This window comes from Flavobacterium sp. CS20 (assembly GCF_018080005.1).
Classification (GTDB): Bacteria; Bacteroidota; Bacteroidia; order Flavobacteriales; family Flavobacteriaceae; genus Psychroflexus.
Map to the genome: position 1 here is coordinate 2,127,843 of NZ_CP073015.1, position 57,671 is coordinate 2,185,513.

Annotated in this window: 54 protein-coding genes and 3 pseudogenes (2 of these 57 cut by a window edge); 29 read left to right on the forward strand and 28 right to left on the reverse strand. The window is 34.1% G+C overall.

The genetic code is table 11. The features are described 5' to 3' along the window. From IGB25_RS10035 to IGB25_RS10075, 9 genes are all read right to left on the reverse strand, one after another. A protein-coding gene (locus tag IGB25_RS10035) for an OmpA family protein (protein WP_211064889.1) crosses the window boundary here: on the reverse strand, positions 1–124 show its 5' end (the start). 1,763 nt of this gene lie to the left of the window's left edge; 124 of the gene's 1,887 nt are visible here — the first part of the coding sequence; its start codon is at positions 122–124; its stop codon lies beyond the left edge, outside the window. 22 nt (positions 125–146) lie between these two features. Continuing rightward, entirely contained in the window at positions 147–1,052 is a 906-nt protein-coding gene (locus IGB25_RS10040) for a type IX secretion system membrane protein PorP/SprF (RefSeq protein ID WP_211064890.1), read from the reverse strand. Positions 1,053–1,084: 32 nt separating this feature from the next. Then, the gene (locus IGB25_RS10045; protein ID WP_211064891.1) at positions 1,085–2,692 is read right to left on the reverse strand and encodes a gliding motility-associated C-terminal domain-containing protein; all 1,608 of its coding nucleotides are present in this window, start codon (positions 2,690–2,692) and stop codon (positions 1,085–1,087) included. Next, positions 2,655–4,175 (reverse strand): choice-of-anchor L domain-containing protein, encoded by a 1,521-nt coding sequence (locus IGB25_RS10050; RefSeq protein ID WP_211064892.1) that lies wholly within the window; start codon positions 4,173–4,175, stop codon positions 2,655–2,657. The genes IGB25_RS10045 and IGB25_RS10050 overlap by 38 nt, the downstream gene beginning before the upstream one ends. Before the next feature lie 11 nt (positions 4,176–4,186). Beyond that, positions 4,187–6,211: a gliding motility-associated C-terminal domain-containing protein gene (locus IGB25_RS10055; protein WP_211064893.1), complete on the reverse strand. Its 2,025-nt coding sequence runs from the start codon at positions 6,209–6,211 to the stop codon at positions 4,187–4,189. Between the two features lie 289 nt (positions 6,212–6,500). After that, positions 6,501–9,245, reverse strand: a complete 2,745-nt coding sequence (locus IGB25_RS10060; RefSeq protein WP_211064894.1) for a hypothetical protein — start codon at positions 9,243–9,245, stop codon at positions 6,501–6,503. A 142-nt stretch (positions 9,246–9,387) separates the two neighbouring features. Further along, on the reverse strand, positions 9,388–10,947 hold the full coding sequence (locus tag IGB25_RS10065; RefSeq protein WP_211064895.1) for a T9SS-dependent choice-of-anchor J family protein: 1,560 nt from the start codon (positions 10,945–10,947) through the stop codon (positions 9,388–9,390). A 119-nt stretch (positions 10,948–11,066) separates the two neighbouring features. After that, positions 11,067–11,636, reverse strand: coding sequence for a T9SS type A sorting domain-containing protein (locus IGB25_RS10070; RefSeq protein ID WP_211064896.1), 570 nt, complete (start codon positions 11,634–11,636; stop codon positions 11,067–11,069). Between the two features lie 12 nt (positions 11,637–11,648). Then, positions 11,649–12,353 carry a hypothetical protein gene (locus tag IGB25_RS10075; protein WP_211064897.1) on the reverse strand — a complete coding sequence of 235 codons (705 nt, stop codon included), beginning with the start codon at positions 12,351–12,353 and terminating at the stop codon, positions 11,649–11,651. Positions 12,354–12,450: 97 nt separating this feature from the next. Between IGB25_RS10075 and IGB25_RS10080 the strand changes: the two are divergent. Continuing rightward, positions 12,451–13,427, forward strand: a pseudogene (locus tag IGB25_RS10080) (polyprenyl synthetase family protein). A 201-nt stretch (positions 13,428–13,628) separates the two neighbouring features. On the opposite strand, the gene IGB25_RS10085 reads toward IGB25_RS10080, so the two are convergent. From IGB25_RS10085 to IGB25_RS10125, 10 genes are read right to left on the reverse strand one after another with little or no spacing between them, the layout of a single operon-like run. Further along, entirely contained in the window at positions 13,629–14,195 is a 567-nt protein-coding gene (locus tag IGB25_RS10085) for a 5-formyltetrahydrofolate cyclo-ligase (protein WP_371815891.1), read from the reverse strand. Further along, entirely contained in the window at positions 14,185–14,775 is a 591-nt protein-coding gene (locus IGB25_RS15635; RefSeq protein ID WP_371815892.1) for a succinylglutamate desuccinylase/aspartoacylase family protein, read from the reverse strand. The genes IGB25_RS10085 and IGB25_RS15635 overlap by 11 nt, the downstream gene beginning before the upstream one ends. Then, positions 14,772–15,173: a succinylglutamate desuccinylase/aspartoacylase family protein gene (locus IGB25_RS15640; protein WP_371815893.1), complete on the reverse strand. Its 402-nt coding sequence runs from the start codon at positions 15,171–15,173 to the stop codon at positions 14,772–14,774. The genes IGB25_RS15635 and IGB25_RS15640 overlap by 4 nt, the downstream gene beginning before the upstream one ends. Next, positions 15,166–16,038, reverse strand: a complete 873-nt coding sequence (gene rimK / locus IGB25_RS10095; protein ID WP_211064898.1) for a 30S ribosomal protein S6--L-glutamate ligase — start codon at positions 16,036–16,038, stop codon at positions 15,166–15,168. Before rimK ends, IGB25_RS15640 begins: the two co-directional genes overlap by 8 nt. Beyond that, positions 16,010–16,465: a RimK/LysX family protein gene (locus IGB25_RS10100; RefSeq protein ID WP_211064899.1), complete on the reverse strand. Its 456-nt coding sequence runs from the start codon at positions 16,463–16,465 to the stop codon at positions 16,010–16,012. The genes rimK and IGB25_RS10100 overlap by 29 nt, the downstream gene beginning before the upstream one ends. 6 nt (positions 16,466–16,471) lie before the next feature. Continuing rightward, the gene (gene pyk, locus IGB25_RS10105; RefSeq protein ID WP_211064900.1) at positions 16,472–17,902 is read right to left on the reverse strand and encodes a pyruvate kinase; all 1,431 of its coding nucleotides are present in this window, start codon (positions 17,900–17,902) and stop codon (positions 16,472–16,474) included. Positions 17,903–17,921: 19 nt separating this feature from the next. Beyond that, positions 17,922–18,401 carry an IPExxxVDY family protein gene (locus IGB25_RS10110; RefSeq protein WP_211064901.1) on the reverse strand — a complete coding sequence of 160 codons (480 nt, stop codon included), beginning with the start codon at positions 18,399–18,401 and terminating at the stop codon, positions 17,922–17,924. A gap of 52 nt (positions 18,402–18,453) precedes the next feature. Continuing rightward, positions 18,454–19,194 carry a ribonuclease III family protein gene (locus IGB25_RS10115; protein WP_211064902.1) on the reverse strand — a complete coding sequence of 247 codons (741 nt, stop codon included), beginning with the start codon at positions 19,192–19,194 and terminating at the stop codon, positions 18,454–18,456. An 18-nt stretch (positions 19,195–19,212) separates the two neighbouring features. Then, positions 19,213–20,466 carry a beta-ketoacyl-ACP synthase II gene (gene fabF / locus IGB25_RS10120; protein ID WP_211064903.1) on the reverse strand — a complete coding sequence of 418 codons (1,254 nt, stop codon included), beginning with the start codon at positions 20,464–20,466 and terminating at the stop codon, positions 19,213–19,215. A gap of 10 nt (positions 20,467–20,476) precedes the next feature. Beyond that, a complete protein-coding gene (locus IGB25_RS10125) occupies positions 20,477–20,710 on the reverse strand; it encodes an acyl carrier protein (protein ID WP_211064904.1) in 234 nt (77 codons plus the stop codon). A gap of 146 nt (positions 20,711–20,856) precedes the next feature. On the opposite strand from IGB25_RS10125, the gene IGB25_RS10130 reads away from it, so the two are divergent. Together IGB25_RS10130 and IGB25_RS10135 are read left to right on the forward strand one after the other, a co-directional pair. Beyond that, positions 20,857–21,450: a phosphoribosylglycinamide formyltransferase gene (locus tag IGB25_RS10130; protein ID WP_211064905.1), complete on the forward strand. Its 594-nt coding sequence runs from the start codon at positions 20,857–20,859 to the stop codon at positions 21,448–21,450. Beyond that, positions 21,443–22,063, forward strand: a complete 621-nt coding sequence (locus IGB25_RS10135) for a viroplasmin family protein (protein ID WP_211064906.1) — start codon at positions 21,443–21,445, stop codon at positions 22,061–22,063. Before IGB25_RS10130 ends, IGB25_RS10135 begins: the two co-directional genes overlap by 8 nt. 281 nt (positions 22,064–22,344) lie before the next feature. On the opposite strand, the gene IGB25_RS10140 is transcribed toward IGB25_RS10135, so the two are convergent. Further along, entirely contained in the window at positions 22,345–22,779 is a 435-nt protein-coding gene (locus tag IGB25_RS10140) for a gliding motility lipoprotein GldD (protein ID WP_371815894.1), read from the reverse strand. A 932-nt stretch (positions 22,780–23,711) separates the two neighbouring features. Here IGB25_RS10140 and IGB25_RS10145 point away from each other — a divergent pair. The 14 genes and pseudogenes from IGB25_RS10145 to IGB25_RS10195 all read left to right on the forward strand — a co-directional run bounded on the left by IGB25_RS10145 (position 23,712) and on the right by IGB25_RS10195 (position 41,260). Further along, the gene (locus IGB25_RS10145; RefSeq protein WP_247653746.1) at positions 23,712–26,597 is read left to right on the forward strand and encodes a TonB-dependent receptor; all 2,886 of its coding nucleotides are present in this window, start codon (positions 23,712–23,714) and stop codon (positions 26,595–26,597) included. An 11-nt stretch (positions 26,598–26,608) separates the two neighbouring features. After that, positions 26,609–28,150 carry a RagB/SusD family nutrient uptake outer membrane protein gene (locus IGB25_RS10150; RefSeq protein WP_211064907.1) on the forward strand — a complete coding sequence of 514 codons (1,542 nt, stop codon included), beginning with the start codon at positions 26,609–26,611 and terminating at the stop codon, positions 28,148–28,150. A gap of 16 nt (positions 28,151–28,166) precedes the next feature. Continuing rightward, entirely contained in the window at positions 28,167–28,739 is a 573-nt protein-coding gene (locus IGB25_RS14945; RefSeq protein ID WP_247653480.1) for an Ig-like domain-containing protein, read from the forward strand. 20 nt (positions 28,740–28,759) lie between these two features. Then, complete coding sequence (locus IGB25_RS14950; protein ID WP_247653481.1) at positions 28,760–29,611, forward strand: LamG domain-containing protein; 852 nt, start codon at positions 28,760–28,762, stop codon at positions 29,609–29,611. 66 nt (positions 29,612–29,677) lie between these two features. Further along, positions 29,678–29,905: a LamG domain-containing protein gene (locus IGB25_RS14955; RefSeq protein WP_247653482.1), complete on the forward strand. Its 228-nt coding sequence runs from the start codon at positions 29,678–29,680 to the stop codon at positions 29,903–29,905. A 119-nt stretch (positions 29,906–30,024) separates the two neighbouring features. Further along, positions 30,025–31,395: a glucoamylase family protein gene (locus tag IGB25_RS10160; RefSeq protein WP_211064908.1), complete on the forward strand. Its 1,371-nt coding sequence runs from the start codon at positions 30,025–30,027 to the stop codon at positions 31,393–31,395. A 10-nt stretch (positions 31,396–31,405) separates the two neighbouring features. After that, positions 31,406–32,751: pseudogene (locus tag IGB25_RS10165) on the forward strand (glucoamylase family protein). A 9-nt stretch (positions 32,752–32,760) separates the two neighbouring features. Further along, complete coding sequence (locus IGB25_RS10170; RefSeq protein WP_211064909.1) at positions 32,761–33,546, forward strand: alpha/beta hydrolase-fold protein; 786 nt, start codon at positions 32,761–32,763, stop codon at positions 33,544–33,546. 3 nt (positions 33,547–33,549) lie between these two features. Beyond that, on the forward strand, positions 33,550–35,883 hold the full coding sequence (gene bglX / locus IGB25_RS10175) for a beta-glucosidase BglX (RefSeq protein WP_211064910.1): 2,334 nt from the start codon (positions 33,550–33,552) through the stop codon (positions 35,881–35,883). Between the two features lie 67 nt (positions 35,884–35,950). After that, a complete protein-coding gene (locus IGB25_RS10180) occupies positions 35,951–36,838 on the forward strand; it encodes an alpha/beta hydrolase (RefSeq protein WP_211064911.1) in 888 nt (295 codons plus the stop codon). Next, positions 36,838–38,561: pseudogene (locus tag IGB25_RS10185) on the forward strand (sulfatase). Before IGB25_RS10180 ends, IGB25_RS10185 begins: the two are co-directional and overlap by 1 nt. Positions 38,562–38,571: 10 nt before the next feature. Next, a complete protein-coding gene (locus IGB25_RS14960) occupies positions 38,572–39,534 on the forward strand; it encodes a family 43 glycosylhydrolase (RefSeq protein ID WP_247653483.1) in 963 nt (320 codons plus the stop codon). A 27-nt stretch (positions 39,535–39,561) separates the two neighbouring features. After that, positions 39,562–40,407 (forward strand): discoidin domain-containing protein, encoded by an 846-nt coding sequence (locus IGB25_RS14965; RefSeq protein ID WP_247653484.1) that lies wholly within the window; start codon positions 39,562–39,564, stop codon positions 40,405–40,407. Between the two features lie 10 nt (positions 40,408–40,417). Continuing rightward, complete coding sequence (locus IGB25_RS10195; RefSeq protein ID WP_211064912.1) at positions 40,418–41,260, forward strand: endonuclease/exonuclease/phosphatase family protein; 843 nt, start codon at positions 40,418–40,420, stop codon at positions 41,258–41,260. A 90-nt stretch (positions 41,261–41,350) separates the two neighbouring features. On the opposite strand, the gene IGB25_RS15645 is transcribed toward IGB25_RS10195, so the two are convergent. From IGB25_RS15645 to IGB25_RS15655, 5 genes are all read right to left on the reverse strand, one after another. Then, positions 41,351–41,761: a transporter associated domain-containing protein gene (locus tag IGB25_RS15645; RefSeq protein WP_371815895.1), complete on the reverse strand. Its 411-nt coding sequence runs from the start codon at positions 41,759–41,761 to the stop codon at positions 41,351–41,353. Positions 41,762–41,766: 5 nt separating this feature from the next. Beyond that, positions 41,767–42,669, reverse strand: a complete 903-nt coding sequence (locus tag IGB25_RS10200) for a CNNM domain-containing protein (protein WP_371815896.1) — start codon at positions 42,667–42,669, stop codon at positions 41,767–41,769. A gap of 18 nt (positions 42,670–42,687) precedes the next feature. Then, the gene (locus IGB25_RS10205; protein WP_211064913.1) at positions 42,688–43,140 is read right to left on the reverse strand and encodes a single-stranded DNA-binding protein; all 453 of its coding nucleotides are present in this window, start codon (positions 43,138–43,140) and stop codon (positions 42,688–42,690) included. A 35-nt stretch (positions 43,141–43,175) separates the two neighbouring features. Then, positions 43,176–43,823, reverse strand: coding sequence for an NUDIX domain-containing protein (locus IGB25_RS15650; protein ID WP_371815897.1), 648 nt, complete (start codon positions 43,821–43,823; stop codon positions 43,176–43,178). A 97-nt stretch (positions 43,824–43,920) separates the two neighbouring features. Next, positions 43,921–44,154, reverse strand: coding sequence for a hypothetical protein (locus tag IGB25_RS15655; RefSeq protein ID WP_371815898.1), 234 nt, complete (start codon positions 44,152–44,154; stop codon positions 43,921–43,923). 213 nt (positions 44,155–44,367) lie between these two features. Here IGB25_RS15655 and IGB25_RS10215 point away from each other — a divergent pair, with 213 nt between their 5' ends. The 4 genes from IGB25_RS10215 to IGB25_RS10230 all read left to right on the forward strand — a co-directional run bounded on the left by IGB25_RS10215 (position 44,368) and on the right by IGB25_RS10230 (position 48,586). Beyond that, the gene (locus IGB25_RS10215) at positions 44,368–44,658 is read left to right on the forward strand and encodes an HU family DNA-binding protein (RefSeq protein WP_211064914.1); all 291 of its coding nucleotides are present in this window, start codon (positions 44,368–44,370) and stop codon (positions 44,656–44,658) included. 257 nt (positions 44,659–44,915) lie between these two features. Continuing rightward, a complete protein-coding gene (locus IGB25_RS10220) occupies positions 44,916–46,460 on the forward strand; it encodes an Rne/Rng family ribonuclease (RefSeq protein WP_211064915.1) in 1,545 nt (514 codons plus the stop codon). Positions 46,461–46,959: 499 nt separating this feature from the next. Beyond that, positions 46,960–48,000, forward strand: a complete 1,041-nt coding sequence (locus tag IGB25_RS10225) for a ferredoxin--NADP reductase (protein WP_211064916.1) — start codon at positions 46,960–46,962, stop codon at positions 47,998–48,000. A gap of 34 nt (positions 48,001–48,034) precedes the next feature. Continuing rightward, the gene (locus tag IGB25_RS10230) at positions 48,035–48,586 is read left to right on the forward strand and encodes an NUMOD4 domain-containing protein (RefSeq protein ID WP_211064917.1); all 552 of its coding nucleotides are present in this window, start codon (positions 48,035–48,037) and stop codon (positions 48,584–48,586) included. Here the strand turns inward: IGB25_RS10230 and IGB25_RS10235 are convergent. Next, complete coding sequence (locus IGB25_RS10235; RefSeq protein ID WP_211064918.1) at positions 48,583–50,100, reverse strand: M56 family metallopeptidase; 1,518 nt, start codon at positions 50,098–50,100, stop codon at positions 48,583–48,585. The two genes, IGB25_RS10230 and IGB25_RS10235, sit on opposite strands and share 4 nt — an antisense overlap. Before the next feature lie 55 nt (positions 50,101–50,155). Further along, positions 50,156–50,521, reverse strand: a complete 366-nt coding sequence (locus IGB25_RS10240) for a BlaI/MecI/CopY family transcriptional regulator (RefSeq protein WP_211064919.1) — start codon at positions 50,519–50,521, stop codon at positions 50,156–50,158. Between the two features lie 181 nt (positions 50,522–50,702). On the opposite strand from IGB25_RS10240, the gene queG reads away from it, so the two are divergent. Beyond that, a complete protein-coding gene (gene queG, locus IGB25_RS10245; RefSeq protein ID WP_211064920.1) occupies positions 50,703–51,641 on the forward strand; it encodes a tRNA epoxyqueuosine(34) reductase QueG in 939 nt (312 codons plus the stop codon). Between the two features lie 115 nt (positions 51,642–51,756). Here queG and IGB25_RS10250 read toward each other — a convergent pair whose 3' ends face one another. Beyond that, complete coding sequence (locus tag IGB25_RS10250) at positions 51,757–52,113, reverse strand: helix-turn-helix transcriptional regulator (protein WP_211064921.1); 357 nt, start codon at positions 52,111–52,113, stop codon at positions 51,757–51,759. A gap of 115 nt (positions 52,114–52,228) precedes the next feature. Here IGB25_RS10250 and IGB25_RS10255 point away from each other — a divergent pair, with 115 nt between their 5' ends. The 7 genes from IGB25_RS10255 to IGB25_RS10285 form a co-directional block, all read left to right on the forward strand. Next, the gene (locus IGB25_RS10255; RefSeq protein ID WP_211064922.1) at positions 52,229–52,432 is read left to right on the forward strand and encodes a hypothetical protein; all 204 of its coding nucleotides are present in this window, start codon (positions 52,229–52,231) and stop codon (positions 52,430–52,432) included. A 78-nt stretch (positions 52,433–52,510) separates the two neighbouring features. Beyond that, entirely contained in the window at positions 52,511–53,692 is a 1,182-nt protein-coding gene (locus IGB25_RS10260) for a hypothetical protein (protein ID WP_211064923.1), read from the forward strand. 406 nt (positions 53,693–54,098) lie between these two features. Continuing rightward, entirely contained in the window at positions 54,099–54,275 is a 177-nt protein-coding gene (locus tag IGB25_RS10265) for a hypothetical protein (RefSeq protein ID WP_211064924.1), read from the forward strand. 48 nt (positions 54,276–54,323) lie between these two features. After that, positions 54,324–55,112: an alpha/beta fold hydrolase gene (locus tag IGB25_RS10270; RefSeq protein WP_211064925.1), complete on the forward strand. Its 789-nt coding sequence runs from the start codon at positions 54,324–54,326 to the stop codon at positions 55,110–55,112. Between the two features lie 3 nt (positions 55,113–55,115). Further along, the gene (locus IGB25_RS10275) at positions 55,116–56,135 is read left to right on the forward strand and encodes a ThiF family adenylyltransferase (RefSeq protein ID WP_211064926.1); all 1,020 of its coding nucleotides are present in this window, start codon (positions 55,116–55,118) and stop codon (positions 56,133–56,135) included. 43 nt (positions 56,136–56,178) lie between these two features. Then, positions 56,179–57,291 (forward strand): hypothetical protein, encoded by a 1,113-nt coding sequence (locus IGB25_RS10280; RefSeq protein WP_211064927.1) that lies wholly within the window; start codon positions 56,179–56,181, stop codon positions 57,289–57,291. 12 nt (positions 57,292–57,303) lie between these two features. Next, positions 57,304–57,671, forward strand: partial view of an amidohydrolase family protein gene (locus IGB25_RS10285; protein ID WP_211064928.1) — the beginning only. 940 nt of this gene lie beyond the right edge of the window; only the first 368 of its 1,308 coding nucleotides appear in the window; the start codon lies at positions 57,304–57,306; the stop codon falls past the right edge of the window.

Consider the following 57,671-nt stretch of genomic DNA (forward strand, 5'->3'; position numbering starts at 1 on the left):
TAATAGCATCTACAAATTCTAGTCTGTTAAAATGCTTATCTGCTTTTTTTGTATCATCATTTTGTGCATTCATCGTTTGGAGTGATAGCATCAAAATGAATAGGATTTGTAATATATTTTTCATGGTTTTAAATATAATTTTATGATTAGAAATAACGAGGTGATAAGAATGTTTTTTTCTTAAAGTAAATATCAAATCTCAAGAAGACTTCAAATGATTCAGTATCTAAAGCACTTGATACATTATCATAAGCAAAGCCCAGTTGTATCCAATCCGTAGGTCTAAAACCTACTAAACCACTAAAAGAGTCTTCGGTTCTGTATGACGCACCAATTTCAAACTTTTCAAAAAATAAGACGTTGGCATTAATGTCGAAAGTGGGATCTGCTCCAAAGTCAGTTTTTACTAAAGTAGAAGGTTTAAATTTGATATTGTCTGACAAGTCAAATACATAACCAGCCGTTGCAAACAAATGTTGTGTTTCTGAACCAAAAGTGCGACTGTTAGCATCAAGATGCTCTGAATCTAAAAAGTTGGGCATAGATACTCCTAGATAATATTTATCTGAATAGAAAAAGAAACCTGCTCCAATGTTGGCAAAGGTTTCGTTGACATTGGAGCTAAAAGCATCGTCATTATTATCTTGTAAAGTCAAATCTATTAGACCTACATCAAAAAAAGACGCTCCTGCTTTAATACCAAAAGCCAATTTGTGTTTGGCTCCTAATTCTATGGTATATGATATATCAGCAAATAAGTTGGTTTCTTCTACGGGACCAATTTCATCGGATATAGCACTTAAACCTACACCCAAACCGTTATCAAGTGGAGTATGTGCGGCAAAGGTAAAGGTTTGTGGTCCGCCATCAATGTCGGTATATTGGTCTCTGTAAAGCAAACCTACTGACAAACTCTCTCTTGAGCCCGCATAAGCAGGGTTGACCACATTCATATTATACATATATTGGGTGTATTGCGGATCTTGTTGAGCAAAACTATCTGGAATACTCAAAAATCCGATGAGACAAGCTATTATTAATATTTTCTTCATAGTATATATTGTTATTTGTTATTTAATGTTGATTATTGTTCTAAGTTGATGTAAACCCAGCCTTTAACAACGCGTCCAAAACGTTGATCTGAATTAGCTAAGTTTATGACGTAAAAATAGGTTCCTGTAGAAAGCTCATCGCCATCATCATCTTGACCACAGAATTGCTTGGTATAATTGGACTCATCAAATACTTTTTTGCCATATCGGTTAAAGACTTGAAATCTATCTATACCGAGTTGATCATCCAACCAAGTTAAATCCATACAATCATTAAAGCCATCTTGTCCTGGAGAAATTCCTTGGGTAATCACACAATTGTCAACGTCGTAGTTAGTAACTTCTGCAGTGGCTGTACTTTCACAACCTTGATTGTTTACTGTAATGACGTAAGTTCCTTCTTCTGAAGCTGTAATACTTGGGTTGTTGTCGCCTATAGGGTTTCCGTTTAAAGTCCAAGAATAAGAAACGTTAGGGTCATTATTGGTTAAGCCTGTATTTAAAACAACTTCATCTTCAGCACACTTCATAACATCTTGAAGGCTTACATCAATTGTTTCTACAACGTTTACAGTAACTTGAGCAGTTTGAACACAACCGTTGACATCTGTTTCTAAAGTATATGTTCCGCTTTCTGAAACCGTTAAAGTTTCTTCAGTAGAACCGTCACTCCAAGTGTAAAAAATTTGATTTTCTTGAGCTGAGGTTAAGCCAGTTACAGTTGGTGTCAAGGTAATATTTTGTGGACCACCATCACCAGTACATAAATTTTGATCACCTCCAAGGTCTAAAGTATAACTCACTAATTCTACTTGAATTTGATCAGTTGAAGTACATCCATTATTATCAATAGTAACTTCGTACACACCACCATCAGTTATATCAAGGGTTGGATTGGTTTCTCCTGGTAAAGCAGCCCCATCTTTTGTCCAAGCATAAGTTGGCGAGTCTAAGTCGTTTAAATTCATAGGTGTAGCATCTAAGGTATTGGTGTCACCATCACAAATTACCGCTGAACCCGCAATATCAACTTGTGGATTATTGAATAAAGTGAATGTTTCTGTAACAATTTCGTCGCATCCATTAAATGATGTGGTTAAAGTTACCGTTTCACCTTGAGTTAGTTCAATAGTTGGCGTATTTTCACCAGCACTCCATTGGTAGGTTACTTGCTCAATTTCGTTTTGGGTTAATCCAGTAAATTCTGGAGATACCAAAACCGTTTCACCAGCATCAACACAAGTTTGAGGTGGAATAGGAAGACTGACTTGGTAGTCAACAAGATCAACCTGTATTTGATCAGTTGTTAAACATCCATTATTATCAACCGAGACTTCATATAAACCACCATCAGTTATATCTAATGTCGCGTTGGTTTCTCCTGCAATTTCAGTACCGTCTTTAGACCATGTAAAGTTTGTTGATGCTAGGTCAGCATTATTACTCGGCGTTGCGTCTAAAGTATTGGTATCGCCCTGACAAATTACAGCTGAACCTGCAATGTCAACTTGTGGATTATTGAATAAAGTGAATGTTTCAGTGGCTACTTCATCACATCCTTTAAAGCTAGTAGTTAATGTAACAGTACCACTTTGAGATAACTCAATTGAAGGTGTAGTTTCTCCAGTATCTCCAGGCATAAGTCACTTGATTAATTTCAGCTGGCGTCAAACCAATAAAACTTGGAGAAATTTGAACCGTTTCCCCAGGACTAATACAATTATCAACTGGCATAAGTAAGTTTACTTGATAATCCACGAGATTTACATCATAAGTGTTTGGAGTATCTTCACAGGCGTTAGCATCTATTATAACTTCATATTGACCACCATCTGTGATATCTAAGGTAGAATTCGTCTCACTTGTTAACTCAACACCATCTTTAAACCATTGGTAATCTATACTGGTGTAGGCGGAAGAATTTGTTGGTTCTCCATCTAATGTGATAGTCTCACCAGCACACAAATCAATAGGTGTATTTGGTGCAAACTCAGGCTCAGGATAGAATTCAACAGTAACCAAATTTGATACCCCAAAACAGGCTGTGCCTCCAGCACCAATTTGGATTCCAACTTCGTAATCACCTGACTCTGTAACTTCCAAAGTTTGTCCATTTTCACCTGGAATAATATTACCATCTTGTGCCCAGAAGTATTGAATGTTGGCTGTACTAAATCCTGCGTCTAATGTTACTATTTCGCCTTCGCATGGTGCGGTTCCGTTAGCAATTGTGATATCAGGTCCTAAATCTATTCCACCTAAGTCGAATGATTCAGACTCTAAAAAGATTGCTGAATTAAATGCGGTATCTCCTCTATCAGCAATCGCTAATTTAATATTATAGGTTTGACCAGGAATCACACTTGCTGAAGCTGTTAGCGGAACCGTTTGACCGTTATACATAGTAGAACCATTGCCTGAATTTACTCCGTCAAATAGTTGTGGAACAGCAAATTCACCTAATGTTCCAGCTCCACAATTAGTATTTATATGAATGTTAGTTGGGTTTATAGGAATATTGGTTCCTGGAATAACTGCTATATTTTGCCCACCAAGATCCAGAGTAACATCAGGTGTGTTAGGGTTGGCATCGTGATTATAGTCGTTCACATTAGAAATACCAGGACCACTTAAGATAAAAGCAAAAGTATCTGCATAATTACATACAAAAGTGTGATATTCATCTGATGCGAGTAAATAATTAAAACTGATTTGATCGACAAAAGGGATAAATTCAAATTCAATAACAGTTGCATTATAAGTATTACCAGGTTGTTGAATAAGAGCTTCTAAGTCAGGATCTCCAACCCAACCATATCCACCGCCTTGTGCTGGAGTACCTGTAGGCACCATGTCAACTCCATTTGTAGCCAGTACAATACCGCCATCAAAAGGAAAATTTTGCGGAGATGTTGTACCGTCAAAGGCACCATAACTATCAAAAAGTTCTCCACCAATAGAGCTGTTGTTTGGTGATGTTACATTATTAACCTCAGCACATTGTCCTAAAACTAAGACATCATCGATTAATTGTTGCACAGTTAACGTGTTATCAACTGTAATCTGGCTTTGGGCGGAAAACACACCCAAACCAAAAAGTAATAAGAGGAATATTCTTTTCATGTTTTGTAATTTTAATTTATGTTCATAATTTTATTCTTTGTTTTATTGTTCATTGTTAATATATATCCAACCTTTTTGAAGTCTGCCAAAACTTGGGTCTTCATTTTGTAATGTGATAACATAAAAATAGTACCTGTTTTAAGGCGGTTTCCATTATCAGATTGTCCCATAAATTCATCTTTATAGTTTGATTTTTCATAAACCCTTTTGCCATAGCGGTTAAAGATTTCTAATTTAGAGATTCCTGAGCGATCTGCCAAAAAGTTAAGGTCTAATTTATCATTAAAACCATCATTGCCTGGAGAAATACCTTGAGGGATCACACAATTATCGATATCATAGAGATTAAAAGTTAATTCATTTTCAAAACTATCACAATCAGATCCAATACTTACAACGACTTTCACTTCTTGTATAGCTCCAGCGTTTTCTACTGTATATTCAAGTGTAGGTGAATTATCGCCCTTAGGTTCATTATTAACAAACCACTGGAAGTCAGCCTCTATTAATTCAGCATTTTGAAGACTCGCACTAAACGTTACTGTTTCATCAATGCAAAATAAATTGTCATCATCATTAGAATTTATATCAACACTAATATCTCTTTCACTTAAATTGATATTATCTATAAAGCTACAATCAGGATCATCAAAATACACCTCAACTTCATAGAGTCCAAATTCAGTCGGGTTAATTATAGCTGTATTTTGATTTAATGGGTTTCCGTCAAGTGACCAAAGGTAATTCACAGGTTGTCCGTTTGCATTAGAAGGTGTAGCATTGAGAACAATTTCACCCAAATCACAGGTTGCCGTATCTGGACCAAGTGCTATGATAGGAGATTCGTTAAATGTATATTCAACGCTTTCAGTTACAGGACAACCGTCTATAGTTACAGTAACTTCATAAGTTCCTGTTGTGTCAACATCTATAGAAGAAGTCGTTTCACCTGTAATCCATAAGTAAGTTGCATTAGTAGAATCAACTCCATTCACAATAGCTGTTATAGTTTGAGTGCCAGCATCACAAAAGGTTTGGTCACCACCAAGGTCAACACTAAATACTGCACCATTAACAACAATTGAATCAGTTGTTGCATAATCAAAGGTTGCACCGCCTAAAGTTGTTGTAGTCGTTGTGACTTCAACATTAAATGTGCCTTGTGTAGAGATAACAAGTGTGCTTTGAGTTTCTCCTGCTATAATACCATTATTATCAAACCATTGATAGGAAACACTTGTAAAGTCTGATGAGTTAGCAATACTAGCGTCAAGACTTAAAGTTTCACCTTCACATAAATTTAAATCAGATCCAAGGTCGAACTGTGGATCTTCTGCAAATGTATATTCAACGCTTTCAGTTACAGGACAACCGTCTATAGTTACAGTAACTTCATAAGTTCCTGTTGTGTCAACATCTATAGAAGAAGTCGTTTCACCTGTATTCCACAAGTAAGTTGCATTAGTAGAATCAACTCCATTCACAATAGCTGTTATAGTTTGAGTGCCAGCATCACAAAAGGTTTGGTCACCACCGAGGTCAACCGTGAAATCGGCTGAGTTCACTTGAATATCAAAAACATTTACACAGTTGATATCGTTTCCATCTGTATCAACATTGAGATTTGTTGTCGTAATTTCAACGCTATAGTTTCCAGTTTGGTTTAAGTCTAAAGTTGCTTGAGTTTCTCCACTGATTGGATTATTATTTAGTAACCATTGATATTCAAAACTATCGTAATCATTAATGTTTTGTACTGAAGCATCTAAAGTAACAGTTTCATTACTACAAGCTGTAATTTGGGCTGGCAAATTATTTACTGGTTCAGGTATTAAAGTTACTTCAAATTCTTCTGTACTAACTTCAGTACCATTCAGTGTTAAAACTTGATATAATCCTGATTGCGTAGCTGTATATGTAGGTTGATTTTCGCCAGTTAGTGGGTCAAATTGTTGTGTTGACTCGTTAAATAGTAGCCATTGAAATTGATCAGCAAGACTATCAGTAGCTGTTAATGCAGACCATCGACTTGACAAGCCGTTACTTGATTTTGCAATACAATGTCGCAATTGGTAGAACCACTTCCTGGTGCACCAGTATTGGTTTGTCCTAAACTTATAAACCCTGGAGCACCATCGAAGTTCGTAATAAATACGCATATATTTCACCAGCTTGTGCGTTTTGAATTGTAAAAGTTTCTATTGGTGCAGCTGAATAACTACAATCTATCACATTACCGTAAGGATAATTATTATCAAATGTATTGCTACCACATTGGGTGCAACTATCCAAATCGTTGCAAAATTGTGTATCGGGAAACGGATCTCAAGCTATAAAATCTACGTCAAGAGGAGTTCCTGTTGGATTTCCATTTGCGTCAAATTGTGTGTTTTGAACAATTTCAAAAACAAGATCTCCTGAATCTTCAATCTGCATAAAAAACCAAACAGGATTGGGTTGAGTGCCTAAACATCCATAATTACTTAAATTAGGATCAGCTTCTGTTCCGCTAGAATCATCTACGTTTTCAAAGATTAAAGACTCTCCAAGATCAGGTGCACAAAATGGATCAGACCCAAAACAGCCACAAGATTCTAAGGTTTGGCTTGGACTTGTTAATATGCAATTGATATCATCTACATTTTCAACAGTAAAAACAACATCTGTTCCTAAGGCATAAGGACCATAGGTTAATGTTGTTGGTGTCGTTACATTTTGAAGAGCATCACCTTGATTATTTGTAATATCCAAAGAAGACGCTGAACCAAGATCTGTAATATTTACTTCCACAGAAAACTCCTCATTACCATTTCCACAATTACCAACAACCGCATAATCTACTTGCGGATTGGTACAAGTGGCACAACTCACGGTTAAGTCGATAGGATTAATATTAGTTGAACCTTGGCAATCTATAGAACCGTCAGGGGTCACTTGAACCGTGATTTCATCACCCGTTGATTGAAAAGTTAAGCCTGATAGATCTCCTGCATTACCATAGCCATTAAAGAGTTCTGTGCCATCTGAATCGAGAACGATAAACTCATCAAAATTATTTTCCACATTTCCAGAATTCACCGTTAAGTTTAAAGGTGAACCATCACTGCTGACAAATGTAAACTCTTCATTAACGCCAGAATCATAACAAAAGTTAGTGTTGACAGGTCCAACGGTGCAATCTACTAAATTTAAGGTACAATTATCTTGGGTAAGCACACCAGAGGCAACTTGACAATTCACATCTTGATTATTTGAAGCCATCAATTCAACTTGCGTTCCATTAGGATAAGGTCCAAAAGTCAAAACACCAGTAGCAGAAGCGGTTTGAGCAGGATTACCTTGATTATCTGTAATATCTAAATCAGTAGCAGAACCGAGATCAATAACATCGGCTTCAACAAAAAACTGTGGTGCGTTTAAACAATCGTCAACAAGGTTGAAATTAACTTGCGGATTGGCATAAGTGGCACAACTCACCGTTAAGTCAATAGGATTAATATTAGTTGAACCTTGGCAATCTATAGAACTATCAGGGGTCACTTGAACCGTGATTTCATCACCCGTTGATTGAAAAGTTAAGCCTGATAGATCTCCTGCATTACCATAGCCATTAAAGAGTTCTGTGCCATCTGAATCGAGAACGATAAACTCATCCCATCCGTTTTCCACATTTCCAGAATTCACTGTTAAGTTTAAAGGTGAACCATCACTGCTGACATATGTAAACTCTTCATTAACGCCAGAATCATAACAAAAGTTAGTGTTGACAGGTCCAACGGTGCAATCTACTAAATTTAAGGTACAATTATCTTGGGTAAGCACACCAGAGGCAACTTGACAATTCACATCTTGATTATTTGAAGCCATTAATTCAACTTGCGTTCCATTAGGATAAGGTCCAAAAGTCAAAACACCAGTAGCAGAAGCGGTTTGAGCAGGATTACCTTGATTATCTGTAATATCTAAATCAGTAGCTGAACCGAGATCAATAACATCGGCTTCAACAAAAAACTGTATGCTGTTTAAACAATCGTCAACAAGGTTGAAATTAACTTGCGGATTGGTACAAGTGGCACAACTCACGGTTAAGTCGATAGGATTAATATTAGTTGAACCTTGGCAATCTATAGAACTATCAGGGGTCACTTGAACCGTGATTTCATCACCCGTTGATTGAAAAGTTAAGCCTGATAGATCTCCTGCATTACCATAGCCATTAAAGAGTTCTGTGCCATCTGAATCGAGAACGATAAACTCATCCCATCCGTTTTCCACATTTCCAGAATTCACTGTTAAGTTTAAAGGTGAACCATCACTGCTGACATATGTAAACTCTTCATTAACGCCAGAATCATAACAAAAGTTAGTGTTGACAGGTCCAACGGTGCAATCTACTAAATTTAAGGTACAATTATCTTGGGTAAGCACACCAGAGGCAACTTGACAATTCGCATCTTGATTATTTGAAGCCATCAATTCAACTTGCGTTCCATTAGGATAAGGTCCAAAAGTCAAAACACCAGTAGCAGAAGCGGTTTGAGCAGGATTACCTTGATTATCTGTAATATCTAAATCAGTAGCTGAACCGAGATCAATAACATCGGCTTCAACAAAAAACTGTGGTGCGTTTAAACAATCGTCAACAAGGTTGAAATTAACTTGCGGATTGGTACAAGTGGCACAACTCACCGTTAAGTCAATAGGATTAATATTAGTTGAACCTTGGCAATCTATAGAACCGTCAGGGGTCACTTGAACCGTGATTTCATCACCCGTTGATTGAAAAGTTAAACCTGATAGATCTCCTGCATTACCATAGCCATTAAAGAGTTCTGTGCCATCTGAATCGAGAACGATAAACTCATCAAAATTATTTTCCACATTTCCAGAATTCACCGTTAAGTTTAAAGGTGAACCATCACTGCTGACAAATGTAAACTCTTCATTAACACCAGAATCATAACAAAAGTTAGTGTTGACAGGTCCAACGGTGCAATCTACAGTTGTTTGTGCAAAGGCATTTGAAAAAAACATAACGACCAAAACACTTGAAATGTAAAAATTTTTCATTTAATTCTCTTTTGGTTGTGAATATAAATAAAATGTTATTGATACGTTAAATTTATTTAGACAAAAATGATGTTAAAAAAAAAATTAACAAAAAACCACCTCAACTTTGAGGTGGTTTTAAATTTTAGAAAATTAAAAAAGCTTATTTTTTTATAATTTTAAAAGTTTTTGTAGCATCATTAATCTGAACTTGAGCTAAGTAAACACCGCTAGTCAAAGCATTTAAATCAATACGCTCATCTTGAGCAGAAAGCTTTTGGTTTAAAACTTGCTGACCGAGTAAGTTGTGTAATTTAATTTGGTCAAAAGCTTGATTAGAAGATAGGTTTAAGTTGTTTTGAGCATCAACGAAATAGTTAAAGTTAAAAGCTTCAAACTCTTGAGTAGATAAAGTTTCATCAACTGAATAATTAAATATGAGTAAAAATCCAGTGGTTTGAGCTAAAGGTGCTGGCGAACCCGTACTTTTAAATACTAAATAATAATCACCTGATGTAGAAGGTGTAAATTGTCCTGTACCTGTTAAAGCTTGGTTTTCTACATTATCAAAAGTCCCATTTTGCACAATTCCTGTATCTGTAAATATTGAAGTTCCTGCATTAGCATCTGCAACAGTATTACCCTGTGCCACAAGAACTTCTAGATTTTCATTGGCAGAACCGTTTTGTGCATCTGCACCATTATAGCTTAAAGAAATATCATAAGTATTACCCGCAGTTAGACTAATAGCAGGAGAGAATAAATAATCTTCCTTAGTAGCATCGTTGGTTCCATTTGTAGCAAAAAATGAAGTCGTTAAAGGCTGAAGTTCAAGTTCTTGTTGAATCCAGGCTATGCCATTACTATCTTCGTCAATGATGGTGTAACAACTTGCAAAAACAGCGACATTGTCAAAGTTTTCTGTCAAAGGAAAACCTGAGAATTCTGTAGCACAATCTGCAGGTACCAAAAAGTTAATTGGACCAGCAAAAATACTGGTATCTGCACCACAATTTGAATTTACATATACATCGTAAAATGTACCGATTTGTAAGCCCGTAAGTGTTGTAGAAGTCGCGGTAACTCCTGATATGACAGTTCCAGATCCAGGTGTAAAGCCTTCAGCACCATATTCTACGTCAAATGTTGTACCAGAACCATTAGTGTCTGTCCAACTAACATCAGCAGACGTGCTAGTGATATTGTTAACGGCAACATTTTGAGGAGTCGCACAATTGGCTTTAGTTAAAGTAAACGTTGTTTCAAGCTGTGCCACACCACAACCACCATCGGTGACATATTCAGCAACAATTAAAGTAAAACTGCTATCGTCATTCACATCAAAAGTTCCCGTAATTGTAGCTGATCCCATGGTTATTCCATCAGGTAAATTTAGGTCGCAGGTCAAGTTTGTATTAAGACCAGGGTCAACGATGACGTCACTTCCATTAGCACAATCTAAGGTAAAACTAACATCCATAGCAGGTTGACCAATAGTTAAAAATTCCAAATAAACGGCAGAAAACACACGGTTATTTGGTCCAGAGCCAACACTTAAACTCACCACTTGGTCATTAAAACTCGGTCCACCGTTTTCAGGATGGTCTGGTGTAGTTTGAACTAAGTTGTAATCCCCAACAAATGCTGTTGAAGGAAGCGGACATTGGGCAAAAAGAAAAGATCCCATTAAGCCCATAAAAAGACACAAAGTAATTTTTTTCATAATGTTTTATTTAAATTTTCGTAAATATATGCAAATATTTTTACCATAAAATGAATTTTATAAAAAAACCACCTGATTTCAGGTGGTTTTAAAAATATCAGATTTACAGTAACAAAACTTTACTTTTTAATGATCTTAAAGGTTTTTGTAGCATCATTAATCTGAACTTGAGCCAAGTAAACACCGCTAGTCAAAGCATTTAAATCAATACGCTCATCTTGAGCAGAAAGCTTTTGGTTTAAAACTTGCTGACCGAGTAAGTTGTGTAATTTAATTTGGTCAAAAGCTTGATTAGCAGATAGGTTTAAGTTGTTTTGAGCATCAACGAAATAGTTAAAGTTTAATGCTTCAAAATCTTGAGTAGATAAAGTTTGCTCTATAATTTCTATTTCCTTAACAAAGAACACATCTCCACCTGCTGGTGAGTTAACGTGAATACCTAAATAGTAAACTCCATTTGATGATGGTGTGAAAGTTTCAGTGTTCACATAGGCGAGATCAAATAAGTTTGGAGGACCAGCAAATGTGCCTTGCATTGTGATATTGCTATATGAGCCAATTACTGTTTGGTTAGTAGCTGAACTTGTTTGGTCGTCAAGAATAACTAAATCAAAGCTTTCATTTGCAGAATAATTAACATCAACTCCATTGTAAGTCACGGTTATTTCATATTGACTATTGGTGTTCATGTTTATGCCAGGTTAAATTGCCCAAGCATCTTTCGCTGGAGATTGAGTTGGTGGGGTAGTCTGTGGGAATACATTAATTATGTTATCGTTTGTTCCATCATTATCAAAATCATTAGCTCCATTTAAAGTCCAACCTACACCAGTTCCAAAATTTTCGTTTGCCCAACAAGCTTGCCATTTGAATCCTGGACCACCAGAAGGATCTGTTACTTGATTCCAATCTTGAGTATATGGGAAAGTGACATCGCAGTTAAGGCTTGGTTCAAGGCTTAATTCAAAGTCAAAACCTGCATTGCTCCATCGGTTATCCCAAGCAATATAGTAAGTTGTACCAGAAACTGCATCAATGATAGCTTCGCTTAAATAATTTGAACTATCAATATCATCATTTCCTCCTACGCAGGTTAAACTTCCGCAACTACCAGTATAAATGTGAACTCGAGTATCATCACTATTAATCAGACCATCATTTTGAGGTAAATTACTTGAAACTAAATAAAAACCATCTTGAGTTGGTGTAAAAGAATACCATTCTCCAGCTGGGTTGGTCGGAACAGGACCATTCAAAGTACAAATAGGACTTGGTACTTCTGAACCATTAATCGTTCCAACTGTAGTAATACCTGGTGTCACAGCAACTGCACTGTTACAGGTGTCTTGAGCATTCAAGCCATAAGAGGCTAAAATCATAAAACATAAAAGTGTAATTTTTTTCATAATTTTTTAATTTAAGATTAATAGAATGTAAATATAAAGAAAATATATCTGAAGTGACAAATATTATTTTATTTTTAGCATTCTTAAATTCAATCTTTTGAAAGTCGTATCTCAAATAAAATCACCAATTAGCCATGAAATGGAGTTGTTTGAAAAGAAATTTTCACTCTTCATGTCGTCTAAAGTCGCTTTACTCAATAAAATCACGCACTTTATCGTCAACCGAAAAGGCAAACAAATGCGACCTATGTTTGTGTTTTTGGTCGCTAAAATGGTATCTGATGGCGAAGTCAACGACCGCGTTTATCGCGGGGCATCAGTTATCGAGCTTATTCACACCGCCACTCTTGTTCATGACGATGTGGTCGATGACTCCAATCGGCGACGGGGTTTTTCTCCCTCAATGCACTTTGGAAAAATAAAATTGCCGTTTTAGTCGGTGATTATTTGTTGTCTAAAGGTTTGTTGTTGTCTATAGATAATGATGACTTTGATTTGCTCAAAATCATATCTGTTGCCGTAAGAGAAATGAGCGAAGGCGAACTGCTCCAAATAGAAAAAGCCAGAAAACTCGACATTACCGAAGATATTTACTATGACATTATCCGCCAAAAAACAGCGACCTTGATTGTCGCATGTTGCAGTCTTGGTGTCGCCGCTGTAAAACCTAATTCTGAAGATGTCGAAAAAATGCGAAAATTTGGCGAACTCATCGGCATGGCTTTTCAAATCAAAGATGATTTGTTTGATTATGGCGAACGAAAAATCGGTAAACCTACAGGCATTGATATCAAGGAGCAAAAAATGACCTTACCTTTAATTTACGTCCTAAACAATGCCAATCCTAAAGATAAAAAGTGGTTGATTAATTCAGTGAAAAATCACAATAAAGACAAAAAACGGGTCAATGAAGTGATTGATTTTGTGAAATCTCAAGGCGGTTTAGAATACGCCCAAAAACAAATGAAAATTTACCAAAAACAAGCCTTAGAAATATTGGGCAATTATCCAGAATCTGATTTTAAATCTTCCTTAGTTGATATGGTTGATTATGTGATTGAAAGAGAGAAGTAATACCGAAAGTTATTTTAAATGACTCCCATTATATACGAAATCCTTAAAATGCTTGGCTACCACAGGCTGGTACATCGGTATTAGTCTTTCATCTTTGTATAAACCATATTATCTATGTTGATATAAGATGACTGGACTTGATATTGTGTTCATCGAGTAAATACATTCTAAGCTTTTTTAAACTAGTGAAATAATTACAACCTAAAACTTAAAAACTCGATTAGGAGTTACAACTACATCTATTGCAACATCATGAGGTTTGGTCTCTAATTTATCATTTATAGGTTCAAAAAAAGACAAACCAATTTTAAGCGTATCCTTGCGACAGTGTTGCAAAAACCGATCATAAAACCCTTTTCCGTAACCAACTCGATTTCCTAAATAATCGTAGGCTAAAAGTGGCACAAAAACCACATCAATTTTGTTGATAGGAACTTCAAGACCGTCTTGAGGCTCAGGAATACCAAAAGAGTTTTCTTTGATAGCGGTGGCATCAGTCAGTAAATAATGGCTAAGGGTTTGGGTTTTAAAATGGCTTTTGCTGACCACAATTTGCTTGTCTTTGCCTTGCAATATATGTAAAAGCATTGAAGTATCAACTTCTTTATGTCTGCTGATACTCAAAAAAAGATGATAGTAAGTGTGTTGCCAAATATCAAGTTTTAGTGCTTGGTTGGCAATAGCAATACTTTGTTCTTCAATTTGAGTTGAAGATAGATTCTGGCGTTTTTGTTTGTATAATCTTCTAATCTCAGCTTTATTCATCATCGATTTGGGTTGAAATATGAAACAACGCATCGCCTTGATATACCATTGGTGATTGATTGACATTAATGACATATCCTGCGTCACGGGCTTTTAATATGTGTTTAAAACTCCCATAAGGATCTGTGATATGTGCCATTTCTTCACCTTTATTGACCCATTGTCCAATATCAATTTTAAGCTGAAGCAAACCGCTGTATTTAGCTCGAATCCATTTGGTTTTACTTATAAAAACACTAGGTTTTGCGGGTTGTGATGGAGCAAACTCTGCCTTAAGCATACCGAGGTGTCTTAAAACCCTTCGCAAACCATCTAAACCGTGTTTAGTTATAGATGCATCATTATCAACTGATTTACCACCTTCATATAATAAAATGGGAATATTATGCAATTTACAAGTTGAGCGATAAGATTTTTTGATGTTTGATGAATATATCGTAAAAGGTGCATTAAAAGCTTTTGCCAATTCTAATAACTCGGGTTGATTTTTGGCAATACGGATTTGTGCAACATTAAAACGTTTGGCTCCGCCCGTATGAAAATCGAAGGCATAATCTACAATTGGAAGAATTTCATCAGTCAATTGAAAGGCAAACCGACTGGCCAGAGGCCTTTTTTAGATCCAGGAAATATGCGGTTTAAATCTCTACCATCAGGAAATTCGCGTTGCATATTTAAAAACCCAAATACATTTAAAACAGGAATACAAATAATAGTGCCGATAAGTGGCTTGTTCATTTTTCGTTCCAGAAACTGTCTAACAATTTCAATACCATTGAGTTCATCACCGTGAACCCCAGCAGTAATCAATACTACAGGACCTTTCTTTTTTGACCGTTCTATAATAACGGGGACATCTACGCTAGATGTGGTATAAAGTTTTGCAGTATGAAGGTTAAGCCGTTTATGTTGACCTGGCAAAATTTTTTCATCTAAAATATGAAGGACATTATGATCGTCGATATAGGGTTTATCAGACATTTTTTTCGATGTATTGTATAATTTTTCGAGCTATATCTTTGCCTGTTGCTTTTTCAATACCTTCTAAGCCAGGAGAAGAATTGACTTCAAGAATTAAAGGACCACGAGAGCTTTGTAGTAAATCTACACCAGCCACACCAAGTCGCATAGCCTTAGTCGCTTTGATAGCGACAATTTCTTCTTCGTCGCTCAATTCAATAACTTCTGCAGAGCCACCTTGGTGAAGATTAGAACGGAATTCGCCTTCTTTGCCTTGACGTTTCATAGCACCAACGACATGACCATCAACCACAAAAACACGAATGTCGGCACCTTTGGCTTCTTTGATAAACTCTTGTACAATTACACGAGCTTGCAAACCATTAAAAGCTTCAATTACTGATTTAGCAAGATTTTTGGTTTCGGCTAAAACAACACCCAAACCTTGAGTGCCTTCTAAAAGTTTAATGACCAAAGGCGTACCGCCTACATGTTGAATAACGCCTTCTACATCGCGAGAATAATTGGTAAATACCGTTTTTGGCAAACCGATTTTAGCTCGGGTTAACACCTGCATACTTCTTAATTTATCTCGACTACGCACCAATGCTTCAGAGTCTATAGTGCTAAATGCACCCATCATTTCAAATTGTCTGACTACGGCTGTACCGTAAAACGTAACAGAGGCTCCAATTCTTGGAATAATAGCGTCAGTTTCTTCTATATAATTGCCTTTGTAATAGACGTTAGGGTTGCGTTTTTCTATAATCAAATCACACTTCAACGGGTCGATGACTTGAATATTATGCTTGCGTTTTTCTGCGACTTCAACTAAGCGTTGGGTTGAGTATAATTTGCTATTTCTGGATAATATTTTGATATTCATAAATCTTATTTTTATATGATAAATCTATTAATGCTGGGTCAACCACAAATTTAGGGTTTAGAAATTTTCTTCCTAACAATACAGGATACTTCATATCTTTTCTGTCGCTTAGCGATAATGAAATTCTGTAAATTTTATTAAATAATCTGATATGAGATTTGATTTCATAGCGTTTTTGCGAAATTCCATTGCTACTTTTTACACGAATGGTTTTAAAGTTTTCGAAAGTATGGATTTTTAGACTGTATTCTGGATGCTTTTCGTCTAAAAACACACAATGTAACTTATTGTCTTTGATTTCTATAGATTTACAATGAATAGAAGATGTGTAAGCTCCTGTGTCGATTTTGACTTGAACTTGATTGAAACCCAACTCAGGAAAATCAGCAATATCTGTTCGTCCTATGACAATTTTGTGTTTAGACATTAATTTTTATTCAATTTCAGAAACTCTTAAAGTATTGACCATTCCTTTATCATCAATGGGCATTGAGGCTAAATTAATTAGGTAATCGCCTTTTTCTACATAACGATTTTTGCATGCTATTTCGTTCACATCAGTAATGGTTTCATCGGTACTGACAAATTTGTCATAATAAAATGCTTTTACTCCCCAAAGCAAACTCAGTTGTGTTAAAATATTATGGTTTGAAGTAAAAGCCAAAATATGAGCTTTTGGTCGCCAAGCTGAAATTTGAAAGGCAGTATATCCACTATTGGTCAAGGTGCAAATAGCCGTGGCAGTAATTTCGTTGACTATACGAGCAGCGTGATAACAAACTGATTTTGTGATGTAGCGTTTGGTTTTAATGTTGGGCGGATTGTGAGGTACTTTGATAAGCTCTGAGTTTTCAACGCTTTTGATAATTTGGCACATTTTGTTTATTACCTCAACAGGATATTTACCAACCGAAGTTTCGCCACTGAGCATAACCGCATCGGCACCATCCATTACAGAATTGGCTACGTCATTTACTTCAGCACGTGTTGGTGTTAGGCTGTCAATCATGGTTTCCATCATTTGTGTAGCAATGATTACGGGTATTCTTGCCAGTTTTGCTTTTAAAACCAGTTCTTTTTGAATTAATGGTACTTCATGAGCTGGAATTTCAACACCTAAATCACCTCTAGCAACCATAAGACCGTCACAATAAGCTACTATTTTATCGATGTTTTTGACACCTTCAGGTTTTTCTATTTTGGCTATGATAGGGATTTTATAATTGCTGTGTTCTTTGATTAGTTTTTGAAGCACCTTTAGATCGCTGGCATATCTTACAAATGAAAGAGCCATCCAATCCACTTGCATTTTGCAAGCAAACTTGGCGTCTTCAATGTCTTTTTTAGTAAGTGCTGGCAGTGAAATTTTGGTGTTTGGCAAGTTCACGCCTTTATTTGATTTGAGCGGTCCGCCTTGAACTACTTTGGCTTCAACAGTGTCTTTTTTGTTGGTTGAAACCACTTCAAAAATCAACTTACCATCATCAAGCAATATGCGTTCACCAGGTTTGACATCTTGTGGAAAATTTTTATAATTCATGTATGCAGACTGCTTGTTGCCAACAAATCTCTCACCTGTTTTAAACTTAATTTTATCATCCTTTTGGACAATTATGCTTTCTTCCATTTCACCAACACGCAATTTAGTACCTTGTAAATCTCCTAAAATTCCAGCATTGAAACCGTATTCTTCATTAAGGTCTCTTATCATTTTCACTCGCTCTTCAACATCTTTATAGTTAGCATGAGAAAAATTGATTCTAAAAATATTGACCCCAGCTTCAAGCATGGCTTTTAGGGTTTCCTTTTTAGAAGTTGCTGGTCCTAATGTGGCAACGATTTTTGTTTTTTTAGTTGATTTCATATCAATTTTTTAATATTAATTATTCAAAAATAAGGTTTTCAGGTGACTTAATACTATCAGTTTTGATTTCATAGGCACTGATGAGTTGTGGAATTTCATTTAATTCTATAATTAATTTTTTAGTTTTATAACGGTTAAATTCATCTTCAATTTTTATGAGATAATCACTTTGAAGTTTAGATTCTACTAAGTTTTTTTTAATAACTTGGCTTTGGTTATCGAAAAGTGATGTTGTCTGTTCAGGTTTGAGATTGATATATTTAGATTTATTTTGAACAAAAAATAGTTTTGTATCTGCTTTTACATCATAATAGGTATAAAGTGCAAAAAATATGCAATAGTTCTTGTAGATCAATTCAACGTCTTCTTTAGTTCTTTCAAACTGCATTTCAAGGTGTTTATTCAATAAAAAAGCCATTTTAAAAGGCTCAATAGAAGCATTAAGACCGATGAGTTTAAAATCAAAATCTGTAAATTTATTAAGGACTAGCTTTGGCATGTCGTAAATGTAAGCATAGGTAAATTAAAATATATTATCCTGACGTTAAAAATCAATCCAAAATTTGATCCTGCAAGGTATAATAAGCTCTTCGGCAGACTTTCTCTTCTGCTTTTTTCTTTGATAAGGCTCTAGCTTTAGCAATATTTTTTCCATTGAGTTGATAGATCATAGCAAAGTATTTTTGACCATTGGTGCTTTTCTCTTTATCACTATATTCTATAAGTTTGTATTGGTGTTTGTGTTTTTGACACCACTCTATCATATAGCTTTTATAACTAATGACTCTATTTTCGAGCTCTTCGATATCTATAAAAGGTTTCACAATTTTATCTAAGATAAATTTCTCACATTTTTTAAAACCTTGATCTAAATAAATAGCAGCAATTAAAGCTTCTATAAGATTACCATAAATATTATCACTAAAACATTCAGGTTTTACCTCAGAATGTAATAAGCTTAATAAATCATAAGATTGACCGATTTGGTTGAGGTTTTTTCGGTTTACGGCTTTAGCTCTCATTTTGGTAAGATAGCCTTCATCGCCTTGTGGAGATTGTTTAAATAAATGAACAGATATCACGGAATCTAATAATGAGTCTCCCAAAAATTCTAAACGTTCATAGTTGATATCATAACCTAATTTGTCTTTGAGGTTCAGGGAGCGATGGGTAAAAGCTCTTTTGTAAATACTTAAGGTTTTGGGCTTAAACCCGATAATTTCATAAATTTTACAAAAAAAAACCCCGTCCTTTTTGGAACGGGATTTAAATATATTGTCAATAAATTTCATGAAATATAATGTCAATCATTATTCTACAAATGTCTTTAAAGCAATACATGCATTATGACCACCAAAACCAAAAGTGTTACTTAAAGCCACTTTTACGTCTCGTTTTTGTGCATGATTTAAAGTTAAATTGAGCTCAGGGTCAATGTTTTCATCTTGAGTCTTGTGATTTATGGTTGGTGGCACTAAACTGTGTTGCATTGCCAATATAGAAGCAATAGCTTCAATAGCACCAGCAGCACCAAGCAAGTGTCCTGTCATAGACTTTGTAGAATTGATATTGATGTTTTTGGCATGATTACCAAAGACTTCTTTAATAGCTTTAAGCTCTGCAACATCTCCAAGAGGAGTTGATGTGCCATGGGTGTTTATAGCATCAACATCTTCAGGATTTAAGCCTGCATTATGCAAACAATTTTTCATCACTGCAATGACGCCTTTACCTTCAGGATGAGGAGCTGTCATATGATAAGCATCTGAAGACAAACCACCGCCTATAACCTCGGCATAGATTTTTGCACCGCGAGCTTTAGCATGATCTAAATCTTCAAGAATAAGTGCACCAGCTCCTTCACCGAGAACAAAACCGTCACGAGTAGCATCAAAAGGTCTTGAGGCTGTTTCTGGACTATCATTTCTTGTTGATAGAGCGTGCATAGCATTAAAGCCACCCATTCCAGCCTCTGTAACCCTTGCTTCACTTCCGCCAGTTACAATGATATCACTATAACCCATTCGTATTTGGTTAATAGCATCAATGATAGCATTGGTCGCAGATGCACAAGCTGAAACTGTGGTGTAGTTTGGACCCATAAACCCGTGTTTAATCGAAATATTGCCAGGAGCAATATCTGCAATCATTTTTGGGATGAAAAATGGGTTGAAACGCGGTGTGCCATCACCCTTGGCATAATTGATCACTTCGTTTTGGAAAGTTTCTAAACCACCTATACCAGCACCCCAAATCACACCTACACGGTATTTGTCAACTGTGTCAAGATCTATTTTTGAGTCTGCAATAGCTTCATCAGAAGCCACTATAGCGTATTGTGCAAATTTATCGAGGCGTCTCACTTCTTTACGATCAAAATAATCTGCAGTGTTGAAATTTTTAATTTCACAAGCAAATTTAGTCTTGAACTTATCTGTATTAAAGTAAGTAATTGGTGCAGATCCACTTTTGCCATTAGACAATCCATCCCAATATTCTTGGATGTTATTACCTATAGGCGTAATGGCACCTATACCTGTTACGACAACACGCTTTAATTCCATGAAAAGTGTTTTATTTAGCGTCTTCTATGTAAGAAATCGCCTGACCAACTGTAGAAATGTTTTCAGCTTGATCGTCTGGGATTTGAATATCAAATTCTTTTTCAAACTCCATAATAAGTTCAACGGTGTCTAAAGAGTCGGCACCTAAGTCGTTAGTGAAACTTGCGTCGTTTACAACTTCGTTTTCGTCAACGCCTAATTTGTCAACGATTATAGCTTTTACTCTTGATGCAATGTCTGACATGATAAATTTTTTTTAGTTTATATGGTGGCAAAAATAAGAAACTTTGGCTTATAACAAATTTTAATTCCAAAAATGTATAGCTTTTACAATTTTATATACATTAGTGGCTGATTTTGTATTGCAAAATAATTAAAAAAAACATCATATTGAAAAAAACTTTTAAAAAACCAACAAAGACTTTAGTGATATTTGCTTCTGGCTATGGTTCTAATGCTTTAAATATCATTGAATATTTTGATCAAAACCCCATAGCAGAAGTAAAAGCTGTGTTTTGCAATAACCCCAAAGCTAAGGTTATGAGCAAAGCTAAAAACCAAAATGTTGAAGTGGTTTTGTTTGATAAAAAGCAACTTCAACAAACAAACTTTGTGTTAAACCAACTCAAAGAAATCTCACCAGATTTAATCATCCTTGCTGGGTTTTTGCTTAAAATCCCTGAAAATATCATCGAAGCTTTTCATCAAAAAATCATTAATATCCATCCATCTTTGTTGCCAAAATATGGTGGAAAAGGCATGTACGGCGACCACGTGCACCGTGCGGTGATTAATAATAACGAAAAAGAATCCGGTATCAGCATTCATTATGTCAATTCTGTTTATGACGACGGTCAAATTATAGCTCAGTTCAAAACCCCATTAAATGACAATGATGATATCAACTCGCTTAAATCTAAAATTAAAACCCTTGAGCAAAAGCATTTTCCTGAAACCATTGCTAAAATTTTAAATCATGGCTAAACAAAAATATTACGTGGTTTGGGATGGACATAATCCTGGAATTTACAAGACTTGGGAAGACTGTAAGTTGCAAATCAAAAATTATTCACAAGCCAAATACAAGTCTTTTCATAGTCTGGCTACTGCTGAAGAAGCGTTTAATATGGGCTTTTATGAATTTCAAAAACTCAGCAAGCTCAATCAACTCAAGCCTAAGTTACCGCGTGAAGTTCAACTTAATTCTATCTGTGTTGATGCGGCTTCAAGCGGTAATCCTGGAAAGATGGAATACCGAGGCGTAGAAACTCAAACCCGAAAGGTTTTATTTCAAAAAGGTCCATTTGAACAAGCTACAAATAATATTGGCGAATTTTTGGCTCTCGTGCATGGTTTAGCCTTTTTGCAAAAACAACAAAGCTCAAGAGTTTTATATTCTGATTCTAAAATAGCCATCGGTTGGGTAAAACAAAAACGCTGCAAAACCAAGCTTAAACTCACCCAAAGCAATGCTGAAGTATTTGAATTGATCAAACGTGCAGAAATTTGGCTCAAAACCCATTCTTATAAAACTAAAATCTTAAAATGGGAAACTAAAATTTGGGGCGAAATTCCTGCTGATTTTGGGAGAAAGTAATGCCAATTTGAAAGTATAATACCAACCTATATTATAAGGAGCATTTACACGACATTCAAGATAACATTCGGAATTATATTTCAGAGAAATTTTCTGAAATTTTTGAGATCAGAAAAACTATGTCAACAAACATATACATCAAGGCTAATTTTTCCACTTTAAGCTTTCCATAATTTTCCGCATATCATTCTTAAGATATTCCGCCGCTGGTAAAATAGAATCGTAATTGGGTTGTGCCTTAAAATAAATGGATCCTGTAACAAAGTGGTTCAAGCTATCAGTTAAGTAAAATTGAGCTTGAGAAGCAGATTACCTTCAATTTCATAAAACAAGCCATATGTGTTGTGTTCATCATTGATAAAGGATTGTGATAAAATAGCATCAGCTTTAATTTCGTGTTTCAAGGGCAATTTTTGAGCATCAATAATGAGAGATTTTAAATTATTTTCAACAGGATAATAACTGATGTAAATAGAGCCTTTCATTTCAGGATAGGTGATGTCTAACCAACAGGGGCGATTTTGAATACTATCATTTATTTTGGATAGGCTGTTAACGATAAAGCTAAAAGGGCAATTTAACTCTGTTTTGAAATATTGAGGTTTAGGATATTCTAAGGCTAAAAAGGCTTTTGGTTTAGGTAAAGCGTCATGGTCTTGACAAGCAAAGCTTAAAACTGCTAAAACACTTAAACTAATTGCTTTTTTTATACCCATTAACTCATTTTTTTTAACTTAGATGCAAACAGTAATAGTTGTATGCTTATTTTATGTTTAAGGTCTAACTGAAGTTTCGCTCTTTTTTAAATTGTCCTAAAAACAAGATAAATATCAGAAAAAAAGCAAAATTTTGTTTTTTTAATTTACTGATTTTCAATATAATTAAAGCTGTAATTCCAAATACAACAACAAAATGCTACAGCACAAAGATATTAAAAATTTATCAGAATTAAACAGGGCTTTTATTGATAAACACACACATTCATCTAAAAATTCTGTATCCTTCAATTTCTGGGTTCTAATATTAGATTTCTAAGCATGAAAGTCTATATCTTAAAACAAAGTCGTCTAAACTATATCATCTAAACTGGTTTGCACAAAACCTGAATGTTGTGCTTTTGGCTTAATTTGATTAATCACGTAGTCTAATGAAAGATAAGATGGAAGACATATTCTTATTTTCTCTACAAAGTTCGAGACTGCTGTTTTTGTTTTTCAAGTTTCGGAAAGTTGTGAAATATTAGACTGAGTTTAATTTTCAACCCCTTTTAGGCATCATATAGACTACTTTAAAATGTTAAAAAAGTAATATTTTAGTACATCATTACTACTTCAATATGTTAATTTTTTAAATAATACATCGTTTTCGTTTATATTAGCATTACATCAACTGATGCATGTTAACATAAATTTAAACTTAAATATTTTCACTGACGTATTTATGATGTGTGGAAGTATTTATTTATAGATTATTTTATTTTTAATTTAGTTGCCGACATTTATTTTAATTAAATTTTATTTTATGAAAAAAGTATTCAGCCTATTTTGTCTTTTATTTTGTTCTATAATATCTTGGAGTCAACAAGAGGTAAGTGGTGTTGTAACAGTCTGCTAGTGATGGCATCCCGATACCAGGCGTTAATATAATTATCGAGGGAACGTCTAATGGTACAACAACAGATTTTGATGGTAAATACTCAATCAGTGTAGAGCGAGGAAAAAAACTAATCTTTAGTTATGTAGGATTTAAAACTGAAAGTATCTTAATAGAAGACCAAACCACAATTAATGTATCTCTGGAAGATGATGTTCAATCTTTAGATGAAATAGTTGTAGTTGGTTATGGTGGTCAGAAAAAAGCTGATTTAACTGGAGCTATAACCACTGTAAAGTCTGATGTTATTGAAAAAACACCTGCTAACAATATTATGCAATCCTTACAAGGTAGAGTAGCTGGGCTACAAATTATCAGTAGCGGTTCTCCTGGATCAGGTCCATCAGTTAGAATAAGAGGTGTTAATTCTTTTGTCGCTGGTGGTAGTCCTTTATATGTTGTAGATGGAGTTTTTTATGACAACATAGATTTCCTAGACAGCAGTCAGATAGAGAGTATATCAGTTTTAAAAGATGCATCTTCGATAGCAATCTTTGGTCAAAAAGGAACAAATGGTGTTGTAATTGTAGAAACTAAAGGTGGCAAGACCAACAAAAAACCTACATTTACCTACAGTGGATTCACAGGACTTCAAAATGCTCAAAACATTGTACAAATGGCTAATGCAGAGCAATTTGTTACAATGGCTATGGAATCTGGTTCTCAAGCTGATATTCAATTTGTTGAAAATGCAATCCAAAGATTTGGACGAAGCAGAATAAATCCTAATCTACCTGATGTTAATACAGACTGGTATGATGAAATATTAAGGACTGCTCCTATTCAAAATCATAACATAGGTGTAACAGGAGGCACAGAAAAAACCTCTTATGGAGTAAATGCTAGTTACTTTTCTCAAGAAGGTATTTTAGATATGAAAAATGAATACGAACGTTTCAATATTCAATCAAATATTGATGTAGAAGTATCTGATAGGATAAAAGTAGGAGCTAATGCCTTATTTAGTAATGCTGAAAGATTTATCCCTGAAAATGGAGCTTGGTTTCAGGCTTATTTTGCTGTACCTATTCTACCTGTATTTGACTATCTTAATACTGAGGCAACACCTATTCCTTATTCAGATGCGACATTACTTGGTTATAGAGGTTCTCAAAACCCTTTTCCAGTTATGAGATTTAATGATAATAGAGAAAAACAAAGACGAACATTAACAAGTATATATGCCGAATATTCAATTATTCCAGACAAATTAACTTTTAGAACGTTTTACAGTCACGATTATTCAACATTTTCAGTTCGTAATGTAAGAAAACCTTATTTTATTTCAGAAAACTCACAAAGAGCTGTATCTTCTATTACTAGAGTAGAAAGAAACGTATCCAATCAATATTGGGATAATATTTTAACTTATAATGACTCATTTGGGGAACATGATTTAAAAGTTATAGCTGGCACATCATATCGCGACGAACAGTTTAATGCATTAACAGCAACTGGAGATGATATAACAGGAATAGATTTTGAAACTTCTTGGTTTTTAGATTTTGCAGACCCAAGCTCTTTTGCTAATCAGGTTAATGGCAATGGTGATAGATTATATTCCTTTGCCTATTTGGGAAGAGCAGAATATAGCTTTAAAGATAAATACTTAATTAATGGAACTTATAGATATGAAGGTGATGGAAGATTTCCTAAAGAAATATGGTTAGGAACAGGAAGTGTTGGTTTAGGTTGGGTCATCTCTGAAGAGAATTTTATGGAAAATAACAAAATATTTGATTTTCTTAAACTAAGAGGGAGTTGGGGACAATTGCCAAATGGGGCTCTAACTGGTAGTGCCGGAACTAGAACCATATCTACACTTACAACTGCAATAAACGATATGCTAGTTAATGGTATTATAAGCACAAACAATTTTACAGATTTAGAAAGAGAAATTTTAGAAGAAACTAATGTTGGTATTAGTGCCAAAATGTTTGATAACAAACTTTCTTTAGAATTAGACTATTTTAGAAGAGATACTAAAAAACTGGTCATCCCAGTTATTCAACCCATTGCTGGTAATACTGTATTAGAAAATGCTGGAGAAATGAGAAATACTGGTTTTGAGCTTGTCGCTACATGGTCTCAAGTTATTAATGATAATTGGAATTTTTCAGTAAGTGGTAATATTGGCACATTGGATAATGAAATGACTAAAATAAACAACGGTCTCGGATACATAGATACTGGCTCTGCAGAATTTAGACAGAGGTCTATTTTAGGCGAACCAAGAGAAGCCTTTTTCGGTTTAGAAGTAGCCGGTGTTTACCAAAATGCAGAGCAAATTGCAAATGATCCAATTGCTATTGAAAACAACTTAGAACCTGGAGATTTTATATATAAAGACCAAAATAATGATGGAATTATTGATGACCAGGATAGAACAGTAATAGGTTCCTATTTACCAGATATAACTTATGGTGGAAATTTTCAAGTTTCATACAAAAATTTTGACCTATCGGTAGCATTTGCAGGTCAAGCAGGTAATGAAATTTTGAACCGAAGACGGGGTGAAGTCATATTTACCAATGACACTAATATAGATGCTGATTTTGCTAAAAACAGATGGCATGGTGAAGGCACTACTAATTCTTACCCATCTTCGGCTGGGAGAAGAAAAGGCTGGAATCAAAGACTATCTACGTTTTTTATTGAAGACGGATGGTTTTTTAGAATACAAAATGCACAATTGGCTTACACTCTGAATTCAAAAACTTTCGGAGAAAAAATACCAGAAATAAGACTTACCCTAACAGCTGAAAGACCTTTAACAGTATTTGATTACAATGGGTTTAACCCTGAGCAACCAAATGGAGTAGATAGGCAAACCTTTCCTGTTCCAGCTATATACACTTTTGGAATAAACATTAAAATCTAAAATTTAATAAAATGAGAATTACAAAAAAATTTAAACAACTATTCAAAGCATTATTTGTTTTAGTGATTGTAGTTTGTACAACACTGACATCCTGCGATGATAAATTAGAACAGAATGAAGGACAACTTGCAGCTGATGATTTAGATTTTACCCAATCAGAAGATATGATTTTACCGCTAATAGGTGCATACAGTGTAACTTATTCAAGAGGTTGGGAAGATCCTCTACTTATCGGCGTTAGAGGTGATGATGTTAATGCAGGTGGCTTAGGAGATCAACCCCTTTTTACTGAGACTGACTTATACAATTACGACAGAGGGTTTTGGATGTATAATCAAGTTTGGGAAAATTTCTATGGAGATATTCTTGATATAAACAACACACGCGAGACAATTGAACAATATCAAGAATTTGCAACTGGAGACTTCATTGGATTAGCAGACCAGTATATTGCTGAAACTAAAGTATTGAGTGGTTTTCAACACTTACAAATGTCTAAACTTTGGGGTGATATCTTTATTATTACCTCGACAGACGTTAAGCAAGAAATAGACAACGGTGTATATACCAAAATGGAAGTTATGCAATATGTGTCAGACCTTATGGACGAGGCTATTCCTTTCTTGCCAGACATGAGACCAAACGAAAGAACAGATGTTCCTGGAGGTGTTACAAAATATACTGCTCTGGCAATAAAAGCTATGGCAAACTTAGAAATGGAAAATTATCAAGGTGTTGCAGATGCTACAAAAGAGATAATAGATTCTAACAAATTTATTTTATTTCCAGATTTTTATGAACTATTTAAAAAACCTGGAAAATTAGCTGATGAAAATATTTTTGAATTACAATTTTCAGACTTCAATTCAGCCACTGGACCAGTAAGCAATCATCTATTTGCTCCTTTTGATCCCTCAAGTTGGGATCCTGTTGTTGAAACAGCTTCTGGAGGCTGGGGATTTTATGAACCTAGTCTTAAATACATAAAATTTATGTTAGACAGAAACGATCAAATAAGACTTGTAACTAGCGTTAATTTTACACCTCGTGGTATAGATAAAATCATGGAGGATCCAAATTATGCAACTCTTCCAAATTATATTTCTAACGTTACTTTAGATGGTGATGTCTTTAATGATTACTCAAGAGCAATGTTTGCTAGTGGTAAACACTATTTACCATCAAATCAGTTAACCCCAGGCAGAAATGACTATGGTTCTGGTAAAAACTTAATTGTTATCAGATATGCTGAAATTTTACTTATGTATGCTGAGGCTTTAACTCGTGGAGCAAGCGGAAGTAATATGACTGCAGATCAAGCCGTTAATATAGTCAGAAGTAGAGTTAATATGCCGGCACTATCAAATGTTACTACTCAAGATGTATTAAATGAAAAATATGCAGAATTGGCAATGGAATGGGGTATCCGATATTTTGACATGATCAGAGTGGACAATTATGACGAATTAAGCTATGGCGGTAGAACTTTTACTGCTGATAAAGAGCTTTTACCTTATCCTCAAGAACAATTAGACCTTTTACCATTAGAATAATTTAATAAAGAAAAATATGAAAACAATAAAAAAATATATATCCTTATTGCTTATATTGCTTTTAGCTACGGCATGTGATGATGGAATAGACCCGATTTCAAGAGTAGATCCAGGTCCAGACGCTGGTGCTCCATTGGTAACTATTGAGAGACCTATAAATGGTTTTTCAATTCAAGTTCCTGAACCAGTTACATCAGTTAATATTAAATTTAGAGCTGAAGATGATATTGAATTGCAATCAGTCAGTGTAAAGATTGACGGGGCTGAAATTGCTTTTTATGATGAATTTATTGACTATAGAGTTTTTATAGAAGAACTTGTTTATGATGAGGTTACAACTGGTAGTCATGTCTTAGAGGTTTCTGCCACAGATTTGTCAGGAAATACAACAATTGCAACTTCTAATTTCAGTAAGGAACCTCCATACACACCACTGTTTCCTGGTGAAACATTCTATATGGATTTTGATGGAAGTTTTACTAATTTAGTAACTGTAACAGACGCCACTGAAGTTGGTAATCCTGGCTTTGCACCTGAAGCTAGAGTCGGAACAGGAGCTTACGCTGGTGCAAAGCAGATTCTTATCTAACTTTTCCAACGGAGGGCTTGTTGGCAAATGAATTTAGTGCATCATTCTGGTTAAAAGTAAATTCAGTACCCGATAGAGCTGGGATTCAAGTTATTGGTCCACCTGACGAAGATAATCCAGATGCCCAAAATAACAGAACAGGTGGCTTTAGGTTTTTCCGTGAAAATGCAGGTGGTATGCAACGTTTTAAACTCAATGTTGGAACTGGTGATGGCGAGGCATGGTTTGATGGTGGAGCAGATGCAGATGTAGATCCTTCGGTCGATGAATGGGTTCATTTTGCATTTACAATTTCAGACACAGAAAGCGTTGTTTACATAAACGGAGAGGTCGTTAGCCAAAATTCATTTTCAGGAGTTGATTGGACTGGCTGTGATATTCTTTCTATCATGTCTGGTGCACCTAGATTTACTGGTTGGGATCACTTATCTGATGAGAGTTTTATGGATGAACTTAGACTTTTCAATGTCGCACTTACACAAGAAGAAGTAATTGAGCAAATTGCCAAAGCAGATGAGGTATTCAAATTAGGTTTTAACGGTAGTTATACTGAGAGTTACAGTGATGAAGATGCTACAGTTGTCGGAAATCCTAGTTTTAGTTCTGATGCCACTGAAGGTACAAGTTCTTATCAAGGTGCAGTAGATTCATATTTGACATTTCCAACGGAGAATATTATAAATAATGATGGATTCTCAGCAGTATTTAAATATAAACTCAACGCTTCTCCAGACAGAGCAGGCATTTTGGTTATTGGTCCACCTGACGAAAACAATCCAGATGCCCAAAATAACAGAACAGGTGGCTTTAGGTTTTTCCGTGAAAATGCGGGTGGTATGCGCTGTTTTAAACTCAATGTAGGAACAAAGTGATGGTAAGCATGGTTTGATGGTGGAGCAATTGCTGATTTAGACCCTAATAATCCAGATTGGGTTCAAATGGCTTTTACTATCTCAGATACAGAAAGTGTAGTTTATATAAATGGTCAAGTAGTAAGTCAGAATACATTTTCAGGAGTTGACTGGACAGGTTGTGATATCCTTTCAATCATGTCAGGAGCACCAAGATTTACAGGTTGGGATCATTTATCTGATGAAAGCCTTATGGATGACTTAAGAATTTACAAAAAAGCTTTATCTCAAACCGAAATACAATCAATGCTTTAAATACCAATTTTTGATCTCTATTCACCTTTTTAATAATGTGTGAAAAATTTAAGAATTAGTCCTTAACTTTAGCTGTATTAGTTTATTAATACAGCTGAAGTTTATAATAGCTTTTTTTAATGAAATATTTAAAATCAATATTGTTTTTTGTTTGGAGTGCAATTTTATGTATTTCAATTAGCTGTAATAACAATAGCACAAAAAATAAAAATAATCCACCTAATGATAAGCCAAATAAAGGATTGTCAAACCAAGTTGATTTGCTTAATAAGGTTCAAAAGCAAACGATTAATTATTTTTGGGAAGGTGCAGAACCAAATTCTGGCTTAGCTAGAGAGCGTTTGCACATGGATGGTGTATATCCAACCTCTCCAAAAAACACGGTGACTACAGGTGGAAGTGGTTTTGGATTAATGGCTATTTTGGTAGGTGTTGAACGTGGTTGGATTTCAAGAGAAGAGGCATTAAATAGATTTATAAAAATCGTTAATTTTCTTGAAAAAGCAGATCGTTTTCATGGTGCTTGTACTCATTGGATAGACGGAGAAACTGGAAAAGTATATCCTTTTAGCAAAAAAGACGATGGCGGTGATTTAGTTGAAACTGCATTTCTCATACAAGGTCTTCTGACTGTGGCTGAGTATTACAGAGATGGAAACGAACTTGAAAAAAATCTTGTCAAAAAGATAGAAAAACTTTGGAAAGAAGTAGAATGGAATTGGTACACCAAAGGCAACGAAGATGTCTTATATTGGCATTGGTCGCCTAAATATGGTTGGGATATGAATTTTCCAGTGGGTGGCTATAATGAATGTTTAATCATGTATATACTTGCTTCCGCTTCTCCTTCACATCCAATCTCTAAAGAGGTTTACGATAAAGGTTGGGCTAGAAACGGCAATATAGTTTCACAGGACAGCTATTATGGTGAAGACTTGGTTCTTGATTATTATCAACACGATGATGCTCAGATTGGACCTCTGTTTTGGGCTCATTATTCCTTCATGGCTCTCAATCCTCATGGTCTTTCAGACCAATATGCAGATTATTGGAAGTTAACCCAAAATCAAGCAAAAATTCATTATAAATATGCTTTGGATAATCCTAAAGAATTCGAAGGATATGGAGATAGTCTATGGGGACTAACCTCTAGCTATTCCATAAACGGATATTATGGACACAGACCAGGAAAAGACATAGGAGTGATTTCTCCAACTGCAACCTTATCATCATTTCCATATACACCAGAAGCCAGCATGAAATTTTTAAAAAATATTTATAAAAACCACGATTCCTTGATTGGTAAATATGGTCCTTATGATGCATTTAGCTTCGAGCATAATTGGTATTCACCAAGATACTTAGCTATTGACCAAGGACCAATTCTCGTAATGATTGAAAATTATAGAACAGGATTATTATGGAATTTATTTATGAAAAATAAAGATGTGCAAGCTGGTTTGGATAAGTTAGGTTTTAAAATTGAATAAAAATAATTAAATGAAAAGATTCTATTACGTTTTAATGATAGCTGTTTTTACCAGTTGTGGTGGTGATGAAACCTCGGACTTACAAGAATCTGAAGACCCAAATGATGATCCCGTTGTGTCATTGACAGATGAGCAATTAATGGATTTAGTTCAACAAGAGACATTTAAATATTTTTGGGACTTCGCTGAAAGTAATTCAGGAGCAGCTCGGGAACGTTATCATCCCAACGATCCGTCTAACAGTGAAAATGTAGTGACAACTGGTGGAAGTGGTTTCAGTCTTATGGCTATTATTGTAGGTATTGAACGCGGTTACATTTCCCGTGCTGAAGGCGTAGGAAGATTAAATCAAATTCTTGATTTTTTTGAAAATGCAGATCGTTTTCATGGTGCTTGGCCACACTGGATAGATGGAACTTCAGGAAATGTTTTACCTTTTAGCACTCAAGACAATGGAGGTGATATAGTAGAAACTGCACTATTTGTTCAAGGTCTTATTTGTGTTAAAGAATATTTAAAAAACGGTAACCAAGAAGAACAGAACATTGCAAATCAAGCTGATATGCTTTGGAAAGACGTAGAATGGAATTGGTACACCAATGGACAAAATAAAATGATATGGCACTGGAGTCCTAATCATGGATTTGCAATAAATTTAGAATTAAAAGGCTATAATGAAACGCTAATTACATTTATTTTAGGGGCAAGATCTCCAGACTATGCAATATCTACAGAAGTTTATAACCAAGGCTGGGCAAACAATGGTGCTATTGTGTCATCAGCGGTTCAGTTTGGTATCCCATTAATTTTAGATCATGTTGGTTCTGGCACAGGACCTTTGTTTTGGTCGCACTATTCATATCTAGGTCTAAACCCTACTAATCTTAGCGATCAGTATGCCAATTATTGGGATCTCAATGTCAACCACACCAATATTAATTATCAGCATTGTGTGAATAATCCCAATAATTACGAAGGTTATAGTCCAGATTGTTGGGGATTAACAGCAAGCTATACTAGAAATGCTGATGGTTCCGTTGGCTATACTGCTCATGATCCTGAAAATGATACTGGTGTCATCTCGCCGACTGTCGCCATTAGTTCTATCAATTATACTCCTGAGAAGTCTTTAGCAGAATGCGTCATTTTTATGATAATAACCTCATGGGATCTGCTGGTTTCTACGATGCTTTTAGTCCACATTTCAACAATTGGGTAACGGAACGTTATTTGGCCATCAATCAATACCCACAAATTATAATGATCGAAAATTATAGAACAGGACTGTTGTGGGATTTATTTATGCAGAATGATGATGTCCAAAATGGATTAGATACTTTAGGATTTACGTATTAGAAGATAATTATGAAACATTTAAAATCAGTTTTGGTACTTGTGTCTGTTATTTGTTGCTCTGTTACAATGGCTCAAAATGAATTGTATGAAGAAGAGTTTTATATATTAGACAGTGATACGCTGCAATATAGAATCATGTATCCCAACAATTTTTCAGAAGATCAGAAATATCCTGTCGTTCTATTTTTACACGGTGCAGGAGAACGAGGAAGTGATAACAAGAAACAATTAACACACGGCAGTAAATTATTCTCAGATAAAACCAATCGTGGAGCATTTCCAGCAATCGTAATTTTTCCTCAATGTCCCAAAAACAGTTATTGGTCTAATGCGGAAGTTGATAGAAGTAGTTTTCCGATACGCTTAGTATTTCCAAAAGATAAGGAAGCCACTAAACCAATGCAATTAGTTGTTGATTTGATGAAAGATTTGACTTCAAAGCCTTATGTGAATACTAATAAAGTTTACGTTGGTGGCTTATCCATGGGTGGTATGGGAACATTTGAAATCCTTTCTAGACAGCCCGATATGTTTGCGCACGCATTTGCCATTTGTGGAGATGGTAATGCAGAATTGACTAAAAATTATGCTGATAAAGTGGATATGTGGATTTTTCATGGTGCTCAGGATAATGTTGTAAACCCTAAAGGTTCGTTAAAAATGGTTGAGGCAATTTTAGAAAATGGGGGTAAACCAAACTTTACTCTATATTCAGATGCAAATCACAACAGTTGGGATTCTGCTTTTGCAGAACCAAATTTATTAACTTGGCTTTTTTCTAAATCTAAAAAATAAGGAATGTATAAACTTGAAATAAAATTGATACTTACAGTAATTATTGCAACTATGATGTCTTCTTGTGAAACAAAAGACAGCAAAATATTATCAGATAAAACTAACAGTATTTATAGTGAAAAAGTAGATTCCATAATCAGTTTAATGACATTGGATGAAAAAATCGGTCAATTAAATCTTCCAGCAACTGGTCCTATTACTACTGGTTCTTCAAAAAGTACAGATGTTGTTGAAAAAATAAAAGAAGGTAAAATTGGAGTACTTTTCAATTTGAAAGATCCAAAAAACATATATGAAGTTCAAAAAATTGCTGTAGAAAAAAGCCGATTAGGTATTCCTTTAATTTTTGGCATGGATGTGATTCATGGTTTTAAAACAACATTTCCGATTCCATTGGGATTGTCTTGCTCTTGGGATTTAGAGATGATTGAAAAAACTGCCAAAATAGCAAGATCAGAAGCAAGTGCAAATGGTATTAATTGGACGTTTTCACCTATGGTTGACATATCTCGTGATCCACGCTGGGGAAGAGTTTCAGAAGGAAATGGCGAAGACCCATATCTGGGAAGTGAAATTGCACGTGCTATGGTACGCGGTTATCAACAAAATGATTTAAGTGCAAATAACACATTAATGGCTTGTGTGAAACACTTTGCTCTCTACGGTGCAGTAGAAGCTGGTAGAGATTATAACACGGTAGATATGAGCCGTATAAGAATGTACAACGAATATTTACCTCCTTACAAAGTCGCTATAGAAGAAGGTGTTGGTTCTGTGATGGTCGCGTTCAATGAAATTGATGGTGTGCCAGCTACTGGCAATAAATGGTTGCTGACCGATTTATTACGTGATGATTGGGGATTTGATGGTTTTGTAGTGTCTGATTACACGGGAATTTATGAAATGATGGAGCACGGAATGGGAGACGAATATATGGTGACGTCTCTGGCATTAAAAGCTGGATTAGATATGGATATGGCAGGTGACTCGCCTCATATTGACGTCGCTTATATCAAACAACTTAAGGGAGCTTTGGATCAAGGAAAAATTTCAATGGAGCATATCGATAGAGCTGTAGGTCGCGTACTCAAAGCAAAATTCCAGTTGGGATTATTTGATGATCCATACAAATATTGCAGTCTTGAAAGGGCTAAACAAGAAACATATACTCAAAAAAACAGAGATTATGCTCGACTCGTAGGTGCAGAATCTATGGTTTTACTTAAAAATAAAAATCAACTGTCGCCTCTAAAAAAATCTGGGACAATTTCAGTTATAGGACCTTTAGCTAAAGCCAGCAATAATATGCCTGGAACATGGAGTGTTTCTACAGATCACGAAAAAGCCATTTCGGTTTGGGATGGTCTAAAAGAGTCTGTTGGCGATCAAGTTAATTTATTATATGCCAAAGGAAGTAACATCACTAAAGACTTAGATTTAGAAAAACGGGTTACGATGTTTGGCAAAGATATTCCAAGAGATGGTAGAACAGATCAACAACTTTTAAATGAAGCTATAGCTGTTGCCAATAAATCAGACGTTATTATTGCGACTATAGGTGAGTCTTCAGAATTTAGTGGTGAAAGTAGCAGTAGAACAAATTTAAAAATACCTGATGTGCAAAAAGATTTACTAAACGCACTGCTTAAAACTGGTAAACCAGTTGTATTGGTACTTTTTACTGGCAGACCCCTAAATATAGTAGAAGAAAATAAAAAAGTACCAGCAATTTTAAACGCTTGGTTTCCAGGTAGTGAAGCTGGCTTATCGATTTCTGATGTGCTGTTTGGGGATGTTAATCCATCGGGAAAACTAACAATGACATTCCCAAGAAATGTCGGTCAGCTACCATTATTTTACAATCACAAAAATACAGGACGACCTTTGGGTAATTCGGAAGGGAAGTTCGAAAAATTTAAATCTAATTACTTAGATGTTCGTAACGAACCTTTATATCCTTTTGGATATGGTTTAAGTTACACAACATTTAAATATGGGGATTTAACTTTAGATAAAACATCGATTACAAAAAACGACGAATTAAAAGTATCAGTAGATATTACAAATACTGGAGATTATGATGGCAAGGAAATCGCACAACTTTACATTAGAGATGTTGTAGGCACGGTCACTAGACCCGTTAGAGAGCTTAAAGGCTTCCAAAAAATATTTATAAAAAAAGGTGAAACTGTAACGGTTACCTTTAATATTTCGGTTGAAGATTTAAAATTCTACAACTCTAATTTAGATTTTGTTGCTGAACCTGGAGTATTCCAAGTAGCTATAGCACCGAGTTCAGATTTTGAATTTAAGAAATCCTTCGAACTAATAGATTAAATATAATTAGGGAATTCTCATCCTACTATAAGCTGATATTTCAGTAAAATTTTAATTGAAAAACTAAATGAAATTTGTAATAAACATATTTGTATTCTTGTTTGTGTTATCCCTTTCAGCACAAAACAAAGCCACATACACCTATGCCATAAAAGGAAAAGACACCTTAAAATTAGATGTTTACACACCAGAAAATATCAAAAAAACAGACACTTTACCTGTTTTGCTTTGGATGCACGGTGGCGGATTTGCTGTTGGTCATAGAGATTACATAGACGATAAAAATTTAGTAAAATATGCGACCAAAGAGCAGAATTATATTGGTATTTCCATTTCATACAGATTACTAAGAAAAGGCACAAAGACAGGTTTTGGTTGCGATTGTAGCAAAGATGAAAAGTTAGAAACTTTTAAACAAGTAGCTATCGATTATATGGATGTCGCTAAATATGTGGTAGAACACGCTAATAAACTTCAAGTCGATACAACTAAAATCATTGCTGGTGGTAGTAGTGCTGGTGCCGAAGGCATCCTTAATGCAGTTTTTATGCGTGAGTATTTTATAGATAATGCTGAGGCGTATAGCAACGTAAAATTTGCAGGTGCTTTTTCTTGTGCTGGTGCCATTGTAGATGCTAGTTATATAACGCCAGACAATGCAGTACCAACAGTGTTGTATCACGGCACAAAAGACCAGCTGGTACCATACGGAAATGCACCACATCATTATTGTGCACCAACAAAAGATGGCTACCTAATGTTAGATGGTTCTAAGATTATTGCCGATAAATTAGAGGATTTTGAAACATCTTTCTATTTTAATATTGTGAAAGACGCAGGTCACGAAATTTCCAGAATTCCGTATGAAGAATTAGACATTGTGTTCAATTTTTTTGAACGTACAGTGCTTAATGATGAAGTGATTCAAACTATAATCATAAAAACTAAACAGTAATGCGATATTTTTTTTTCATACTAATCACATTTTTAACGCTTCAATCTTGTAAAGATACTAAGTCAGAAGCTGTGAGTTTGAGTGAAGTTGAGAGCTCAAAACGACCAAATATCATTTACATAATGGCAGACGATCACGCAGACAAGCCATTAGTGCGTATGGTCATCCTATTGGGCGATTAGCACCAACGCCAAACATAGATAGATTAGCTACAAACGGTGCAATCTTTAAAAACAATTTTTGCACCAATTCTATTTGTGGGCCAAGTCGTGCTGTGGTTTTAACAGGAAAGCATAGCCATATTAACGGTTTCAGAATGAATGGCGAGCGTTTTGATGGCTCACAACAAACGCTTCCGAAATTGCTAAAAGAAGCTAATTACAACACTGCAATTGTGGGTAAATGGCATTTGCACGGTTATCCTGAAGGATTTGACCATTGGAATATTTTAAACGACCAAGGACACTATTACAACCCACAGTTTATCAAAATTCAGGATACGGTTCATATCAACAAAAAACACATTGATACCACAGCACATTGGACGACAAAATTGCCAGATACAACCGTTGTAAAAGGTTACGTAACCGACTTAATCACAGAATATGCAATAGATTATATTGATGAAAAGAAAAACAGTGACCAACCATTCTTTTTAATGGTACATCACAAAGCACCACATCGTAATTGGATGCCAGCATTGCGTCACATCAATAAGTACGATTCGGTTCAATTTCCATTACCAGACACCTATTTTACAACCCACGACAATTCTACAGCATCAAAAGAGCAATTACAAACTATATATCGTGATATGTACGAAGGTCACGACCTAAAAATGACCAAAAAGAAAGGTAGTCCAGAATTGGCTTGGAATCCTTGGAAAACTGATTTTGAACGAATGACACCAAAACAACGTGCCGCTTGGGATAAAGCCTATCAGCCAAAAAATGATGCCTTTCACAAAGCCAACTTATCTGGTAAAGCACTAGCTCAATGGAAAGGTCAGCGCTATTTACAAGAATATTTATCAACCATTGCATCTGTAGACGAAGGTGTTGGTGTGCTTTTAGATTATTTGGAAGCTAACGGATTAACCGAAAATACAATTGTAGTATACACTTCAGATCAAGGATTTTATCTGGGCGAAAAAGGTTGGTTTGATAAGCGTTTTATGTACGAAGAGTCTTTAAAAATGCCATTATTAATACAATATCCTAAAAAAATTAAACCAGGTACTGTAGTTGAAGGTTTAACTCAAAACCTAGATTTTGCCGAAACGTTTTTAGATTTTGCTGGTGTTAAAATTCCAGACGATATGCAAGGAAAATCTTTTGCAGGTTTATTAGATGGAACAGAAAATGACGACGATTTTAGAGATGCGATTTACTATCATTATTACGATTATCCCGCATTTCATATGGTGAAAAAAATGTATGGTGTGCGAACCAAACGTTATAAGTTAATTCACGTGTACGACGATATTGACGAATGGGAATTATACGATTTGCAAACCGATCCAAAAGAATTAACTAATCTTATTGATGACGCAAGTTACGACGAGATTGAAACAAAACTAAGAACACGTTTAGCCGAATTGCAACAACAATATAAGGTTACCGAAAAAGAGTTTGAAAAAGCACTTAAAGAAAAAATAGATAGAGCCTACAAGCAATTTGAAAAATTAAGAGGCAACACAGGTTCAGAATATCATCATCATTAAAATTGTAAATATGAAATATTTTAAAATCATCTTAATCAATTTACTTTTCATATCCTGCAAAGACACTTCTGATAGTGGCTTAGCTCATCAAGAGCAATCAGTTAAAACTGAGAAACGAAATTATAAAACCTATTGCAATCCTGTTGATATAGACTATTCATACATGTCGCACTACAGAGCTAAAAACAAGGTTTCCTATCGTTCTGGTGCAGACCCGGCAGTTGTAAATTTTAAAGGAAGATACTATATGTTCGTGACACGTTCTCATGGCTATTGGTCTTCTGATGATATGCTAAACTGGACCTTTATTAGACCACAAAGTTGGTATTTTAAAGGGAGTAACGCCCCAGCAGCCGCTGTAAAAGATGGAAAAATAATTGTCTATGGTGATCCCTCTGGTCGTGGGCCAATTATAGAAACAGACAATCCCGAATTAGGCGATTGGAAAACTAATTTCGCAGTGCTAAATCCACCTGGTGGCATTCAAGATCCCGACTTGTTTGTAGATGATGACGGGAAGGTGTACTTGTATGAAGAGTCTTCAAACAAATGGCTAATTCGGGTCGTAGAACTCGATCCAGACAATTATTATGTGCCTATGGGCGAGCAGAAAGATCTATTCACTCTTCATCCCGATAAGTATGGCTGGGAACGTTTTGGACAAGATCATAAATCAGATTTAGAGCCCTATTTAGAAGGACCTTGGATGGTAAAACATAAGGACACTTATTATTTGGAATATGGCGCACTGTGCACGCAATGGAATGTGTACGCCGATGGGGTTAGAACTAGTAAAAGTCCGTTTGGACCCTTTGAATATGCACCTTACAATCCAATTTCTTATAAGCCAGGCGGATTTTTAAAAGGTTCTGGGCACGGCAGTACAGTAAAAGACAACCAAGGTAATTATTGGCATTACGCTACTATGGCTATTTCGGTAAATTATAAGTTTGAACGCAGAATCGGTATATAGCCCGCAGGCTTTGAGGAGAACGATCAGATGTATGTGAACACCGCTTATGGAGATTATCCACATTTTTTACCAGACACCAAAGTAGATAATCATAAAGAACGTTTTACAGGCTGGATGTCGCTATCGTACAATAAACCCGTAAAAACCAATTCGCCTTTAGTCACTAAAGAAATTAACGTGGTAGATGAAAGTGATAGCGGCTACATGTTGGAACAAATTAAAGAATTTGACATTGCTAAAATTAATGACGAAGAAATCCGATCTTATTGGGTGTCTGAAGCCAATAATGATTCTATCTACGTTAAAGTTGATTTAGAACAAAAAATGAAGGTAAAAGCCATTCAAATTAACTTTCAAGATTTTAATAGTGATATCTATGGAAGACCAGACGATTTAAAACAACAGTTTGTCATTGAAAGTTCTTTAGATGGAAAAGCTTGGGGCATCATTTCAGATTATTCTGAAAATACTCGCGATATGCCTCATGGTTATATTGAGTTGAAAAATCCGGTGGATGCGAGATATATCAGATACAACCATGTGTATTGTACCAACAAATATTTGTCTATTTCAGAATTTAGAATTTTTGGAAATGGTTATGAAGCGAAACCTGAAACACCTTCAAATTTTGCTGTGAAGCGACAAGCCGATCGAAGAAATGCCAATTTAACCTGGGATAAAGTTGAAAATGCTACGGGCTATGTGATTTATTGGGGTATTTCAAAAGATAAACTTAATCTTTCGGCCTTAATGTATGATACCCCAAATTACGAGCTTAGAGCACTAACGGCTGACCAATCCTATTATTACCAAGTTGAAGCCTTCAATGAAAATGGAATTTCAACAAAAAGCGACATTTTATACACCGAATAAAACTAATATCATGAAACATCTATTTATCATCTGTTTTGCCATTTCCAGTTTTGGATTTGCTCAAAATTATTCGATAATGTCTTACAACATTAAGTTAGATTATCCTAAAGAAGGTAAAGACAGTTGGACAAACCGCAAGCCTTTTATGACTAATCAAATTAAATTTTATGAACCAGATGTTTTAGGTGTTCAAGAAGCTCTGCCTAACCAAATGAAAGATTTAGATAGTTTATTAACTGACTATAGTTTTGTTGGTGTAGGAAGAGATAATGGTAAAAACGAAGGTGAATTTTCGGCTATATTTTATAAAAATGATAAATTACAAGTTATAGAGTCTTCAACATTTTGGTTATCACAAACACCTAATCAGGTTAGTATGGGCTGGGACGCCGTTTGTAATCGTGTGTGTATTTATGCTTTGTTTCAACATAAAAAAACAAAAGAAAAATTCTGGGTTTTTAATACACATTTTGATCACGTTGGAAAAGAAGCTCGTTCAAAAAGTGCTATTTTGATTCTTAAAAAAATAAAAACCTTTAATAAAGAAAGCTTCTCTGTATTTTTAACTGGTGATTTTAATATGGAGCCAAATCACGAAAGTATTGATTATATCACTCAAACTTTAAAGGATTCTAAAACAATTTCCAAAATAGACTTTGATCCAGAAGGTACCTTTAATGGTTTTAATTTTGACCAACCCGTAACTAAAAGAATTGATTATGTTTTCGTTTCAGATGACGTTAAAGTAAATAAATACGCAGCGTTAAGTGATAATTGGAATTTACAATATCCATCAGATCATCTGCCAGTTTATATAGAAGTTACCCTAACTAAACATCTGAATGGTGAATAAAAAATGCTCATAATTGAGGCATTTTTGCCATTATTCAATAGGAATTTTCCTGTTGAATAATTCGGGTTAATCTTAATCAGTCAAAATGTACTATCCTAAAGTAACTTTGATTTGTTTGATGCGTTTTTCGTCTATGACTTCGGCTACAAAACGAAAAGTTTCAAACTTAATTTCCTGATTTTTCTTCGGAAAGCCTTTTGTGATTTCTAACAAAAACCCAGCTATAGTTTCAGCATCGCCGCGTTTCTCTTCAAACATTTCAATTGTTTCTTCGCTTAATTTCAAAATTTGATAAAAGTCTTTCATCGAGGTCTTTCCTTCAAAGACATAAGTTTTGCTGTCAATTTTAGAATAAATAATGTCTTCATCATCAAACTCATCACTGATATCGCCGACAATTTCTTCAATGATATCTTCAAGCGTGATTAAGCCACTTGTCCCGCCGTATTCATCAACAACTATGGCAAGGTGATTTTTTTGTGCTTTGAACTCGTTGAGCAAGTCGTCTAACTTTTTGTTTTCAGGGACAAAATAAGGTTCGCGTAATAAGCTTTGCCATTTAAAAGAAGATTTGTCAAGGTAAGGCAGAAATCTTTGATATATAAAATCCCGATGACATTATCTATATCGTCTTTATAAACTGGAATTCTAGAATAACCTTGGTCATTAATAAGTGCTATGATGTCTTTAAAACTTTCTTCATAATTTAAAGCAAAAATATCTAAACGCGGTTTCATCACTTCTTTGGCATCTATGTTTCCAAAAGAAACAATCCCTTTTAAAATCTTTTTTTCATCCGTTGAGGTTTCACTTTCTCTGGTAAGTTCTAACGCGTGAGAAAGCTGATCAACACTCAAATTGGGCTTTTGCTGACTTAATTTAGATTGAATGAGGTTGCTAAAACTGCGTAAAGGCAAACTTGCAGGACTTAAAATTTTGTCTAAAACCAAAAGCGGATACGCCATGAAATGAGAAAATTTTACACGATTTCGATTGGCATATACCTTTGGAAAAATTTCACCAAATAGCAATAATAAAAAAGTAACGATTACAATGTCTATTATAAACACTAAACTTACACCTGCAATATACAAATCATTTGACGGTCTAAATAAATGGCTTATAGAACTGTAAAGCAGAACAATAGCTATATTGATAAAGTTATTAGCAATGAGAATAGTGACTAATAATTTTTTGGGCTTGTCAAGTAATTTGACTAAAATCTTTTCTTGACTGCTCATTTTGTTTTCGTCAACTTCAAAATCTGAAGGTTTTAGCGAAAACAAAGCCACTTCAGAACCTGAAATCAATGCTGAACATAAAAGTAATACTATGATTAGAACTATTCCTGTGATTTCAGGTAAGGTCAATTGAACGAAAAGTATTGAACTAAAGGGTTCGGATTCCAACAATTTGGATTTTAGAAATTAAAAGGGCAAATCATCATCCTGATTTTCATCAGGTTCAGCCACTTGTTGTGGATCTTTAGCTTGCGGTTTGGGTTGAGTAGCTTGCGTTGTGGTAGATTGCCCTGATTTATCTTTTGGGGTTAAAAAAGTAAAATCTGTGCATTGTATCTCAGTAGAATATCTGTCAATACCTTTGTCATCTGTCCATTTACGGGTTTTTATTCGCCCTTCAATATAAACTTTATCACCTTTTTTGAGATATTTTTCGCAAATTTCGGCGGCTTTATTACGCACAACGATATTGTGCCATTCAGTATTGCTTACACGCTCGTTGGTGTTTTTGTTGACATATTCTTCGTTAGTAGCCACTGGAAAACGACCTATACAATTGTTGTCATCAAAATAATGCATTTTCACATCATCACCTGTGTGTCCAATCAACATAACTTTGTTTAAGGTTCCTGTAGCCATAATATTTTATTTTAAGTAGTAAAAGTAATAAAATTTTAGTTTTCTAAAATATGTTCATTTAGAAATTTATCAATCAAAATTGATACAGCAAATTTACGAATAGATTTAGAATTGACCGCTTTATAATGTTTAAGATTAAATTTATCAAACTTCTCAGGGCATTTAATTAACCAAAAATCAGCATAAATATCTCGGTGGGTCAATATGTGTTTGTAGGTTTTTTGATTGATTTTTATCGGTTTGATTTGAGTAGAAATATTTAACCTTTCAAATAATTGGTGATTCAAAACGGCTTTAGAATTGGCTTTGTTTTGTGTTTCTACTAAGGGAAATTCATAAAGTTTTTGCCAAATATCATTACCCAAACGCTGATTGATTAATATTTCGCCGTCGGGAGATTGAAAAATGATATAGTTCAAATAACGCTTCCGACGTTTTAGTTTTTTAAGTTTTACGGGTAAGGATTTGATTTTTTTTTGCTGAAAAGCCACGCAAGATAAATTCAAACGGCAAAACATACAATCTGGCGACTTAGATTTGCAAACCATAGCTCCATATTCCATTATAGCTTGATTGTGTTGTGCTGGTTTTTTTTGGTCTAAAACTTCATTAGCTTTAGATTTAAATATCTTAATGCCTTCTGTTGAATTTACAGGGGTTTCTATACCAAAATATCTTGACAAAACCCGATAAACATTTCCGTCCAAAACCGCAACGGGTTCATCGTAAGCAAAAGAGGCAATAGCAGCGGCATGGTATATTCACCAACACCTTTTAGTTTTAATAATTCTTTATAAATTTTAGGAAATTTGCCATCGCATTCATTTGAAATATATTTTGCTGTAAAATGAAGATTTCTAGCCTAGAATAATAACCCAAACCTTGCCACATTTTCATAACAACATCTTCATCAGCTTCAGCCAATTGATGCACATTAGGGAATGTTTTTATAAACCTTTGGTAGTATGGCAAGCCTTGTTTGACTTGTGTTTGCTGTAAAATGATTTCACTCAACCAAATTTTATAAGGATCTTTTGTATTTCGCCACGGCAAATCACGTTTATGCTCTTGATACCAAAAGGTGATGGCTTCCGAAAAAAACTGATTTAAAGAAATAATACCACATTTAAAACTTATTATGCAAACATAATAAACTATTCAGTTGAATAATTGAATATTAAATGATTATATTTGCATCCTTAATTTTTTAAACAAAACACCTGAGTTATGACAAAAGCAGATTTAGTAAACACCATTTCGGAGAGATTAGGTTTAGAAAAAAATGAAGTTCAATCTACTATAGAAGCCTTTATGGACGAAGTAAAAGGTTCTCTCAAAAGCGGTGAAAACGTTTATTTAAGAGGTTTTGGAAGCTTTATTATCAAAACAAGAGCCGAAAAAACAGGTCGAAATATTTCAAAAAACACCAGTATCATTATTCCAGCGCACAACATTCCAGCGTTTAAACCCGCTAAAACATTTGTTGATAGTGTAAAAGAAAACGTAAAAGTTAAGTAAAAACGAATTAAAAAAAATTATTTATGCCAAGCGGAAAAAAAAGAAAAAGAGCAAAGGTTGCTAACCACAAAAGAAAAAAACGCAGCCGTGCCAACAGACATAAGAAAAAATAAATCTTATCAATTACAAGTTCTTTGACAACGATGCTATGTTAGTAAAACATTAAGCATCTTCATCCCGTTATGACTTATCAAAACTAAGTATAACAAAAAGTTTAACAAATTCTCAAACCATTTTGAGAGCTAAATCCAATACGCATGAACAAAGAATTAATTATTCAATCCAGTTCTAATGCTGTAGATTTTGCCTTACTCAAAGATGGCAAACTTGTTGAATTACATAAAGAAAACGAAGACACAAAATTTCTTGTTGGCGACATTTTTTTAGCTGATGTAAGAAAAGCCCTCGGTGGTCTCAACGCTGCATTTGTCAACGTAGGCTACGAAAAAGACGGTTTCTTACACTATCACGATTTAGGACCGCAGATCAAAACCATGATTCAATTTACCAAAAAATTAAAATCTGGTAAATTACGCAACTACGACCTAAGTGATTTTCACAACGAAAAAAATATCGACAAAAACGGAAGCATTACCGATGTTATTCACCCCAATCAATCTATATTAGTGCAAGTTACTAAAGAGCCTATATCAACAAAAGGGCTGAGATTGAGCAGTGAACTTTCTCTCGCTGGACGCTATATTGTGCTTGTTCCTTTTTCAGAACGTATTTCTATTTCTCAAAAAATAGAAAGTGCAGAAGAAAAAGACAGACTCAAGCGACTCATAAAAAGTATCAGACCTAAAGGCTTTGGTATCATAGTCAGAACAGTAGCCGACGGCAAGAAAGTAGCCGATATCGATAATGATTTACAAAATTTGATGAACCGCTGGAAAGCCATGTGCAAAAAAGTCAGTAGAGTTCAAAAACTTCCGTCAAAAGTTCTGGGAGAACTCAACAAAACTTCATCTCTTTTAAGAGATATTTTCAATGACTCATTCACCTCAATTTGTATTGACGATGAAGCCCTTTACACCCAAGTCAAAGATTATGTCGGTGAAGTTGCCCCAGACAAAGAATCTATCGTAACACTTTATAATTCTAAAGTTCCCATTTTTGAAAAGTATAATATTGAGCGTCAAATCAAAACCTCTTTCGGCAAAACGGTTACCATGACCAAAGGTGCCTATCTCGTCATAGAACACACAGAAGCTATGCACGTCATAGACGTCAACAGTGGCAACCGAAGCAATAAAGCCAAAAGTCAAGAAGACACCGCTTTGCAAGTTAACCTCATCAGTGCAGTAGAAATCGCCAGACAACTTCGCCTCAGAGATATGGGCGGTATCATAGTGGTCGATTTTATAGACATGCACGATGCCGAAAACCGCAAAAAATTATACAACACATTGGTAGATGAAATGAGTGACGACAGAGCAAAACACAAAATTTTGCCACCAACCAAATTCGGTTTGGTACAAATCACTCGCCAACGTGTAAGACCCGAGTTAGACATCAAAACCCGCGAAAAAAATCCTAATGACAATGGAGAAGTCGAAGCTCCAGTAGTTGTCCTCAACAAACTACAAACCGACCTTCAAAAACTCATTAAGAAAAATCACAAAAACCTCACCCTTTCGGCACATCCTTTTATAGCGACTTATCTCACAAAAGGATTACCATCGCCGAGAAGCAAATGGTTTTTTGATTATAAACGCTGGGTCAAAATTCAACCTCGAGACGCTTACACTTATCTGGAATACCATTTTCACGATAAAGACGGCAACATCATCAATGCCTAAATCTACATACAAACCCTGTTCTACACAGAACGGGGTTTTTTTATGTCCAGAAATTTTATCTAATCAAAAGTGACATTATATGAGTTAGAATAGAAAAAAATGGATCTACAAAAATTTATCATAAGATTTATATGCATAGACTTTTTTGTTGAAGCCTGTCCTGAGCACAGTTGAAGGGTTTTGGGCGATGCAAAAAAGAAAAGAATGAACCTTGTAATTATTTAAAAATGTGTATAGTCATCGGTAGTGTCTCAACATTTATCGTCAGGATGTATTGAGTTGTGGGCTTCCGTCGCTCCAAAGTCGCATCGGCGGGCTTTCGGCAGTCGCTTTGCCACACTTATAGCGTGGCAAGAGCTCCAACAATGCCTCAATCCCTAAGCCAAAGAAAAATCACCAAAAGCAGTGAGATTAGCCCTTAAAATTACCAATATTTTAATAAAGCATAAAGCTCTAAAGATTTTAAGATTGTATTTTTGCAACCACAATGAAAATTAATATGAGTTTATTTCATACCATCCCAATAAAAGCAATAAATCAACAGACCGATAAAGCCATTAAAATTACATTTGATATCCCTGATAACCTAAAATCAGAATTTCAATACAAGCCAGGTCAATACCTTACGCTATCGGCAAACATTGATAACGAAGATATTAGACGTTCATATTCTATCTGTTCAGCACCAAACGAAGACCTGAGTATTGTTGTTAAAGCTATACCTGATGGTGTGTTTTCAAATTATGCTATTAAAAACCTTAACGTTGGCGATAACATTCAGGTAATGCCACCAGAAGGTCATTTTACCCTATCATCTGATGCATCAGCAAATTATTGTGCCTTTGTTGCAGGTAGTGGTATCACGCCTGTGATGTCTATCTTAAAAAGCGTGCTACAAACTCAAAATGATTCTAAATTTCTTTTAGTTTACGGAAACAAATCACCTCAAGAAACTATTTTCTTTAATGAAATACTCGACCTTAAAAAAGACTATCCCGAACAATTTTTTGTAGAAAATATCTACAGCCAAACCCGTGAAGACGATGCTCATTTCGGTCGAATAGAAAAGCCAACAATCAATTATGCTTTAAAGAATAAATATAGCGGAATTGACTTTTCTGAATACTTTTTATGTGATTCAGAACCTATGATTGAACACGTTCAAGAAGTTTTAAAAGAAAACGGCATCAAAGATCAGCAAATCAAATACGAATTGTTTTATTCAGAAAAAGAAGCCGAAACAATCGCTCATTCCGAAGGCAAAACTAAACTCAAAATCATCGTTGACGATGAAGAATACGAATTGGTAATGAATCAAGACGACGTGATTCTTGACGCAATATTAGAGCAAGATATAGACGTACCATATTCTTGTCAAGGTGGCATTTGTAGCTCGTGTCTTGCCAAAATCAAAACAGGTAAAGCACAGATGCGTAAAAACCAAATCTTAACCGACGACGAAGTCGCTCAAGGTCTTGTTTTGACCTGTCAAGCTCAACCTCAAACTCCAGAAGTGGTTGTGGACTATGATGATATTTGAAAATTTATAGTTACTTTTACAAAAAAGAAAATTTATGATTAGAAGTTTTTGGGACGAAGAATGGAAAACCATTGAATTTGACGATGATATAGCCGATGATGAACATTTTAAAATCTCTAATTATGGTAGGATTATCAATTGTAAAGGGAAAGAAGAAATATTGGTTAAAAGATCTTATATCAACGGTTATGAAAATTTAAGAGTCAAGCTAAAACGCAACGGCAAAAAATCAGGTCGGTATGTGCACAAGCTTGTCGCTCAACATTTTTTAGAGCAAGGTGATGGTGTTTATGTTATACATCTGAATTATGACAAAACAGACAATCACGTTAGAAATCTAAAATGGGCTACCAAAGAAGAAAAAGAAAATCACCAGTTTAGCAATCCCGAGCATAAGAAAAGACCTATATCTAAAAAAATAAGAAACTCAAAACTTACCGAAACCCAAGTTATCCGACTTAAACGAAAAATTCACGACCCCAACCGACGTACCAGAATTAAACTGATAGCTAAAGAATTTGGTATTTCAGATATGCGACTTTACAGAATTAAAAATGGTGAAAACTGGGGTCATGTTGATTATTAGTCTAAAACAAAAATTATTGGTAATCCATACAGCACATTGACATTTTTGCCACCAACTTGTCCAGGTATCATTTGTGGTATGCTTTTGATAACGCGTATAGCTTCTTCTTCAAGTTTTTGGTGTGGTGCTCTAGCTCTTACATTTACTATTTTACCCGTTTTATCAATGGTAAACTGAACGCTCACTCGTTGCTTGCCAGATAGACCAAGTTCTTTGCCTAAACCTTTGTCAAAGTTGGTATTGACATGAGTTGCGATAAATTCACTGACACATTCTTTTAATGCTTTATTGGTTTTACCACTACAGGATGACGGATGTGGAACTTTGTCTAACGAGGCGAATGGGACTTTTGAGCTTTCTCCACCAAGCTCTTGAACCTCAGTTCGCTTTTCAATTCTACTATTTCTCATGATGTCTTCAAGTGTTAAAGCCACTTTTTTTAAACCCTCAGATTGATTAATTTCTTGATCAATGGCTTTTTGATAGTCACCATCTTCTTTATATTCTGAAGATAGTTTTAACATACCTATGATTAAAGCAACTTGGGCTTCTTCATCTTCAGTATATTCATCTTTAATGTCTAAATCGTAAGAATTAAGCAAACTATTCAAATCAGGTTTATCATCCAATTTATCAAATAAGTTAGGTTCTCCTTTAAAAACTTTATCAAAAAACTCTTGTTGATTTTTGTTTGAAATTTCTGACTCTAACATTTTATCTTGAGTGCAAGAAAAAATAACAGCAAGACAAATAACTGGAAGAATAAAAAGATACTTTATTCGTTTTGACTGGGTTTTGTGTAACATTTTGATACGATTTTTGAGATTAGAAGAATGGTTAAATGAATTGACAAATGAAATATTTTGACAACCAAAATTTTGATTGAGTAAAGCATTAATGTACTTTGTTTTTGAAGTATTTTGGGTAACTAAACAATCGGCTTCAAACTCGTGAATTTGTCTGAGTTGTTTTTTATAAATATAAATTAATGGATTAAACCATAGAACAAATTGCATCAGCTCAAGTGCAATTATATCCCATGAGTGTTTTAGTCTTAAATGTTGAAATTCGTGCTCTAAAACCACATTGCGTTGAGATTCTGACATTTGATCGCCTAAATAAATACGATTCCAAAACGAAAAGGCTAATGTTGAGTTTTGCAAAATCACGACTTTCTTACCTTTATAAGATGACTGACTTTGGGTCTGTAAATATTTAAAAAAATCTCTGTTTCTTATGAGAAACCATATGCTGTAAAAGATAAGTCCTAGGCTATAGAATAAAAAGTAATAACTCCACCTAAAACCTGATGATGTTGATAAATCAGACGTTAGTGCCTCAGTATTCTCAGAGCTTTGAATGCTTATATTGATAGGTTGTAGCCACTGCACATATATTTTGTTGATGTCAATTGGATAGATATTTCCAAAACTTAACAATGGTAAAACCAAAGAAACTCCCAAACTCATCAGTAAATACAAACGGTTGATTTTAAACAGAGGTTCTGACTTCAACAGCTGATATAAACCGATAAATAACAGCTGATAAACAAACATTTCGATGCAGTAATTAATCATTGTTTTGAGATTTTAGTTCTTTTAAAATAGCTTCTAATTCTCTGGTACTTAAGTCGTTTTTTTGCACAAAAAACGAGACCATGTTTTTAAACGATCCTTCAAAATAGGTGTTGGCTAAACGCTGAGTAGTAGAAGTTTTGTAATTATCTTCGCTCACTTTTGGAAAATAAATATGACCTCGCCCCTGTTTTTTATAATCTACAAAACCCTTCTGCTCAAGTATCCGAACAATAGTCGAAACTGTATTGTAAGCGGGTTTTGGCTCTGGCATATGGTCTATAATAGACGATACATTTGCCTCTTGTAGTTGCCATAGAATACGCATAATTTCACTTTCAGCTTTAGTTAGTGGTTTCATTTGACATATGATTTTAGATTACAAATATAACTAAATATTTAGTTTAAACTAATAAATTAGTTATAATTTTTAAAATTTTAAGAAATCGCACTACCTACTTTGGGGTTTTTTCTTGAGTCATCTGTTTTTACCATAGGAAAACCAATAAAAATCATATCGAGATGTTATCTTTGAATCCATAATGTCAAACACAAAAACTTATACTCAACTCATCAAAGCTGAAGCCAAGCGTTTGGGATTTTTGTCCTGTGGTATGAGTAAAGCTGAATTTTTAGAAGAAGAAGCTCCACGTCTTGAGCATTGGCTCAACAACAATATGCATGGCGAAATGCAATATATGGAAAATCATTTTGACAAACGCCTTGACCCAACTAAATTGGTAGAAGGCTCAAAAAGTGTCGTTTCATTATTGTTTAATTATTATCCTGAAAAACAGCAAAAGGGAGATACTTATAAAATCAGCAAATACGCTTATGGAGAAGACTATCACTTCGTTATCAAACGCAAACTCAAATCTCTTTTAAAGTATATTCAAGCAGAAATTGGCGAGGTTCATGGTCGTGCTTTTGTTGATTCAGCACCCGTTTTAGACAAAGCTTGGGCAGTGAGAAGCGGTTTAGGATGGATGGGAAAACACAGCAATGTATTAACCAAATCTAAGGGTTCATTTTACTTTATCGCCGAGTTGATTATTGATTTAGAATTAGAATACGACACGCCTGTAACAGAACATTGCGGGAGTTGCACCGCTTGTATTGATGCTTGTCCAACAGACGCTATTGTCGAGCCTTATGTGGTTGATGGCAGTAAATGTATTTCGTATTTTACCATTGAACTTAAAGACGATTTACCAACAAGTTACAAAGGACAATTTGACGATTGGATGTTTGGCTGTGATGTGTGTCAAGATGTTTGTCCGTGGAATAAGTTTAGCAAAAGCCATAACGAACCACTTTTCAATCCTGATGATCGCCTTTTGAATTTCGATAAGCAAGATTGGGAAGACATAACTGAAGAAGTCTTTCAAGATATTTTCAAAAAATCTGCCGTTAAGCGAACGAAATATTCGGGATTGAAGCGCAATATTGAGTTTTTAGATAAAAAGCTCAAAAAGGAATAAACATTTATAATACTTTAACTATCAAATTAAATGATTATAATATCTATTAAACAAAAAAATCAAAGTCAATATGTTAATAAAGAAATATTGTTCATAAATAATACACCCATCAAAATTAATTAATCTCAGATAATTTTTGCTTTAGTTCTTTTATCTCGATTTCCAGCTTTTCAATATATTTGCGTTGGCTCTCTAGTATATATTCGGGTTTGGTGTAAATATTATTGGTGCCATTAATAAGACCAACAGCTTGATCTTTACAAATAAAAACCTGTTTTCTATCATCTTCATAGATATCTTCGAGAGGAATTTGAAGAAAATCTGCTATTTTAACCCATTCTTCGTCTCTAATCCCTAAAACTCCTTTTTCTTTACGGCTATAATTAGAAACGCCCATACATAAGACATCAGCGATTTCTTTTTGAGTAGCACCTTTTTCTTTTCTAGCTTTAATGAGCTTTTGTTTTATCATAATTGATGATATTTGCACAAATATGCAAATTATTTGCAAATAAATTACAGTGATTTTAGGTTAAAGAATATTTGATTTGTATGAAACTTTTTATTAACCTTTAAAATTTAAAACAATGAGTAAATTAAGTTTAGACGCCTTAGCGCAAAGAGCAGACCAAATTGCCTCTGAGGATTTGTTAAATTCGATTAATGGAGGTACTGAGAATGATTGTCATGATAATAATTCAAATGATAATACAACTGAAACAAGAGAAGTTCAAGTTGATAATACTGAAGTAGCTAAGCCCCATTACAAGCATGATTCAGGGCCACAGTAAACTGTTATGTAATAGTAATATTGAAGTAATGAGTTTCATCACTTCAATATTACTATATTTAAATTTTCTAATAGAATTATGATCAAAATTTTTAAATATGTATTATTATCATCATTGTTCATATTCATAACTGATGATTTTGACTCCTGTCCTAGTTCGCAAGATGAAAAGATAGTATTATCAATAGATTACCAAGTTTATAATCAATTGAACACTTACAAAGAATTAGAAGGTTTAAAAAATTTTCTTGAAGAATATTTTAATGCTGAAAGCTACGAAGAGATAAAGAGTTTCTGGATAACTAAAGATACGGATAAAATCAGCTATCAACACGATATAATTAATAAAAATCTTCAAAAACACTATCCATATTATAAGCCAACTTTATATGCCATTGAAAAACTAAAGAAAAATAATTTTTTATTGAAAATTTCTCTCATTGGAAATCCAGAAGGCTTCAACTCAATATTGGCGTCTCATAATCTTAGGATTAGGCACACTGAAGATAACTGCTTTAAATTAGTCAACATACCAAATGAGAAATTGAAAAAAATGAATAAATTTTCATATGGAAATGTTACTTTTTATACACCAAATAAAGAATCAGACCATGATGACATAAGCAAACATGTAAAATTTGAGCACAAGCTAGTTGATTTTTTTGAAGTTGAATTAGAAAATTACAGTATAGTTAAATTTAAAAATACTAAAGAGTTGTACAACTTTTTAGGTTTTGACTACCATGATGCTATGTATCTAAACGAAAGTTATGGTGGGATGTATATACCATATGATAAAATTCTTTTAAATGGTAATAATTCAGTTTTTTACCCACATGAGTTAACACATTTATATTCAAGTAAAAAAATTAAAGTAAAAAATAATTTAATTGACGAGGGTTTCGCAACATTTATAGGTGGTTCTTTAGGGTTTGATTATACATATCATATTAAAAATTTACAGAAATATTTTACAAGTAAAGATGACAAATTAATGGACTTTATCTTGGATCAAGAACTTTATAATAAATTAATAGGCAAAAGTTCTACAGTAAAATATTCTGTAGGTTCTTTTTTATGTCATGTAATATATAAGCATAAAAATAGAGAAGGTGTTATGAGTCTATTAGAGACTGGAAAATCCCCGGCAGACCTCCATAATAATTTAAAAAATCTGTTAAATTTAAACGAAAATGATTTAGAAAATTTTCTTGAAAGTGAATTAAGAAAATTTACTAAGGGGTTTGACGTTTTAAGTTAATTTATTCTTAACTATTTAATATATTTGCACAATATTCAAATAATCTACAAGTAACTTAAACTAGATTTTAGGTTAAGGATTGTTTAATTTGTACAAAAACTTTTTATTAACCTTTGAAATCTAAAACAATAAGTAAATCAAATTTAGACGCTTTAGCGCAAAGAGCAAACCAAATTACTATTAGGATATATTAAATTCAATTAAATGGAGGTAATGAGAATTGTTGCTATGAAGTTGAGCCTATGCCTAGGGACACAACAATAGACGATCTTGTATCCAAAAGCTAATTATTTATATATAATATTGCATAATTATGCAAATTATCTGCAAATAAATTACACTGATTTTAGGTTAAAGTATGTTTAATTTGTATGAAACTTTTTATTAACCTTTAAAATTTAAGACAATGAGTAAATTAAGTTTAGACGCCTTAGCGCAAAGAGCAGACCAAATTGCCTCTGAGGATTTGTTAAATTCGATTAATGGAGGTACTGAGAATGATTGTCATGATAACGATAGACCCATTTCTGATGTTGAAAAGGAAGACAGAGAAGATGGGACTGTAATTTGTGATAGAATTTAAATATTATAAAAGCCATTTATGAAATTAAATGGCTTTTTAAATTAAATTATGATTAAAAAATCAATTTTAATAATCTGTTTTTTAGCATCTACGGTTGTTTATTCTATAATCGATCCAAAAATAGATTACTTAAAAACACCAGCAGACTACAATATACAATTCACCAACTTCAAAATTAAAACTCAAAAAATTAGTTTGAATAGTTGGCTTTCGGTTTCAGACAAACCTAGCAATAACCTTATAATAGTTGCCTATGGAGACTACGGCAACATGTCATATTATTTGGATTATGTTAATTTTTATATATCACAAGGTTTTGATGTTCTTAGCTTTGATTACAGAGGCTTTGGAAAAAGTAGTGATTTTAATATTGATAAAGACTATTTATATTACAATGAATTTGTGTTGGATTTAGTTAATGTTATCAATTTCTCAAAAAAAAATTACAATTATGATAAAGTCGGAATCTTAGGTTTATCGATGGGTAGCATTATATCCGTGTTAGCAAAAGAAAAAACTAAAGTCGATTTTATGATTATGGACGGGTGTGTTTTAAGCATAGACAATATACTCAAAAGGCTAGATGACGTATCAATTAAAATACCTTGTAGGGATAGCCAAAATCTAGAGGAATATTGGCAAACATATAATAACAAAGTATTGATACATTCTGCCTCTAAAGATTCTATTACTACTAAGGGTGATGCGGTAATATTGTTAGAACAATATAATTCGAAAAGAAGACTATTTGAATATAGTGGTAAACATTTAGCCTTTACCGATAGCAATATAAATTTAAATAGTTATAATAAATTACTAACATGGTTAGTTAATTAGTTTATGGGAGTAAGTCTGAAAAAATTTATACCTGTTTATGTGACTGGAAATAAAATATGTGTCGGATTTGTTTATGATCATACAAAATATTTAGAATTAGAAAACACAAAAGCAAACCGAAAATTTATAAAAAATCTTTTAGAAATTGGTTTTCCAAAATATGATACAAAAGCAAACAAAATTCTTTCCCATTTAGATAGGATGGGTTTTTTAGAAATAATAAACAAAGAGCATAATAATGATAATAGAAATTATTCTTTTTTAGAATATATAACAAATACTAAGCCTGACTTATCACATCTTAGTAAAAGAATATTAATTTTTGGATCTGGTGGTGGTGGTAGTACTTTAGTTTATCAATTGGCACAATTTGGATTTAAAAACATATTTGTTGTTGATGGTGATAATGTTTCTGAAAATGATGTGCTAAGAAATTTCCCCTTTTCTGTTAATGATATTGGAACAAAAAAAGTTGATGCCTTACAAAAAAAAATCTACAGGAATTTTAAAATAAAAATAGGTATAAGTTATGATATGCCAATAGGAAAACATGACTTAGAAAAATATTTTAAAGATTATAATCCTGATTTGGTTGTAAAAGCATGTGATCCTAAAGGATTATTTATCAATAATTTAAATATATTATGTTTTGAAAGAAACCTTCCATTTCTATCTATAGCTTATTCATTTGAAAAACTTAAAATAGGTCCATTTTTTATACCTAAAGTTACTTCTTGTTATAACGCTGTTTCAAAAAAAAATGTAAAAAACTTTGGTAACCACTACAAAGTTGAGCTATTTGAAAGACCTTTCGAAAAATACTTACATCATCCCTCCATTATGTTTAATATCAACATTTTATCTTCATTGGCATTTAAAGAAATCATGTTTTATTGTTTTGAAAAATATGAATACTGTCAAACTTTTGGTAGACTTTTAGTTTTTGACCCTTTAACTTTTCGAACACGAGGTATAAATTATAAGTGTGATGATAGTTGTAATGTATGTAGCCTTCTAAAGTGATATCTTTAATTATATAAATATTTTGATATATAAGGCAGAACATATGATAAATAATAGCAAACCTAATTTAACAAATACTATTAAGTTATTAATCTACAAGGAGAACACTTTATTACTTAAGAAATTAAATCTTGAAGACGATAATATATTCTTAGAACCCTTACTTTTTTCTTATTTTAATGCTAAGGCAGATAATTTGAGCTTAGAGGAAATACTTCAAGGCTATTTTATTGAAAAAGAATCGATTAAAGTTGAAAACTCTTATAATAAAAATGATATAGCCTATATTCCTGAAGTTGGTTACTTTAAAAAAGGACAAAAAACACTCTATGAACCCATTCTAAAAATAGGTGATTTTGAAATTTTAAAAGAAGTACATCCTCTTCAAGAAAAATATTTTGTTGAGTTTTATAAAGGTCATGTTGTTAATGATAATCCAGAACATAATTCTGTTTGGAAAGCACATCATAAAGAGTTATTTCAAGCTATTGGTATCATAAAAAAATATATTCCTAAATATTATGAACAACTACAATTTGCCAACAAAAAAATATACCTACACGATAATCCTAAGATTATAAATTTTACCTCGAAAGAAACTTTGGGTATGCTTTATTTTTATGTGATAGGAAATAATAATATTGTTTATTTTATCGAAGAATTGATACATCAAGGTTCTCACAATTATCTGCACTATATATTACATGACAGAAAGCAGTATTTTAAAATAGATGCAGATCATTCAATAATGCGAGACCTCACAAAAAAACAATGGGATTACAGATCGGTTTTCAGTGCGTTTAATGGCTTGTTCACGGTTACACAGCGTGTAGTTTATTTCGATAAATTATTAGATCAGAATGTTTTTTCAGGTAGAGAAAAGCACGAACTTTTAGGAAGGTTAACAGACCAATTCCCACGTTTTAGAACTGGTTTGCAATATTTAGACCTTAAAACGGTTTACACAGATAAAGGCGCAAAATTTTATAAAGACTTAGACAAAAAGTGTGCTTTTATTCTAAAAAAATATAGAAGACTAAAAGATGAATTTGATTTAAGCAATCGTGATGTAGATTTTAGATACGACGATTTTTGTACCTTAAATCCATATGAAGAATTTTTAGAAAAAGATAAACGAGGATATTACCAATTTTAAAATTTCAATTTTATGAAGAAAAATAAAATGTTGCTATTAATTTTTATGTCTTTTGTTTTAACATGTTATGGTCAAACAGAGCCTAATGCATCTCCAACAAAAGACCGAATAAAAACGGACGTGGTTATAAAAAATGTATCAGTTATACAGATGATAACAGATGAAGTATTAGCTAACCAGGATGTCATCATAAAAAATGGTAAAATATTTTCAATTGAAGATACCCAAAATAGAGCCTATGAAAATATGTTTGTGGTTGATGGTTCAGGTAAATACATTATGCCATCATTGGCTGATGCACATGTGCATTTGCCTAAAGAAAAGGAGGATTTAGATAAATTTCTAAAACTAAATTTAATTAATGGTGTAACCAAACTTCG

Bases quoted from the DNA above. Each gene is read 5' to 3' on its own strand.
- IGB25_RS10140 (WP_371815894.1), bottom strand. From the start codon at position 22,779: ATGGGTATAAAAAAAGCAATTAGTTTAAGTGTTTTAGCAGTTTTAAGC.
- IGB25_RS10255 (WP_211064922.1), top strand. From the start codon at position 52,229: ATGAGTAAATTAAGTTTAGACGCCTTAGCGCAAAGAGCAGACCAAATT.
- IGB25_RS10170 (WP_211064909.1), top strand. From the start codon at position 32,761: ATGAAACATTTAAAATCAGTTTTGGTACTTGTGTCTGTTATTTGTTGC.
- IGB25_RS10220 (WP_211064915.1), top strand. From the start codon at position 44,916: ATGAACAAAGAATTAATTATTCAATCCAGTTCTAATGCTGTAGATTTT.
- pyk (WP_211064900.1), bottom strand. From the start codon at position 17,902: ATGAAATCAACTAAAAAAACAAAAATCGTTGCCACATTAGGACCAGCA.
- IGB25_RS10150 (WP_211064907.1), top strand. From the start codon at position 26,609: ATGAGAATTACAAAAAAATTTAAACAACTATTCAAAGCATTATTTGTT.
- IGB25_RS10225 (WP_211064916.1), top strand. From the start codon at position 46,960: ATGAGTTTATTTCATACCATCCCAATAAAAGCAATAAATCAACAGACC.
- IGB25_RS10230 (WP_211064917.1), top strand. From the start codon at position 48,035: ATGATTAGAAGTTTTTGGGACGAAGAATGGAAAACCATTGAATTTGAC.
- IGB25_RS10160 (WP_211064908.1), top strand. From the start codon at position 30,025: ATGAAATATTTAAAATCAATATTGTTTTTTGTTTGGAGTGCAATTTTA.
- IGB25_RS10125 (WP_211064904.1), bottom strand. From the start codon at position 20,710: ATGTCAGACATTGCATCAAGAGTAAAAGCTATAATCGTTGACAAATTA.
- IGB25_RS10205 (WP_211064913.1), bottom strand. From the start codon at position 43,140: ATGGCTACAGGAACCTTAAACAAAGTTATGTTGATTGGACACACAGGT.
- IGB25_RS10275 (WP_211064926.1), top strand. From the start codon at position 55,116: ATGGGAGTAAGTCTGAAAAAATTTATACCTGTTTATGTGACTGGAAAT.
- IGB25_RS10135 (WP_211064906.1), top strand. From the start codon at position 21,443: ATGGCTAAACAAAAATATTACGTGGTTTGGGATGGACATAATCCTGGA.
- IGB25_RS10060 (WP_211064894.1), bottom strand. From the start codon at position 9,245: ATGAAAAATTTTTACATTTCAAGTGTTTTGGTCGTTATGTTTTTTTCA.
- IGB25_RS14965 (WP_247653484.1), top strand. From the start codon at position 39,562: ATGTATGTGAACACCGCTTATGGAGATTATCCACATTTTTTACCAGAC.
- IGB25_RS10265 (WP_211064924.1), top strand. From the start codon at position 54,099: ATGAGTAAATTAAGTTTAGACGCCTTAGCGCAAAGAGCAGACCAAATT.
- IGB25_RS10260 (WP_211064923.1), top strand. From the start codon at position 52,511: ATGATCAAAATTTTTAAATATGTATTATTATCATCATTGTTCATATTC.
- rimK (WP_211064898.1), bottom strand. From the start codon at position 16,038: ATGAATATCAAAATATTATCCAGAAATAGCAAATTATACTCAACCCAA.
- IGB25_RS10040 (WP_211064890.1), bottom strand. From the start codon at position 1,052: ATGAAGAAAATATTAATAATAGCTTGTCTCATCGGATTTTTGAGTATT.
- IGB25_RS10065 (WP_211064895.1), bottom strand. From the start codon at position 10,947: ATGAAAAAAATTACTTTGTGTCTTTTTATGGGCTTAATGGGATCTTTT.
- IGB25_RS10180 (WP_211064911.1), top strand. From the start codon at position 35,951: ATGAAATTTGTAATAAACATATTTGTATTCTTGTTTGTGTTATCCCTT.
- IGB25_RS14945 (WP_247653480.1), top strand. From the start codon at position 28,167: ATGAAAACAATAAAAAAATATATATCCTTATTGCTTATATTGCTTTTA.
- IGB25_RS10270 (WP_211064925.1), top strand. From the start codon at position 54,324: ATGATTAAAAAATCAATTTTAATAATCTGTTTTTTAGCATCTACGGTT.
- IGB25_RS10250 (WP_211064921.1), bottom strand. From the start codon at position 52,113: ATGATAAAACAAAAGCTCATTAAAGCTAGAAAAGAAAAAGGTGCTACT.
- queG (WP_211064920.1), top strand. From the start codon at position 50,703: ATGTCAAACACAAAAACTTATACTCAACTCATCAAAGCTGAAGCCAAG.
- IGB25_RS10115 (WP_211064902.1), bottom strand. From the start codon at position 19,194: ATGAAATTTATTGACAATATATTTAAATCCCGTTCCAAAAAGGACGGG.
- IGB25_RS10215 (WP_211064914.1), top strand. From the start codon at position 44,368: ATGACAAAAGCAGATTTAGTAAACACCATTTCGGAGAGATTAGGTTTA.
- IGB25_RS10110 (WP_211064901.1), bottom strand. From the start codon at position 18,401: ATGCCAAAGCTAGTCCTTAATAAATTTACAGATTTTGATTTTAAACTC.
- IGB25_RS10100 (WP_211064899.1), bottom strand. From the start codon at position 16,465: ATGTCTAAACACAAAATTGTCATAGGACGAACAGATATTGCTGATTTT.
- IGB25_RS10085 (WP_371815891.1), bottom strand. From the start codon at position 14,195: ATGATGAATAAAGCTGAGATTAGAAGATTATACAAACAAAAACGCCAG.
- IGB25_RS10070 (WP_211064896.1), bottom strand. From the start codon at position 11,636: ATGAACACCAATAGTCAATATGAAATAACCGTGACTTACAATGGAGTT.
- bglX (WP_211064910.1), top strand. From the start codon at position 33,550: ATGTATAAACTTGAAATAAAATTGATACTTACAGTAATTATTGCAACT.
- IGB25_RS14960 (WP_247653483.1), top strand. From the start codon at position 38,572: ATGAAATATTTTAAAATCATCTTAATCAATTTACTTTTCATATCCTGC.
- IGB25_RS10195 (WP_211064912.1), top strand. From the start codon at position 40,418: ATGAAACATCTATTTATCATCTGTTTTGCCATTTCCAGTTTTGGATTT.
- fabF (WP_211064903.1), bottom strand. From the start codon at position 20,466: ATGGAATTAAAGCGTGTTGTCGTAACAGGTATAGGTGCCATTACGCCT.
- IGB25_RS10075 (WP_211064897.1), bottom strand. From the start codon at position 12,353: ATGAAAAAAATTACACTTTTATGTTTTATGATTTTAGCCTCTTATGGC.
- IGB25_RS10280 (WP_211064927.1), top strand. From the start codon at position 56,179: ATGATAAATAATAGCAAACCTAATTTAACAAATACTATTAAGTTATTA.
- IGB25_RS10050 (WP_211064892.1), bottom strand. From the start codon at position 4,175: ATGAAAAGAATATTCCTCTTATTACTTTTTGGTTTGGGTGTGTTTTCC.
- IGB25_RS14955 (WP_247653482.1), top strand. From the start codon at position 29,678: ATGGCTTTTACTATCTCAGATACAGAAAGTGTAGTTTATATAAATGGT.
- IGB25_RS15640 (WP_371815893.1), bottom strand. From the start codon at position 15,173: ATGTCTGATAAACCCTATATCGACGATCATAATGTCCTTCATATTTTA.
- IGB25_RS10240 (WP_211064919.1), bottom strand. From the start codon at position 50,521: ATGAAACCACTAACTAAAGCTGAAAGTGAAATTATGCGTATTCTATGG.
- IGB25_RS10045 (WP_211064891.1), bottom strand. From the start codon at position 2,692: ATGCCTGGAGATACTGGAGAAACTACACCTTCAATTGAGTTATCTCAA.